This window comes from Mycobacterium colombiense (genome assembly GCF_001953985.1).
Lineage (GTDB): Bacteria > Actinomycetota > Actinomycetes > Mycobacteriales > Mycobacteriaceae > Mycobacterium > Mycobacterium colombiense_B.
The window spans coordinates 336,972-388,164 of the sequence record NZ_MBEI01000058.1; the positions used below are offsets into that span (position 1 = coordinate 336,972).

Below are 51,193 nucleotides of genomic sequence, written 5' to 3' on the forward strand. Positions count from 1 at the left end.
GAGGAGATCGGTGAGGCGGTGCTCTTCCTGCTGTCGGACCGCGCGGCGGCGATCACCGGTCAGCTCATCCACCTCGACGGCGGCCTGTTCGTGCGCGCCCCATGGCCGACCCCGGCATCCAAGCCCCGCGCGTGAGCGCCGACCTCAGCGGCGGCCTTGATGCGGCCCGCGAACACTTTCTGATCAGCCCGCCCGACCCCGAGATGCGGGACTCGGCCAGCTTCTGGGCCTACGACGACGCGGGCTTCGTCGGATTTCCCCGCATCGGTGTCGAGGCGGTCGGCTCGAAGTGGACCGAACACCAGTACCAGGTGAACGTCGCCTTCGCCGACGGTCGGGTGCTGCGCATTCGGGAAGCTGGCCCACGGCACTCACCGATCGGATTTGACGGCAACGCGTCTGTGCTCGGTGCCGGACCGCTCGAATTCCGTTGTGTGCGACCATTCGAGCTGTCGACGGCATCGTTCGACGGCATCGCGCTGCAGACCACGACCGACGCGCTGCTGCGAGGCGAACGCGGGGGTGATCCGACAAGACTCGAGTTTCACATCGAGGCCACGATGGCCGCGCCTCCGTGGGTCAATGGTTCGCTGTCGCAGGAGGCCGCGCGTCACCTGAGGTCGTCGGTGGAAGGTGCGTTCATGGGAGGTGCGCGATTCGAGCAGCTGTTCCGCGCTGCCGGCGCCCTGCGCGTCGGAAACGAGGAATATCGGTTCACCGGAAGTGGTACTCGTGTGCGTCGTCAGGGTGCGCGTGACATGGCGGGCTTCTGGGGCCATTGTCAGCAATCGGCAACCTTCCCGAGCGGCAGAGGGTTCGGTTACATCGCCTACCGTCCGCGCCCCGACGGCGTCGGATCCTACAACGAGGGTTACGTCTTCACCGGTGACGGAGAGCTGATTCCCGCCCGGGTGGTGCATGCTCCGTGGTTGTCGACCCCACCGCGCATCGGGGATGACGTCTCGCTGGTACTCGAATCCTCGTTGGGCACCGTGGAAGTGGAGGGAGTGACCACCGTGTCGGTGCTCAACCTGGGAGATCCGCAGTCCGACAACGCCCTGGCCGCGTTGCATCAAGCGGGCGTCCGCTATCGGTGGGACGGGGAAACCGCTTCGGGAGCTTTGGAACGGTCGACCCCGCCACGAGAGATCGTCGGTCTCGCCGAGCCCGCCCGTTGATTCGCAACGGAACACACCAATCAAGTGCTATACAACCGTATAGTAAATCACACCATCGATAAGGGGCACCATGTCCAAGCGGTTGATCTTCACGCTGCTCTTGATGGACTCGATCGGTCACAACTTCCACGGCATCTGGCGACACCCGCGCGCCCGCAACCGCGAATTCAAGGGATTCGACCTGTGGGTCGACCTCGCGAAGAAGGCGGAACGGGCCAAGGTCGACGCCTTCTTCTTCACCGACGTCGTCGGCGTCCAAGGCGAATACAACGGATCACGCGACGTGATCTTCGAGATGGCCATGAACGTGCCCATCGGTGACTGCACCATGGTTATCCCGGCAATGGCAAACCAGACAACCGATCTCGGCTTCCTCTACACCAGTTCGGTGATCCAGCACCATCCGTTCGTCTTCGCGCGTGCCGTGTCCACGCTCGACAATTTGAGCAACGGAAGGATCGGCTGGAACATCGTCACGTCGGCCAACGAGAAGGCCTTCCGCAACCTCGGGCTACCCGCGAGTCCGTCTCACGAGGAGCGCTACGCGTGGGCCGAAGAGTATGTCGATGTCACCTACAAGCTATGGGAAGGGTCCTGGGACGTCGACGCCATCGTCAACGATTCCGCCACCGGCATTTACGCCGACCCGGCGAAGGTGCACGACATCAACCACGTGGGCAAGCGTTACAGCGTCGAGGGATTCAACCTCATGGAGCCCTCGCCGCAACGCACCCCGGTGCTGGCGCAGGCGGGCGGCTCACCCGCGGGCCTGGATTTCGCCAGTGCCCATGCCGAACTCATGTTCCTTGCGGCTATGTCACTGGAAACCATTGCGCAGCAGGTCAATAACGTCCGCAGCCGCGCGCGCGAACGGGGTCGCCGCGACGGCGACATTCTCTTCCTGCAGGGCATGATGTTCATCACCGGGTCGACCGACGAAGAGGCCTACCGCAAGTGGGGAGAGCTCGAGGAGTTCCGGAGCCAGGAGGCCCAGACGGCCTACTTCTCCAGCCTGAGCGGCATGGACCTGGGTCGCTACGATCCGTCGACGCCGCTGCAGGACATCCTCGACGAGATCCCCGGCATCCGTGGAGCATTTCTTGCCGTCATCAACGCCTGGCCGGAAGGGTCGAAGCCCACCGTCAAGGACTTCCTGTCCTCGCTGTCGTTGCCGCAGATGGTCGTGGGGGCCCCGGAGACCATCGCCAAGCGGCTCACCGAATATCAGGGCGCCGGCGTCGACGGTGTGCAGGTGATGAATGCGTTGCTGCCGGAGAGCTACGAGGACTTTTTTGACCACCTCGTCCCCGTGCTGCAAGACAAGGGCCTGATGCAAAGGGAGTACCGGCCGGGCACCCTGCGCGAAAAGTTGTTCGGGAAGGCGGGCGCCGACATCAGCGAGCGCCATCCCGCCTACGGCTACCGCGGGATGTTCTGCGACCGATGATCCCGGGTCCGTTCCGTTGGGCGACAGCCCACGTGCCGCGGTCAGCGCTTGCGCGACGCGCGACGCTTGCTCGACGAGGTTCTGCGCTTCTTCGCTGCATTAGCGGGCTCCAACGTGTCGAGGTAGCGCTCGAACGCCTCGGTCACCTCGGCGTGCGCGGACTTCACGCCGATGCCCTCCTCGAGGTTGAGGAACTTCGGCAGGCCCGACATCAACAACTGCAGCGCCGGAAGGGACAGGTCACCGAAAAACCGCGCATCCTTGCCGTATTTCGCGACGAGCGCGTCCAGCTGCATCTTGCGAACGCTCTCGGTGACCGCGGCGATCTCCTTTCGAATCGACTTGCGGTGGTTGCCCAGCGCCATGAACTCGGTCATCAGCGCGCCGGTTGCCTCGTCCCAGCTGTACTCCCACACCGCACGAAGCGGGTCGCCGGCGCGACGCTCCAAAGTCTCTGCGAGGAAAGCGAGGTTGCGCTCCGAATAGCGCCGGATTGCAGCGACGAAGATGTCGTCGAGGCTGGGGAAGTAGTACTGCACGAGGCTGGGCGTGACGCCGGCCCTGGTGGCCAGGACTCGGTAGGTGACGCTCGCATACCCCTCCTCGAGCATCAACGTCTCGACGCAGTCGAGAAGGACGTCCCGCGTCTTGGACGTTTCAGCGCCTACGCGCCGCGACGACGCTGCCATGGTCACCTCGCTCATTCGGTTCGTTGTATTGTGACACCAGTCGCGCGCTATACAGTCGTATAGTAGTAGCGACTTACGATCGCGCAGTAGGAGCGCCGCGCACGAGAGGCAGGAAGACATGACCGTCGACACGAGCTTGGAGGCGTTGCACCGCGACGTGCGCTACCTCCTGGATCGCACCGAGATCCTGGACTGCATCGCGCGGCATGCACGTGGCTGCGATCGCCATGACGTCGACCTGATCACCGCGGCGTATCACAGGGACGGGGTCGACGAGCACGGTTACGCCACCAATGCAGGACCTGACTACGGTGCGTGGGCCAACGCGACCCACGCGGAGACGTCCCGCGTGCACACCCACAACATCACCACCCACACGTGCGAGGTCGACGGCGACACAGCGCACGCCGAAAGCTACGTCATCGTGGTGCTCATCGGCCCCGATGCCAAGAGCGCCCAGTTCATCACCGGCCGCTACATTGACCGGCTCGAGCGGCGGGATGGCCAGTGGCGCATCGCTATTCGTCGGTCGACGGTTGAGGGCATGTTCCTTGCCGATGCGAGAGTGTTGCAGTCCACGTTCTTCACCGAGAAGGGATATCTCGTGGGCACCCGAGACCGGGCCGACCTGTCCTACCAACGACCGCTGACGATCGAGGCGCCCGCACCTGCCCGGTGGTAGTCGGAAGCGCGGATCGAGCGCACAAGGGAAGGCTGAGTGGCGCTTCTTCAACGCCTTCGGGGCGATGGCTCGGCAGGGCACTGCAGGCTGCAAGTTTGCATTACTGCATCAAGCTGCTCGTCGTCGAGTGCGTCTACCGGTAGCGGTGTCTGGTCGCTGCGATGACGCAGGCCTTCGAGGACGATCGCCACGTACCGGCGCCATAGCTCGGCATCGACATGCCCCGCGTATTCACTCACGGTTCCGGCCAGCAGTCCGAAGATAGGCATGTCGCTCGGCGACACCCCCGGGCGCAAATGACCGTCTTTTTCGGCACGTTCGACCAGCTCGGTCAACCTCGGCACCAGCCGGGCTTTGGCGGCGTCTACTCGATTGCCTCCGTAGGCGTTACTGAAAGCGATCTCCCGCATTCCTCGGTCGGCCGCCGTCAGCCCGCACATTTGCTCGACGAACCACACGAAGCCTTGCCATGAGTCACGCTGGCGCAGCGCTGTTTCCGCCAGGGCGGTGAGTTCGTCGATGCCGCCCTCAAAGATCGCTTCGAGCAGGTCCTGCTTGGTGGGGAAACGCCGGTAGACGGTCCCCACTCCCACGCCCGCATGGTGAGCGACGTCGTTGAGTGTGGCCTCCAGACCTCGTGAAGCGAACAGTTCGCGCGCGGCATCGATCACCCGCTGCCGGTTGCGCTGAGCGTCTCTCCGGAGCCGGCGGCCTGTCATCTCACAAGCGCTCACCGGAGAAGTGTAACCGTGGCTACATTTTCCCTAAGTGGATTGACTCTATCCACTTACTTCTTTAGGTTGTCTAGCTAGACGTTCATCGGTCGCCGGTTCTCCGGGGTGGCCTCGAGTCGCTGAAAGGCCCTCACCTTGATTGCCGATCTGGATACCGCCCACGAGTCCGACTCGGCGGGCAACCCGAATACCGGACGCTGCAACGTTGGGCGAGCGCGATGAAGGGCCTGCTCGGACGCGTGTGGTTGCCGATGCTGGTCGTGGTAGCCGTCGCGGTCGGCGGCGCCACCGTCATGCAATTGCATGGAGTCTTCGGCTCCAACGCCGTCTTGGTGACGTCGAACAGCTCCGACAGTGCGGAATCCTTCAACCCCAAGGTCGTCACCTATGAAGTATTCGGCTCTGCTACCACGGCGGTCATCAATTACCTGGACCTTGACGCCAGGCCTCAGCGAGCCGTAAACGTGCCTCTGCCATGGTCTTTGACGTTACGCACGACGGCACCCGCAGCCACGCCCAACATCTTCGCCCAAGGCGCGGGCCAAAGCATCACCTGCCGAATCACCGTCGATGACGTGGTAAAAGACCAGCGCACCGCCACCGGCGTCGACGCCGAGACCTATTGCCTGGTGAAGTCAGCATGAGCCTGCAAGTGACCGACGCCCCGACCGATGCCATTCCGGTGTCTCATCCAACGGCCAGCCGCCCGCGGATAGCGAGAGTGATCCGCGTATTTGCCGTGCCGATCATATTGGCCTGGGTGGCCGTTGTCGCTGTCCTCAATACCGTTGTGCCGCAGCTGGAAGAAGTAGGGAAGATGCGCGCGGTATCGATGAGTCCCAATGATGCGCCGTCGATGATCGCCACAAAGCGTGTCGGCAAGGTCTTCCAGGAGTTCTCCACGAGTAGCTCGGTGATGATCGTGCTCGAAGGCGATAAGGCGTTGGGCCCCGACGCGCACCACTTCTATGACCGCGTGGTGCAGCAACTGCGGGCCGACAGCAAGCACGTTCAGCACGTCCAAGACTTTTGGGGCGATTCGCTGACCGCGGCGGCCGCCCAAAGCGTCGACGGCAAGGCCGCCTACGTTCAGGTCTACATCGCCGGCGATCAGGGAGAGGCGCTGGCCAACGAATCCGTTGCGGCCGTGCGTGATATCGTCGCCCGGACGCCGGCGCCTGCGGGTCTCAAAGCGTATGTGACAGGGCCGGCGGCAACCAGCGCGGATCAAAACGCGACGGGCGACAAGAGCATGGAAGTCATCGAAATGCTCACTTTCGCCGTCATCATCGTGATGCTGCTGATCGTCTACCGGTCGTTCGTCACGGTGGGCATCGTGCTCGCGATGGTCGTGCTCGAATTGTCCGGGGCACGGGGGATAGTGGCATTCCTCGGCTACCACAATGCTTTTGGGTTGACGACGTTCGCTACCAACATGGTCGTGACGCTCGCCATTGCCGCGGCCACCGACTACGCCATCTTCTTGATCGGCCGATATCAGGAGGCCCGCAGGCTCGGTCAAGATCGAGAGTCGGCGTATTACACCATGTTCCACGGCACCGCACATGTCGTGCTGGCTTCGGGGCTGACCATCGCCGGAGCGGCCTTCTGCCTGCGCTTCACCCGGCTGCCGTACTTCCAGACCATGGGGATCCCGCTGGCGATCGGCATGGCGATTGTAGTTGCCGCGGCGCTGACCCTGGGCCCAGCGCTGATTGCGGTGATGAGCCGTTTCGGCAAGGTGCTGGAGCCGAAAAGGTGGACGCAGCCCCGGGGTTGGCGCCGCATCGGCACCGCCACCGTCCGGTGGCCGGGCGCGATTCTCATCTGCGCGATCCTGTTGGCCCTGGTGGGCCTATTGACCCTGCCGGGCTACTACACCACCTACAACGACCGCATCTACCTACCCGCTGATGTCCCGGCCAACGTCGGGTACGCGGCGGCCGATCGGCATTTCTCCCAGGCCAAGATGAATCCAGATCTGCTGATGGTCGAAACCGACCACGATCTGCGAAACCCGGCCAATTTCTTGGTGATCGACAAGATTGCGAAAGCTCTCGCCCGAGTGCACGGCATCGCCCAGGTGCAGACCATCACCCGGCCAGAAGGACGGCCGATCCAGCACACCACGATCCCGTTCACGATCAGCATGAACAGCACCGGCCAGATCATGACCAACGACTACACCCAGAAGACGTTGAGCAACACGCTGCAACAGGCCGCCGACATGCAGGTCACCATCGACTCGATGGAGATTATGCAGAGCCTGACCAAGGAGATGGCGGCCATCACCCACAGCATGGCCACCAAGATGACCAAAACGAGCTCCGATGTGCAGGAGCTGCGCGACCATATGGCCGATTTCGATGACTTCTTCCGGCCGCTACGCAGCTACTTCTACTGGGAAAAACACTGCTTCGATATCCCGGTCTGCTGGGCGATGCGGTCGGTGTTCGACGCTCTTGACGGCATCGGCACCATGAGTGACGACCTTTCCGACCTGGTACCGGACATCGAGCGGCTCGATGCGGTGATGCCGCGGATGGTCGCACTGATGCCGCCGATGATCCAGTCGATGAAAAACCAGAAACAAATGATGCTCGACCAGTATCAGGTCCAGAAAGCGCAGCAAGACCAAACCATGGCCATGCAGCAGAACGCCACGGCCATGGGCGAGGCGTTCGATGCGGCCAAGAACGATGACTCGTTCTACCTGCCGCCGGAAGCCTTCGACAACGCCGACTTCAAACGTGGTATCAAGCTGTTCCTGTCACCTGACGGGCATGCCGTACGCTTCACCATTGTTCACCAGGGCAACCCGTTGACCGAGGAAGGCACTTCGCGCGTCGAGCCGCTCAAAACCGCTGCCGCAGACGCGATTAAGGGAACCCCGCTCGAGGGATCGACGATCTACCTTGGCGGCAGTGCGGCGATGTACAAAGACCTCCAACAAGGCGCCGACTACGACTTGCTGATCGTCGCGGTCGCTGCGCTGATCCTGATCTTCGTCATCATGGTGGTGCTGATTCGGGCCGTGGTTGCCGCGGCCGTCATCGTAGGGACGGTGGTGCTGAGCCTGGCCGCCTCTTTCGGGCTCTCGGTTCTGCTGTGGCAGCACATGATTGGGGTTCCGTTGCATTGGATGGTGTTACCGATGTCGGTCATCGTCTTGCTTGCGGTCGGGTCGGACTACAACCTGCTGCTGGTCTCGCGAATGAAAGAAGAGATTCATGCCGGCCTGAACACCGGCGTCATTCGCGCCATGGTCGGCACCGGATCGGTCGTCACCTCGGCCGGCCTCGTTTTCGCCTTCACCATGATGTCGATGGCGTCGAGCAAGTTGATCGTGATCGGCCAGGTGGGTACCACAATCGGTTTGGGCCTGTTGTTCGACACCTTGGTGGTGCGTTCATTGATGACACCCTCGGTGTCGACTCTGCTCGGACGCTGGTTCTGGTGGCCGCAGCGAGTCCGTCCGCGACCAGTTCCACAGCCTTGGCCGCGGCCGGCGCGCCACCGGACAGACCCAGTGTCAGTGTCGTAGCCCGCGCGGCGAGATGCCCGGACCGAGCGAGCAACACATCCGGCCCAGCGGAACCGCGGGATGCAACTCCGATTGAACGTAAGGTGCTTGCGGACTGGGCTCATAGCCTGTTTGCTGTACGAGAGGCGTCGGCAGCCGGTTCAGGGTGAAATCCTCAGTCCGCGAGGATCTAGAGCAGCGGGGAGGGCCGTATCTTCTTGCGGCGCATACTATTTAACCCAACCGTGGGGGCGCCTCGCGACCCCACCGCCGTGCCGCACAAGATCCAGACCAGACCATCGACGATCTACAGTTCAGGCGATTGCGTGGGCACTTCCGCAATACCAAATCACTGGTTCTGACGGATCGAGCGTGACCCTCAAACGCGTCGACGAATTGAAGCCCGGAGACCGGATCCGAATGAAGATCGGGCACGCTACGGTCGTCGCTACTGAGCCCATGGACGACGACCGCACGATGCTCACCTTCACCTACGGGACTAAGGGCCCCGCCGACAACGCGCTGACCGTGGATGTCCTCGACGACGACGAGTGGGGCTGGTAGGACGGCGAGAACCTTGTCGGCGACGGTTCCGCATACGAGTATTGGATGGGACCCGAGGAGGAACCATGGCTGCAGACCGTCTGACAGGCTTCGCCGCTGCATCCGCCATGTCGCTCGCGATTGCCCTGCAGGTTTCCCCTGCGGCCCTCGCCGACAATCCGTCCTGGAATGGCCAATACGCGATCACGTTCATGGTTGGCCCCAAGGCCGGGACCAGCATGGCGGTCGGCGACCCTGAGACGCAGCACACCGAAACCTACGGGTTCAGCTCGAGCTGTACGAACGGGAAGTGCGTCGCCACCATCGTCAGTGGCCCTCCGCCGACCAATCCGACGGTTCCGCAGCCGGTGCAGTTCACCTGGGACGGCAAGTCCTGGTCGCAAACCAGCGATTTCCAGTGGGATTGCATGATGCCCGACACCACGATCCAATGGAATCCAGCCCGAGCCGAGACGCGCTACACACCCCAACCGGACGGGTCGCTCGCCGGGGTCATGCACACCGACATCCTGAGCGGCGCGTGCCAGGGCACCATCGACATGGATATGTCGGCCGTGCGCGTGTGAACGCTATGCACCATCGCGCAGACAGTGAATCATGCTCTGCAACAGCCGGAACGCGTCCGACTGCTCGGCCTCGGTCATCCCGGCCAGCATTCTGACTTCGACGGACCGGACCGCGGCGGACGCCTTCTCTAGGCTCCGTCGGCCGCGCGGCGTGAGCCGCGTGGGAAGGACCTTGCCGACGGGTGCCTCCGCAGGCCTGGTCACGTAGCCGTCTCGTTCCAAGGCCTGGAGCAGGACATTCATCGACTGCCGTGTTACGAACGCGCCGCGCGCGAGCTCGGAGTTCGACAAGCCCGGGCGTTGAGCCAGCAGCTCGAGGCAGGAGTAGTGCGTCACGCTCATCCCGAGCGGCCGCAGCACCTCCTCCATGGCTGAGCGAAGGGCGCTCGACGCCTCTTTCAGCAGGTAGCCCAGTGACGTCTCCAGGTCGACGCCGGCACCGTCTTGACTCATGTCAGTATTCTGACATAGATTGTCCTGTGTCAGAAAACTGACATGAACCGAAGGAGCATCTCATGCCCGTCACCGGCCCCGACTTCATCTCGCTCCAAGCGCGCGACCTCGACGCCTCGCAGGCGTTCTACGAGCAGTACCTCGGCCTCGTCCGTTCGCAGGCCGGCCCTCCGCACGCCGTCGTCTTCGAGACGAAGCCGATCGCATTCGCACTTCGCGACGTTATTCCCGGAACCGATCTCGCATCCGTTGCTCAGCCCGGCATCGGGACGGCGATCTGGCTTCACGCCACGGATGTCCAGTCCATTCACGACGCTCTTGCCGCCGACGGCCACACCATCGTCTCCGAGCCGATTGACGGCCCCTTCGGTCGGACGTTCACTTTCGCCGACCCCGACGGCTACCAGGTCACTCTCCACGACCGCGCGTGACCGGCCGCGCCAAGGATGATCCGGTTGTCCCGCAGGGCAATTCGCTCAGGTGTGGACTTTCCAGCCCGCTAATGGGGTCGGGGCCGCGGGAGCGTCGGGATCGTTGAACTCGATGTATACGTCGCCCTGCTTGATTGTGCTGTCGTAGGCGATGAATCCGTGCGCGGTCTGGCCGTTGGTGACGCTGCCCGAGCGCAGCGGCGGCACCTTGTTGATCTTCTGGTAGTCGATCAGAGATGAGCCGCCCTGCACATCGCGGTTCGGGTCCTGTCGCCACGGGGAAGAGGCGGCGGTCAGCGAGGCCTGGCTGTAGTTGAACGGCGCGTTGGACTTGCCCTCGATGGTCAGTTCGATGACGTTGCAGCCCCCGCCGCCGGAGCAGCCGGACGAGACCCAGGTTGCGTTGTTAAGCGTGACGTCGGCGGTCGCGGTGCTGTACTCCGTGACATGGATGCTGGTGCCGGATTTCCCGGTCGGGAAAGGCGACTGCTGGGACGTCGGGTCCGCGGTGCCATGGGGCGCAGTCAAACACGCCGTCAGCGCCAGCGTCGCTGCGAGCGCGCTCATGTGAGCAGGTCTGGTCACTGCCAGAAGATAGCGCATGCGGGGATTTGAGGGCGAGTTCGCGCCTTTTGGCCCCGGCCTCGAGAAGCGCCATTGAGCTGCAATCCGGTTCTGGCCTACGCCGCCCCAGTTGTCTTCCGGGGGTGATGAATTCAAGTTGCGACCCCTCTGTCATTTAGGTGTCGCGAGGAGGGTGGCGTCACGGCTGCGGCGGCGGGGGCGGCGGTGCAGGCGGGTTGTCCCAACTGCCCGGCGTGCCGGCTGGCACCTGCACTCCGAGCCAGTTGCACGGCATCATCGATCGCCACGCAATGAACGCGCATTGCTGTTCGGGTGTCAACGGACTGGGACCCGCGCAGGGCGGCGTCCCCGGCGCACCGCAGACCGGATCGGCCGATGCGAGCGGCGCGTACGCGAAAGTGCCAGCCGCGAACATCAAAGCGACGGCGGTGATCATCGTGGTGACAAGACGTCGGGTGCGATGCATAGGCCCCTCGAATCTGTAGCGCTTGCACGGATCGTAACGCCAGCTCAGGACGCGGATGGTCTGTTTGAAAAATGGCTGGCTTAACTCACCGAATCCGCGCAACCACATGTCGACCGCCCGGCAGGCGGACCGGAAGCTGAGTCAACACACCATTATTCGGCAAGCACGCCGTGATAAAGCCTTGGCGCATAACACATTCCAGAAATGCGGCGCACTCTTCGCGACGATTTAGCCGGGTGTTGCGCTAGTGCGGCAGGTTTTCCTGATAGCACCGCACTCGGGTGGCGGCGTCCTCCGGCTTGACCCCCATATCGATCAATCTCCGGATTACTTCTTGCGAGGGAATACCACCAGCGATGTCGTTATCGATCACATGCAGGCTGGGAAACCAATTCTCTGCGCTGACTCCCGGTGGTGGGGGCTTCGCATCGCCCCCTATGCACTGAACGTAACCAGGGACGCCGGTGTCAGCGTGAGCTGGCGGCGCCCCCATCGGCACAGCAATGGCGATGCCGACCGCCGCAGTGACATAGACGAAACGCATGCGGGCATTATCCCGCGTTCGCATCGTTTAACAACCACAAATTTGGGGCGCTCCCGCGCCACGGCTCTCGAAGGTGCAGAAGGGGCCGGCCGGTACCGGGGTGGGGGACCGATTCCAGATGATTTTCCTTCTCGACTGCCGCCGCCGGCCTTACACTGCATGAGAAATGAGCGCCTATCAGACGGTCGTGGTCGGCACAGATGGCTCGGACTCCTCGCTGCGCGCGGTGGAGCGCGCAGCCGCGATCGCTGCGGATCACGGCGCGAAATTGATCGTCGCGACGGCGCACCTCCCAGTCCCCGAGGAGCGCGGCCGCTACGCCATCCCGCCGGGCAGCGACCATGGTCAGGACTACCGGACGGTGGGCGAGGCCCCTTACTACGCGATCCTGCGGGACGCCAGGGAGCGGGCGCACCAAGTCGGGGCCAAGAACGTCGAGGAGAAGTCGATCGTCGGCGCACCCATCAACGTGCTGGTGCAGCTTGCGGAGGACGCCGATGCCGACCTTCTGGTCGTCGGCAACGTCGGACTCAACAGCGTCGCCGGCCGGCTGCTGGGATCAGTTCCTTCCGCCGTGTCCCGCAGGTCCAAGACCGACGTGCTGATCGTCCACACCACCGACGCCTGAACCCCGTTACGAATCGGTCGGGTCAGCGAGCAGTTTGCTGATTACCGATCGTTACAGCTGGGTAATCATGTGACGTGCGTCTCACCTCCGCCGCCGCGATCGGCACCGCCATCACCGTCTTGTTCAGCGCCCCGGGGACGCTGATGGTCGCGTCCGCCCACGCCGACTTCAGTGGTTACCGCCGCTGCGTGGGAAAGATGACGGAACCTATCGCGGGACATGACCCGCAAAACTTGCAGCTTGTCGGCGTCATTGAAATGGATCTCGATTCTGGCGTTAGTCCCGCTGCTGAGGCGCAGAGGGTAGCCCAGATGGGATTCGACCCGTCCTTTGCCAGAGGGGTCGTTCAGTGCGTGATTGAAGAGCGCCCGTAGGGGAGCGTTCGGGCGGCGGTCCACCAGGTTATGCCGCCCTGTTTTGGCGGCGCTCTTGTTCGCGCGCTTCCAAGTCTTTGAGTTGTAAGTTCCTGAGCCGGAACTGTTTCCGCGCTTGCCTGACGAAGAACCAGCAAGGCAGGCCTACCAAGACGAGAAAGACCAGCAAGGTGATGAAGGTCGCCATTTGAGTATCTCCTTTTTATCCGTGTGATTGCGGTTCATGCCCCGCAGTCGGAGCTGTTCACCTTGCTGCCGTTGACGATCTTGCAGAACGGGAACCCGTTGTCCCCGCCCCCGGCACTGAAGGTCATGCCCTGTCCGCCGTCTACGAGCTGCAGCGTCACGAAAGCGCCCCGCTCGAGGAAACCGCTGGTGACGTTGCCGTATGCGGTATCCCACGGGTTGGTCGACGTTTGGACGGAGCCCAGCTGGAAGTTGATCGTTCCCCGACGCGCTGTCTCGACGCCGGAACCGTCGGCATTGACGGTCACACTCTCGCCATGGGCGCCCCAATGGCCGATGAACGGGCCACCGGCGACCGAGAAGGGTTTGCTCAGGTCTGCCTGATTCGGATCGGCCTGCGCCAGCGGGGCGCAGGCGATGCCCGCGGCAAGCACGGCAGCTTTCATGATCACGGAGACCCCCTATGGGGCGTTGATGGCCGGACCGGTTGCGGGTGCACGACGTCATCCGTGAGCGGCGTCTGCTGCGGCAATCAACGCCTGGGCCAGCTTGCGCGCTTCGGCCGGCGCGATGATCGGGGTATCGGGACAGTCGATGACGACCTGGCACTCAGCGTGCCCGTCAACGTATTGCCGCCCGATGACGGAGACCACGATATCGGGCTGTGGCCCGTGGCCGGCGTCGTTGATACTCCACTCCGGGCCGTCGAACACCCTGAACGCTGCCTCGACGTTGTCCCAATCGTCGACCTTGGTTGCCCAGGTCGGCGGTGCAAGGTTGGAATTCATGGCTAGATCGTTTCCGCGATCCCGGGCGCGGGCACGAGTAGTGCACTACCTCAGTTGTGCTGACCTGCGGTCACAGTATCGCCAGAAGCGGCTAATGCTGGTGCGCGATACTGGGATTGAACCAGTGACCTCTTCCGTGTCAGGGAAGCGCTCTCCCGCTGAGCTAATCGCGCCGGGAAACCAAAACTGGAGGTGGAGACGGGAATCGAACCCGTGTGCACGGCTTTGCAGGCCGTTGCCTCACCACTCGGCCACTCCACCGTTGGGGTCCACGCCACTTGCACCTTCGAGCGGATGACGGGATTCGAACCCGCGACCCTCACCTTGGCAAGGTGATGCGCTACCAACTGCGCTACATCCGCGCGCCTCGGACGAGATCGTCGCCCGGTGCGAAGCCCGACGATAGTCCACGTGAGCGGGCACATACAAATTTCTTGGTACGAGCCGTGTCTAGGCTATCGCGACGACGTGCCACACGACGCGGCCGGTATTGTCGGGGGCTGGCGCGTGCTAGTCTTCGACGTCGTTCGCCGTCTCGGCGCCGGTCCCGTGGCTCAGTGGGAGAGCGTCCGCTTCACACGCGGAAGGTCGCTGGTTCGATCCCAGCCGGGACCACTAATAAATCCGCAGGCAGAGACGACCAGCCCACTAATTCTGCAGCCGCAAGGCTTCGCTGAGCGGTCGACGTGGCGTAGGCCTGGGTGGTTCGGCCTCAGTCGGTGGTATGGACGAGCAGCACGTCGGTCTTCGCCCTGCGCAAGACATTTCCGGGCACCGACCCAAGCCACTTGTCGCTGCGCGTGGCTAGTCCCACGTTGCCAACCACCAACAGATCAGCCTTAACGTCCTTGGCGAGGTGGAACAGCGCATGTACCGGATCGCCCCTAATGGGTCGCGCCTCAATATCCTTCGCCCCAGCCGCCCTTGCCCGCTCCTGGGCCTCCCGCAGGATCGCATAGATGCCGGCCATCCCGTGCACCTTGTAGTCCCCCTCATTCCCGAGGACGACCTCAGCGCGGCCATCAAGCACACGATCCGGCCGGGCTGGTTTGCCCCAGCCCCCCTTCTCGCCCTTTTCCAGGTAAGACAAGTGCGCCATCGCGATAATCAACTTCGCATTATTTCTCGCGGCGAACGCGGCGGCGTGGTCCACCGCACAAAACGATGTGTCCGAGCCATCAGTGCCGACCACCAGGGTCTGATAGGCGCCCATTTCGCTCCATCTTCGCTGTGAGCCCCCCGGGTGAGGGTGCCCACCAACGTGCGCCCTTTACACCTCCAGATTTCGTAGAGCTCGCTAGCCGTCATGTACCTCCCGGCGTTGGTGACCGGATTCGCCGCGGTGCTTATTTCGGCAAGAAACGCCCCGCCCAGCACGCCGGTGGCCTGCAACAAGATCACGGCCGGCGTGGTCGTCGGTGTGGATTTTCATGCCGACTGGCCGCCGTCGGCCCCTCCTTCACCGGCACCGTCCTCGGCGCCCCAGGCGCCCGCCCCGCCAGCCCCAGAACCGCCCCTCTGACCGCGGCGCCCTTGCCTGAACGGGCCCGCTAAGCCACGATGAACTGCATGAGTAAGGTGACCCTAACTACGGAGCTGCCGATCCCGGTCGAGACGGCGTCCGCCTTGGCGCGCAAGCCCGAGCTCATGAAGCACGTCCTCAGCCCGGTCCTGCGGGCGTACCGCCTCGAGCTCCCCGAGCGCATCGAGGTCGGCACCCAGGGATCGGCGCGGCTCTGGTGGTTCGGGGTGATCCCGGGCTGGACGCATCACCTCACCATCAAGCGACTCGACCCGACCGAGATCTACACCAACGAACACGGCGGACCCGTCCACACCTGGAATCACCGCCTGACGTTCGAACGCATCGACGACCGCAGCTGCCGCTACACCGACGAGATCGAAACCGACGACGGCGTGCACGGGCTACTGACCCGCGCCTTCGTCCGGGTCATGTTCCGCCACCGGCACCGGCGGTGGCGCAAGCTCGCGCAGATCCTGCACTGAGAGGACGGTGAACCATGGTCGGCAACCAAGAGGGCGTCGGCATGCTCAAACTCGAATGCCCGCAAAGCCATCCCGTCGGCCGCATTCTCAAGGACGCCCCGCATCAGGCCATGCAGTTCGATCCCGGCGCCCAGGTCGGGCCGCGCCGGTTCTGGCCGGACGAGGACGAACAGCCGAACTTTACAACGCGCTGCAGGTTCTGCGATAAGCCGGTGGGGGACACCACGTCCACTCTGCAAACCAAACTCGCTTCGGTGCTCGCCGATGCGTCCGCGACGGCCGAGACGGCGACGCTGCCCTACGTGTAGGCGCCCGGCACCGCGGCTACCGTAAGAGCTACAGTAGCGGCGTTGCGGCGCGACGTACCCGCGGCGACGCCGATCCGAGAGGAGTCCCGTGGCGCAGACACCGCAGAACACTCCCCGTCCGCCCGAAGGTGATTGGCTGGGCACGCCGTACCTGCGCTTCGAGCGTCAGGGCCCGATCGCCGTCTGCACCATCGACCGGCCGGAGGCGCGCAATGCCCTGAGCCCGGCGATGTATTTCGGGATCCGTTATGCGGTGGGGCGTCTCAACGAGGACAAGGACCTGGCCGGGCTGGTGCTCACCGGGACCGGTGATGTCTTTGCCCCCGGCGGCGACATGGGCGGTGGGGGAGGCGCGGACAACTGGATCACCTTCGGTTCCGCGCTGGGCATGGACGTGACGCCGTTCGACGCGGTGCGCACCTCCGGCAAGCCGATCGTGTCCGCGGTCAACGGGTTGTGCCAGGGTGGTGGCTTCCAGATTGCGCTGTGCAGCGACCTGTCGGTGGTGAGCGATCGGGCGACCTTCCGGGTGCCCGAGCTGTTCCGCGGCTACGCCGACACCTACTACAGCCAGATGCTCACCCGCGTCATCGGGCCGGTGCGCACCCGCGACCTGATGTTCACCGGACGGGTGCTCACCGCGGTCGAAGCCCTCGACTGGGGCCTGGTCACCCGCGTCGTGCCGCACGAGGGCCTACTCGACGCGGCGAAAGACGTTCTCGCGCAATGCTGTCGAACCGCGCCGCGCGCCCGTGGCGTCATCAAGTCGAGCATCGACAGCTACCTGGGTCTCTATGACCGCATCGGCATGACCGCCAGCCTGTCGGACGCCGAGGCCATCGAAGGCTTCCGCTCGTTCAAGGAGCGCCGCTCACCCGACTGGGTGCACCCGGAGTTGCGCGTCGAGGGACGGCTATAAGTCGATCCACTCGCTGCCCAGCATCCACGCAAGTGCTCATATGCCGCGCGCCCGGTTGCGCCAAAACGGTTCGCGCAGCTGAGTTTTCAGGATTTTTCCGCTGGCGTTGCGGGGGAGTTCGGCCACGAAGTCGATCGTGCGCGGACATTTGAAGCCGGCCAGGTGCTGTCGGCAAAACTCGATGATGTCTTTCGCGTCGGCCTCGCCGTCGGCCACCACGATCGCCTTGACGGATTCGCCCCAGAAGTCGTCGGGCACACCGATCACCGCCGCGTCCCCGACGGCGGGATGCTCGATGAGCACGCTTTCCACCTCGGGGCCGTACACGTTCTCGCCGCCGGTGATGATCATGTCCTTGATGCGGTCTTCGATGTAGACGTAGCCGTCGGCGTCCAGGCGCCCGATGTCCCCGGTGCGCACCCAGTCGTCGGCGGTGATCGTCTCGGCCGTCGCGTCCGGACGGTTGAGGTAGCCGGTCATGTTCTGGTTGCTGCGCACCCACACCTCGCCGGATTCCCCGGGCGGCAACGGGTTTGCGGTCTCGGGGTCGACGACGCGAAGCTCGCAGCCCAGCACCGCCTTGCCGGCCGCCAGCTGCAGCTCGGGCCGCGCCGCGTCGCGGTGATCGTCGTCGGACAGCGCGGTGACCGCGCCGCACAATTCCGTCTGCCCGTACACCTGCACGAATTTCGTGTCGGGCCACGTGGACAGCGCCCGGTGCAGCAAGGGCAGCGGCATCGGTGCGGCGCCGTAGACGATGTAGCGCAAGCCGGCGATCGCGGCGGTCGCCGCCTCACCCGCATCCAGGAACCGGGCGATCACCGGCGGGACGAAGAACGCGTGGGTGGCGCCCGCGCGCACCGCGCCGATCAGCGTCGCGGCGTCAGGCTCACGCGTCATGAATGTCGGTGCCCCGGAACGGATTCCGAACAGGGCATAGCCGATCCCGCCGACGTGGAACAACGGCATGGCGACCAGATTCGCGTCGCCGTCGGCGAAGGGAAACGCCGGAGCCAGGTTCGACGCGTGGTTGACCAGCGCGCGCTGGCTGAGCAGCACGCCCTTGGGGCGGCCGGTGGTGCCGGAGCTGTAGATCACCAGCGCGGTCTCGTTCTCGTCGACGCTCGAATCGGGCTGCGTCGGCGCCGCCGCGGCGAGCAGCGACTCGTACTCGTCGCCGATCTCGATGATGCGTTCCACGCCCGGCGCTCGCTGGGCGGCCGCCTCGGCCGCGGCGCGCAGCTCGGTGCCGACCAGCAGGACGCGGGCGCCGCTGTCGGCCAGCACATGCACGAGTTCGTCGCCGATCACCCGCCAGTTGACCACGGTGGCGACCACGCCGATGGAGGCGCCGGCGATGAGCACCTCGAGACAGGCGGGGTGGTTCTTGTCCAGGAAGGCCACGCACTGGCCCCGCTCGAGCCCCGCGTCGCGCAGCGCCCCGGCCGTGCGACGAATCCGCGAGCTCCACTCTGCCCAGGACCACTGGCGCTCGCCGAAGCGGATGGCGATCGCGTCGGGCCGCTGCTGTGCGTGTCGTTCCACGATGCCGGCGAGCGTCTCCGCCGTGCTGGTCGTCGTGTCGGCTGGTGGCATGGACCCCTCCGCGTTCGATTCGTTCCAGTTTTTAATACGCGGTCGGTCCCGCGCGCGCGACGCCGACCCTCGCCGGCGCGGGTCGCCAGCGCCTCACTCCATGGAGCCGATCATCATTCCGCCGTCACCGGCGGCCTGGGTGGTCGCGCTGCTGTCCTGCCGGAAGTCGATGAACGCCGATCGGCCGTTCGAGGTGTTCAGCAGCTCGGTGAACGTGCCGATCACCGGAATCGTGCCCTGCGGGTGCACCACGGTCGCGGTGTAGTTGACGGAGGCCTCCTGCTGGAAATTGGCGCCGGGCAGCGCCTTGGTGTCGGGTGGGTTCAGGCGGTTCACATCGGTCAAGATGGCAGAGGCGCCGCCGGTGAACTGGTCGATGTCGGCCTGCAGGAGCCCGGCGGCATCCGTGCCGCCCGCGGACTTGACCGTGATGCGCAGCTGCGCGCTGGTGTCGGCGTTGTTCAGCGCCACCCAGTTCGGGCCGCGGTGTCCGACCGTCCAGCCGGGCGCGGGGGTGACCGAGACGCCCTGCGCGATGGCGATCGCGTCGTCGGAAGCCAGCGTGATCGCGGCGGTGCGTTCGGCGCGGTTGGCGGAGCAGGCCAGGACGACCACGGCGATCACGGCGGCCGCGCTCACCGCCCCGCCACGCCGGTCGGCCCGACGGAAAAGCAGCTGGGGCTGAGTTGCTGACATCGTGATTCCTAACGCCGTCGGGCGCTGCGAAATTCGCCCGTCGGCTCATCGTCCTCCAGTGGCGGCGGCAATGTCCAAGTTGGGTTTGCTATAGCTTGATACAGCCGAGGTATCAAACCGCGATACGGCTCTGTAAAACTCAGGGCGCGAACCGGTTTGGCACTTAATCCGATATTCGCGAACCGACTGCGCGGCGGTGTGTCACCATGACTGGGCCGACCGGCCCGACCTGCCCAGACAAGGATCCGACATGGTGAACCCCGAGCGCGCCCGTTCCCGCACCTTCGTCGTGACCGGCGCCTCATCGGGAATCGGACTGGCCACCGCGCGGCGGCTGTTGGCCGAGGGCGGGACCGTGATCGGTGCCGACTTGGCCGCCCCGCCCGACGACCTGGGCCCGGGGTTCACCTTCGTGTCCGCCGACGTGACCGACGAAGCCGCGATCGCCGCGGTGCTGGCCGCGGTGCCGGGCCGCCTGGACGGGCTCTTCCACGCCGCCGGTGTCGCCGGGGGAGGCCCGGTGCACCTGCTCGATCGTGCCGAATGGGACCGGGTGATCGGCATCAACCTCACCGGCACCTTCGTGGTGGCGAAGGCGGCTCTGGCCAGGATGATCGAACAACCCCGGGCCGACGGCGAGCGGGGCTCGATCGTGACCGTCGCCAGCGTCGAGGGCCTCGAGGGCACCGCGGGCGGCAGCTCGTACAACGCGGCCAAGGGTGGCGTCGTGCTGCTCACCAAGAACATCGCGCTCGACTACGGGCCCAGCGGCATCCGGGCCAACGTCATCTGCCCAGGGTTCATCGAAACGCCCATGGCGCACAGCGTCTTCAGCATCCCCGGGATGGAGCGCCCGCTGGCCTCCATCACCAAGGAACACGCCCTGCAGCGGCTGGGGCAGCCCGAAGAGATCGCCGCCATGGCCGCCTTCCTGCTGTCTCCCGACGCCTCGTTCGTCAGCGGCCAGGCACTTGCCGTTGACGGCGGCTACACGGCCGGTCGCGATCACGGTGTCGTCGAACTCTTCGGCTTTCCCAGGTGATCCGACTAAGATTCGTCCATGAGCGGTGGACTTACTCCTGACAAGGCGATCGAGGCGATCCGGGGCGCCGGGGGAGCACAGCCCGGTTGTCGCGCATTGCACGCCAAGGGCACCCTGTATCGGGGCACGTTCACCGCAACCCCCGACGCTCTCATGCTCTCGCGCGCACCACATCTCGATGGCTCGACCGTTCCGGCGCTGATTCGCTTCTCCAACGGATCCGGCAACCCCGAGCAGCGCGACGGCGCGTCCGGTGTGCGCGGGATGGCGGTGAAGTTCACCCTGCCCGACGGATCCACCACCGATGTCTCGACGCAGACCGCCCGCCTGTTCGTTTCCAGCACACCGGACGGCTTCATCGATCTGCTCAAGGCGATGCGTCCCGGCCTCACCACACCGCTGCGCCTGGCCAAACACCTGCTTTTCCATCCGAACCTGCTCGGCGCGCTGCCCGTCCTGCGCGAGGCGAACCGCGTCCCGGCCAGCTACGCCACCACCGAATACCATGGCCTGCACGCCTTCCGCTGGATCGCCGCCGACGGCAGCGCCAGATTCGTTCGCTACCACCTGGTTCCGACCGCGCCCGAGGAATACCTGTCGGGATCGGATGCCGGCGGTAAGGATCCGGACTTCCTGACCGACGAGCTGAAGGCCCGGCTGGACGACGGGCCGGTGCGGTTCGACTTCCGGGTGCAGATCGCCGGGCCCACTGACTCGACGGTGGACCCGTCGGCGGCCTGGCAGAGCACGCAGATCGTCACCGTCGGCACGCTGGCGATCACCGGCCTGGACACCGAACGCGAGCACGGCGGCGACATCGTGGTGTTCGACCCGATGCGCGTCACCGATGGCATCGAGCCCTCCGACGATCCGGTCCTGCACTTCCGGACACTGGCGTATTCCGCCTCGGTCAAGCTGCGAACCGGCGTGGATCGCGGCGCCGAAGCCCCGCCCGCCTGACTGGGGGTTCCCGCGGCGACAGTCGCCTCGCGCCGAAATCGGCCGCAGGTTAAGGTTTTTCTTCGGTGTCGCCATTTCAGATGTTTCTCATTTGCCTGGCCGGGCTGGGTGCCGGCGCGATCAACGCGCTGGTCGGGTCCGGCACCCTGATCACCTTTCCGACCCTGGTGGCGCTCGGCTACCCGCCGGTGACGGCCACCATGTCGAACGCGACGGGCCTGGTCGCCGGCAGCGTGTCGGGCACCTGGGGCTATCGCGCCGAGCTGGGCGGCCAGTGGGATCGGTTGCGGTGGCAGCTACCGGCGTCGCTGGCCGGCGCGGTGGTGGGCGCCTATCTGCTGTTGCACCTGCCCGAAAAGGTGTTCGCCGAGATCGTGCCGGTGCTGCTGGTGCTGGCGCTGGTGCTGGTGGTGATCGGGCCGCGGATCCAGGCGTGGACGGCCCGCCGCGCCGCGGACGCGGGACGCTCACCCGAGCACGTCAGCCAGCGCCGGATGGCCGCGCTGGTGTTCGGCACCTTCGCCGTCGGCGTCTACGGCGGTTATTTCACCGCGGCACAAGGCATCCTGCTGGTCGGCCTGATGGGTGCCCTGTTGCCGGAGTCGGTACAGCGGATGAACGCGGCCAAGAACCTGCTGGCCCTGGTGGTGAATGTGGTTGCCGCCGTTGCCTATACGTCCGTGGCGTTCGACCGGATCAGCTGGCCGGCCGCCGGCCTGATCGCGGCCGGCTCACTGGTCGGCGGGCTCCTCGGGGCGCGTTACGGGCGCCGGCTGTCGGGCAGCGCGCTGCGCGCGATCATCGTGGTTGTGGGTTTGATCGGCCTGTATCGCCTGCTCGCGGTGGCCTGACGAGAGACCAGGTACGGCAACGGTTTTGACCGCGTCGGGCTTACCTCAACTCAGCGTGGCCGCGGCGGCTTCGGTGATGACATCCATCGCCTCACCGCGTTTGCGCCACGCCCGCAGGTGACGCATCGCCCCGTTGCCGTCAGCTATGACTCGGTCGAGTTCGTGGCAAACGCGGTCGTATTCGCCTAGCGACTCCAGCGCGGGACGCACCCGCTGCACCAGGGCTCCCAGTTGCTCACCCGCTGGCACCGCACCGCGGCCGTGGATCAAATCCAGTGTGCGGCCGGATATCCCGTCGTGTGCGGCCTTCCAGTACGCCGCGCGCAGCGCACCGGGCGGTAGCCGCCTCGCGTCATCGGGCGAGTCGAGCGCGGTCATCACCGCCGCCCGGATCAGGGTGGCGAGCAGGACGGTCTCGGCGACGGTGGCCGGCACGTCGGCCACCCGGACCTCGACCGTCGGGAAGTCCGCGGACGGGCGTACGTCCCAATAGATCATTTTTTTGTCCAGGATCACCCCGGTGTCGACCAACCGGCGCACCGCGTCGTCGTACTCGTCGGGTGAGGCGAAGAACGGCGGCGCTCCGGCCGCGGGCCACCGCCGCCACAGCACGCTGCGCCAGCTCGCGTGGCCGCTGTCCGCGTTGCGGTAGACCCGCGAATTCGCCGACAGCGCAAGCAAAGACGGCAGCCACGGCCGCAGCCAATTGCTGACATGGATGGCCGCGACGCGATCGGGCACCTGCACGTGCACGTGGCAACCGCAGATGCCTTGTTCGTGGGCGATCATCCCGAACTCTTCGCCGATCCTGCGGTAGCGCGGGGTGTCGGTGACGGGAAACTCGTGCGGTGTGGTCGGCGGAAGCCCGCAGGCCAGCAGCTGGACGCCGGCGGCCTCGGCGGCCTGCGCCGCGGTGCGCCGCAGCCGGCTCAGCTCCTCGCCAAGCTCGCCGCTGGTCGAAGCCACCTGCGAGGTGGTTTCCACCTGACAACTGCTCAATTCGAGCTGAAGCGCGACGCCGCGCCGCTCGGCTTCCGCGGCCACCGCCGCGTTGTGCGGGGCGGGCGCGCCGGTCTTCGGATCGATGAGGAGGAATTCTTCCTCGGCACCAAAGGTGGGATGGTCGCCCATGAGCCGATTACGGCCCGGGGATCTACCAGCGAGCGGCCGCGGACAGCGCGGAGTCGACGGTGGGGTAGATCGGCAACACACCCCCGAGACCGCACGCGTCGACAATGCGCTCGACGATCGGCTCGCAGCTCACCAGGCGCAGGTCGATGTCGCGTTCGCGGCAGCCCTTGGCCTCGTCGGCCAGCACCTCGAAGGCGCAGCAGCCCATGAAGTCGAGTCCGGTGACGTCGACGACGAAGAAGCCGGGCGCGGTGACACCGCTGGCCGCCTCGCGCACCAGGTGGCGCCAGGTGTCCTCGTTGCAGGCGTCGACCTCGCCCCCGGCGTAGATCACCACCGACGCGCCGCTGCGATCCGCGGTCGCCCGCAGTGTGGAGTTGGGATCGCCGAGTTCGTAGACGAGCTTGGTGCTCAGCGTCAAATGACTCGTGGGCATCGCTTCAACAATGGCGAAATTCATGGTGGACCCCCTGATCGACAAGCGCCCTGCGGCGCCCCGATGGATGCCCGTCCTAATGTCTGAAGACAGACTGTTTGTTCGCTTATGCGAATCTCATTTCTATAACGAGACAGGGCGGTCTGTCTACCGGTGGGGGCCTAAGAGTACGTTAAGTCCTGTATGACAACTCCGGATGTCGGAGCACCCACCGCGTCGCCTCGTGAACGCGTACTGACCGCCGCATATGACCTGTTCAGCCGGCGTGGTATCCGCGCGGTGGGCACCGACGAGGTGATCGCGCGGGCCGGTGTCGCCAGGGCGACGCTGTACCGCCATTTCGCGACCAAGAACGACCTGGTGCTGGCCGTGCTGGAGCGCCGCGAGGAGCTCTGGACCCGCGGTTTGATCGAGGAGCAGTCGCGCCAGCGCGGCAACACCCCCGAGGAACAGTTGCTGGCGATCTTCGACGTCATGCATGACTGGTTCCGGCTCAGCGACCGCTACGAGGGTTGCTCGTTCATCAATGTGCTGCTCGAGGTGGGACCCGATCACCCGGCCGGTCGGGCCTGCATCACCCACATCGACCGCGTCCGCGACATCGTGCGGGGCCGTGCCGTTGCAGCCGCCTTGACCGACGTCGAGGAATTCGCCTCGTCCTGGCACATTTTGATGAAGGGCGCGATCATCCTGGCCGCCGTCGGGGACCTGGACGCCGCCCTGCGCGCCCGCAAGATGGCCCGCACTTTGATCGACGAACACCGGCCGCGGTTGGTGGCGGACGCCGGCGAGGCCGTTTAGTCAGACGGTGTCGACGCGCCTGCGCCGGCCTTGCGGTAATGCTCGGCCTCCAATTCCGCGATCATCCGGGATGTGCGTTCCCGCAACAGGATTGCGGCGGTAAGCCCGGCCACGACGGCGATCACCAGGCCGATCCAGGAGAATCGTTCCAACCAGCGCTCGGCGGCGATTCCGGCGAAGTACACCAACGCGGTCGTGCCGCCCGCCCAGCAGATGGCGCCCGAGACGTTGGCCGCCAGGAACCGCGGGTAGTGCATCTTCAGCGCCCCCGCGAGCGGGCCGGCCAAAATCCGTAGCAGCGCGATGAAGCGGCCGAGGAAGACGGCGCGAACACCCCAGCGGTTGAACAACTTTTCGGCGAGCGCGATGTGGCCGGGCCCGAAATGTTTCGGGAACCGCCGCCCGAGCCGGTCGAAAAGCGGCATGCCGAACCGTCGGCCGATCGCGTAGCCGATCGAATCGCCGATCACCGCGCCGAGCACGGCGGCGACGCCGACCCCGACCGGATTGACGGCCAGCTCATGGTGCGACGACATCAGCGCCGCCGTGACCAGCACGATCTCACCCGGCAGGGGAATCCCCAGGCTCTCGATGCCGACCACACCTCCAACCACCAGGTAGACCGCGAGCGGCGGAATCGAGTGCAGCAAGGGCTCCAGATTCATGCGTCAAGGATGCCTGACCGGCCGCGGGTACGTGGCTTAAGGTGTCCGCTTGAATTCGCTCGGGGCGTCCAGCCCCTCCAGCCGCGGGCGCTTGGGTTCGCGCCCGTCGTACGACGACAGGCCGCGCAGCCGCCGCCAGATCCACGGGAAGAAGCTTTCCTGCGTCCAGCGCAACTGCTCGAATGTGCCCGCCGCGAAGGAACGCTGCGTGGGGTTGAGGCCGCCGAGCGCCCAATCATGGTTGCTGTCAGGCAAATTGAGTGCCTCGGCGGCCGCGGCGGCGAACAGCACGTGGCCCTTGGTGGACGCGTGCACCCGATCGATGGCCCAGGTGTCCAACTCGCGCATCGACGGTGCGTTGTACAGGTCGACGAGCCGGAACCCGTAGCGATGGGCGGCCGCGCTGATGGCCCCGTTGATCCGGGCGAGCCGCCCCGCCACCAGCCGGCCCAGCGGCAGGAACTGGGCGACGTTCGGGAAGGTCGTCGTCACCACCGTCGCGCCCGAATCGGCCAGCGCGGCGTAGATGTGCTCGAGGTCGGCCAGGGCGGGCGCAAACGATCGCCCGGGCTGGATGACGTCGTTCATGCCGGCGCAGACGGTGATCAGGTCGGGCCGCATCGCCAGCGCCTGCGGAAGCTGCTCGGTGAGCACGTGACCGATCCGTTTTCCACGGATCGCGAGGTTGGCGTACTGCAGGCCGGGATAGAGCGAATCGACCATCACCGCGAGCCTGTCGGCGAATCCGAGCAGGCCGATCGTGTCGTCGCCGTCCCACAGGCCCTCGGTCTGGCTGTCACCGATGGCGACGTAACGGCGGTATCCAGCGTGAATAGCCCCGCTCACGATGCCGAGAATAATACGAAGCCGCGCCCATAACTGGTTACCGTGGATCCATGCCACACAAGCGTGAGCCCGACGCCGGGGATGCCGAGGCGTCGCCCGTCGCCGATTCGCTTGCGCCGCAGTATCCGATCGAGTCGGTCGACAACGCGCTCAAGCTGTTGCTGCTGTTGGGTGAGCAGCCGCAGATCCGGCTGAGCGAGGCGACCCGCTATCTGGGCGTGGCGTCGTCGACCGCGCATCGCTTGCTGGCGATGCTGGCCTACCGCGGATTCGTCCGGCAGGACCCGGTGTCAAAGGCCTATCTGCCCGGTTCCTCGTTGACCGGGGTGGCGTTCGCCATCTTCGGCCGCATCGACATCGCGCGAACCGCCGCGCCCGTCATGCGCAGCCTCAGCGAACAACTGCGCGAGACGGTGCACGTCGGCATGCTCGACGGACCCAGCGTCCGCTTCGTCGCCGCCGTGGAGGGGCCCGCGGCGGTGCGGGTGGCGTCGCGGCTGGGCCGGGCCATGCCGGCCCACTGCACCTCGACGGGCAAGGTCATGCTGGCCCAGTTGCCGCAGCCGGAACTGCGCGCGCTGCTGCCGCGCGAGCAGCTGAAGCGCATCACCTCGCATTCGATCGGCAGCCGTACCGAGTTGGAAGTTGAGCTCGCCGGCATCCGCGAGCGCGGCTACGCCACCAACCGGGAAGAGAGTGAGGAAGGTGTCGCGTCGGTCGCCGTGCCGATCCCGACCCGCGCGCCCGGGCTGCGGCTCGCGCTCAACGCCGCCGCGCCGCAAGACCGGCTGACGGCCTCCCGGTATCCGACCGTGGCCGCCGCACTTGTGGCCGCCGCCAAGGAGATTGGCGATCAGCTCTCGTAATCGGCAAGCCGTGCCACCTCGTGGCGCCAGGCCGCCTCGGCGGTGAACGCAGGCCCCAGGTCGGGCAGGTCCTCCCAGTCCGCGTCGTCGATGTCACGCAGGGTGCCGCCGGCCGCGCGCACCCGCAACGACATGCGGGCCAGGGCGTCGAGGCTGATCGCTTGCAGCACCGCCTGCGGCACAGTGGCGGCGGCGCTGGTGATTCCGTGCCCGCGGCAGATCACGACCGGACGGCCGCGCATCGCGGCCACCATTTCCTTGCCCAGCCGCGAATTCCGGATCAGCACGGCGCGTTCGTAGACGGGCACACCGCCGCGCGCCAGCCAGGCGCCGGGGATGTCATGGGCGCCGTAGATCGGCCGGATCGTGATGCCCGCCAGATCGGCGGCGACCACGTCCGGGGGATGCAGGTGCGCGACGGCGGCGTGACGGGGGTCGGCCAGCATGGTCTCGACGTGGATCGGCAGTTCGTTGGGAACGCGATACCCGTCGAGTTCGCCTGGGGCACCGGCGGTGCCGTCGAATCGGATCAGCCGGATGTCGTCGGCCCGGGTGAACGCGACACCGGTGTCGGCATCGCTTCGGCAGCGCACCAGCAGGCGCTCGTCGTCGACTCGCAGGCTCAGGTGGCCCAGGATGCCGTCGACTAGTCCGCGGGCTGCCGCGACGCGGCAACCCTGCGCCACCAGGGCGCGCTGCTGATCCAGATCCGTCATCGTGGTGCGCCCAACCCGAATCCGCCGTCCGGCCGGACGGTTTCGCCGGTGATCCCGTGGGACCGCTCGGACGCCAGGAACACGTAACTCCACGCGTGGTCCTCGCCGGTGAGCGCGACATGCAGGGGCGTGCGCGCGGCGACGTCTCGGGCGCGGTCCGGGCTGTCGTCCAGGCGCGTCTCGTCGAGCCCCAGGCTGGACAGGCCGCGCAGGTCGGTGTTGAGGGTGCCGCCGGGCGCCACGCCGTTGACCCGGATGTCCGGCGCCAGTTCGTGCGCCAACGCCGAGACCAGACCGCGCACCGCGAATTTCGACGACACGTAGAGCACGCCACCGCGTCCGGGATAGAACGACGACGCGGACTCGGTCAGCACGATCGAGGGGCCCCGCGCGCGTCGCAGCGCCGGGATCGCGGCCTTCGCCGCCTGCAGATGGCTCAGCACGTTGGTGCGGAACATCTCGTCGAACGCATCGGGGAGCGCGTCGGCCTCGATGTCGCCCACGCCCCGGTAGAAGTCGAAGACGCCGACACAGTTGACCAGGGTGTCCAGCCCGCCGAAGGCGTCCACCGCCGCGGCGACGGCACGGTCGTTGGCCTCATGGGTGGTGGCGTCGCCCTCGACCACCGGCACCTGCGGCAACTGCTGGCGCAACGCGTCACACTTGCGCGGATCACGTTCCAGCACAGCGACGTTCGCTCCCTCCGCGCCGAACGCGGCCACCACGGCACGGCCGATCCCCGAACCGGCGCCCACGATGAGGGCGCGCTTGCCCTCCAGCCAGCCGGTCACGGTTGAGCTTCGCTCTCGTCGGGCAGCAGTGGCGCATGGGAATTGCCGACCATGGCGGCCAGCGTACGGGGGTTCTGCCAGGTCAACGCCTCGACCTCCAGCGCGTCCAGGGTGATCCACTGCCCGGATCTGGGTGCGCTGATCAGCAGGCGCGATCCGTTGCGGGTGTCGACCCGGCGCACCACCACCTCGGTGAATTCGTTTGCGACGCTGATCGCTTCGCCGACCGCGCCGTCGAGCAGCCGCTGCAGTTCATCGTTCACAGGAACACCGCCAGGTTCTGCATCCGTAGCACCGACTCGTCGGCGATGATCATGCGGCGGGCCAGCTTCCAGCGATGATCGCAGCGGCGCAACACATCCCGGCGCCCGCATGACATCAGCGCGCTGTCGTTGACGTCGCCCCTGCTGCGGAACAGCAGTTCGGCGGATTCGACCACCAGGTGGGCCGTGTCTTCCGGGTCGTCGGCCTCAAAGGTGCGCACGTTGGTGATGAAATGCCGCAGCCGCGACGGAGGGTCCTCGGCCCACACGTGCTCGGTGCCCATCCGCGCGACCCGCTGGCTCAACGAGTATTTGTCCTCGTCGAAATGGTCCATGCCGGGCCCCCTTTCCGGCGAAGTGTCGAAACCGGCGCCGCGCGCGGTCGTGACGCGTACCGGCATGGCGTAGCGGACGTCGTCGGTCAGCGTGTCCAGCCACGCCTCATACTGCTGGGCGTCGAGCAGGTAGGCCTCGTCCACCAGGAACTGATGTGCCTCCAAGTGACGAGGGTCGTTGAACGGCAACGGCTTCCTCATGCGGGCACCCCTTGCAGGTAGTCGGCCCACATGTTCAGCAGCGCCCGCTGGTTGTGCTCGTTGTAGCCGACCTGCGCGCGTCCGGGGCCGTGGAAGGCGCTGGGGGACAAGGCCTCGATGACGGGACGGTCGTCGGCGAGCAGGCCCATCCGGCTGTTCAGCAGGAGCCGTCGCGCCATGGAACCGCCCGCGGTGGTGGTCAGCGACACCCAGTTCTCCACGTCGTCTTGTTCGAACATGCCGGTGGACCCGAAGCACATCAAATAGGCCTTGTACGAGTCTTGTTTGTACTGTGCGGGAGCGGCGGAGTCCACCGCGAACCACGAGCACACCTCGGTCTCGTTCTCGCTGATCGGCTGCCACAACCGGATCGAGATGAACGGCAGCACCTGGTCCTCGCGGTCGTGCACCTTGGGCCAGTTGTGCACGAAGCTGAGGTTCGGAAAGCACGTCGCGGCCGAGATCATGAATCCGTCCTCGCCGACCACCCGTTGCTGTCGGGGCGTCCACACATCTTTGATCCGGCCGATCATGTCATCGGGGTAGCCGACGTAGCGCATCCGCTCCTCGAAACCGCCCGGCGGAAGTTTGTAGGTGGTCCCACCGCCGCGGTGCGCCCAATAGGTGGCCCCGTCCTTGCGCTTCTGGGCCTTCGGTTCGCGGAAGAGCCCGATGTCGACGATCGACGCATGGGTGTGCGGGGTGTGGTACATGTCGCCGGCGAAGTTCTCCGCGCCGATCTTCCAGTTCGCCTTGATCCGCCAGCGCTGCGGCCCCCGCACCTGGACACCGCCCGCGCTTTGTTTCGTGTAGTAGTCCAGGTAGAACTTGAAGTCGCCCAGGAACTCTTCCAGCGGTTCGGCTTTCGGATCCAGGCTGATGAACAGCAGGCCGTTGTAGCTCGCGAAATTCGGTGCGGGCAAAAGGGTTTGGTCCTTCGCGAATCCCTCGTCGCCGCCGTAGGCCTCCCGGTGAAACGGCAATCCGGTGAGCCGGCCGTCGTTGCGGTAGGTCCAGCCGTGATAGGGGCAGCGGAAGTTGGAGGCGTTTCCCATCTCCGCGCGACAGACCTGCATTCCGCGATGCAGGCACATATTGAACAGCGCCCGCACGGTGCCCTGCGAATCGCGGGTGATGATGAACGAGTCGTCGAGCACCCGGCGCACCACGTAGTCGCCGTCCTGGCCGATCTCGGACTCGTGTCCCACGAACGTCCACGCCCGGCTGAACAGCCGTTGCTTCTCCAGCGCGAACAGTTCGGAGTCGTTGTAGATGTGTGCGGGGATCATGCCCCGGCGCACGTTCTCGAAGACCTCGACCAATTCGCCGCGATGGTCTGCCATGGCCCCTCTGCGATTCTCTGTTCTACAGAAATACTCTCCGCTCAGTAGAATCTCGCAGTCTTCGGCGCCGGTCAATCACCTGGCAAGCCGCGCCACCAGGTTCCTACAAGAATGCTTGGTGCTAATTCACAGGTTGCCCGCAATTGAAAGGCGGAAGCCCGCGGCTACGGTGGGTCACGACAGCCATTCCGCGCACGTGTGCGCGGCGTAAACAAGGGGTAAACGTTCGGTTCTGCGGCAATTGGCCGCAATTTTCTGCTGATCTGAGGAAGGACTGGTGCCATGGTTGGTCGGCCACGAGGGGGTCGATTGCAGCAGGTCGGATCGAAGGTTCTGGCCGCGATCGGGCGCCAGGAGTGGATTGATCGACCGAGCTATCGGTTCGAACACCTGCTCAGCTTCGCCTACAACGGGCTCGGCGGCGCCCGCAACACCGTCGCCAACGCGCTCAACGGGGTCTGGCTCGGTCACCCGGTGCACCCGCCGCTGGCGTCGCTGACGAGTGGCGCGCTCGGGACGACGGTGGCGCTGGACGCGCTCAGCATCCTGCCCGGACAGCCGGCATCCGAGGTCGTCGACGCATCGCGATTCGCGTCGCGAGCGCTCGGGGTGGGCATCCTGGCCAGCCTCGGCTCGGCCGTCACCGGCGTCACCGACTGGCAGCACACGCACGAGGAGGACCGCCGGGTCGGCGCGGTGCACGGCCTGGTGAACGTGGCCGCCACCGCGTTGTACATGCAGTCCTGGTGGGACCGGCACAAGGGCCGCCACGGACGCGGCATCGTGCTCACCGCCCTCGGCTACGGCATCACCGTGGCCGGCAGCTACCTCGGTGGCGCACTGGTCTTCGAGTCCGGGATCGGCATCGACCAGTCCGGCCCGCGGCTGCGCACCTCCACCTGGACGCCGGTGCTGCCCGCAAGTTCGTTGAATGGCAAGCCGGTACGGGTCGAGGTCGACGGGGTGGGCCTGGTGGTCTGCCAGACCAAGCCGGGGGAGGTCGCCGCGTACGGGGAATTCTGCCCCCACCTGGCCGCGCCGATGTCCGACGGCTGGATGGACCGTGGCCGGCTGGTGTGCCCCTGGCACGGCTCATGGTTCGCGGCCGAGTCCGGCGAGGTCGTGCGCGGCCCGGCGGCAGCGCCGCTGCCGTGCTACGAGGCCCGGTTGGTCGACGGAGTGGTCGAAGTCCGCGGTGAGCAGCAGCCCGCTCCCGGCGGCGCGGTAGGAATCGCAAAAGGAGGAGCCAATTGAACGCCTATGACGTGCTCAAGGATCACCACGTCGTGATCAAGGGCCTGGGTCGCAAGATCAGCGAGGCGCCGGTGAATTCCGAAGAGCGGCATGCCCTTTTCGATGAGATGCTGATCGAGCTCGACATCCACTTCCGCATCGAGGACGACCTCTACTACCCGGCGCTCAAAGATGCCAGCAAGCTGATCGCGGTCGCCCACGCCGAGCATCGCCAGGTGGTCGACCAGCTTTCCGTGCTGCTGCGGACGCCGCAGAGCGCGCCCGGCTATGAGGACGAGTGGAACTCGTTCAAGACCGTGCTGGAGGCGCACGCCGACGAAGAGGAGCGCGACATGATTCCCGCTCCGCCGGAAGTGAAGATCACCGACGCCGAGCTCGAGGAGCTGGGCAACAAGATGGCCGCTCGGATGGAGCAGTACCGCGGCTCGGCCACCTACAAGATGCGCACCAAGGGGCGAGCGGCGCTGGTGCGCTCTCTCTGACCCGACGACACCGCCCGCTTGCGGGATTCGGTGGGCCACCGAGAGTAGCCTCACGGCACATGAAGCCCGAGTGTGTCGCTTCTCAGGGTGGCATCACCGCGGAGATCGCCCGCATCGCAGCGCAATACCGGAGCGCCGGGGGAGTCGGGCATGTGGAGCAGCCGCTGCTCGACTATCCGCCGTACCGCAGCACGATCCTGCGCCATCCGAAGCAACCGCTGGTCGTCGTCGATCCCGAGGGCGTCGAGCGCTGGGCGCCGTGCTTCGGCCACCAGGACGTCGACCCGCTCGACGCCGACCTGACGGCCGGTCATCCGGGCGAGCCGATCGGCGAGCGCGTCGTGGTGACCGGGCGCGTCCTCGACGAATCCGGCCGGGCGGTGGCGGGCCAGTTGGTGGAGATCTGGCAGGCCAACGCCGGCGGGCGCTACCGCCACCAGCGCGACCAGCACCCCGCACCGCTCGACCCGAACTTCACCGGCGCGGGCCGCTGTCTGACCGGGCCGGACGGCACCTACCGCTTCGTGACCATCAAGCCGGGCCCCTACCCGTGGCGCAACCACCACAACGCGTGGCGCCCGGCGCACATCCATTTCTCGGTATTCGGAACGGCTTTCACCCAGCGCCTGGTCACCCAGATGTACTTCCCGGGCGACCCGATGTTCGAGCTTGACCCGATCTTCCAGTCGATCCTCGATCCCGCCGCGCGGCAACGGCTGATCGCCCGCTACGACCACGACCTCACCGAGCCGGAGTACGCGACCGGGTACCGGTGGGACATCGTGCTGGCCGGTAGCGCACGAACCCCGACCGAGGCCGAGCATGACTGAATCTGCTTGCACGCCAGGGCAAACCGTCGGCCCGTTCCTCGACCTGGGCTTGCCGTATCCCGGCGACAACCTGCTGGTCGACGACGGTCATCCGCAGGCCATCCGGCTGCGCGGGGCGGTGTACGACGGGGCCGGCGCCGCCGTTCCGGACGCACTGGTGGAACTGTGGCAGCCCGACGGTGCGGGAGGCGTTCCGCGGCAAGCCGGTTCGCTGCGCCGCGGCCATGGGCCATTCACCGGCTGGGGGCGCTGCGCGACCGACGCCGATGGCAGCTACTCCTTCACCACCCTGGTGCCCGGATCCGCGACCGCCGGGCGTCCGCCGTTCTTCGCGCTCACCGTGTTCGCCCGGGGGCTGCTGAACCGGCTGTTCACCCGCGCCTATCTGCCCGGCGCGGACCCGCGCGCCGATCCGCTGCTGGCGGCGGTCGACGGCGCGCGCCGGCCCACATTGTTCTGCGTCGCCGAAAAAGGCGGCACCGCTTTCCGTTTCGATATCCACCTGCAGGGCCCGGCCGAGACCGTGTTCCTCGCATACTCCGAAGGTGCGCGATGAGCAACCTGTTGTGGCCCGGAGACTATCGCGCCGGCGAGCACATGACCGATGAGGCGCTGCTGGGATCGATGATCGCGGCGGAATGCGCGTGGTTGGACGCGCTGGCGGCGGCCGGTCTCGCGCCCGCCGGGTGCGCCGAAGCGGACCTGTGGAATCTGGTCACGCACACCGACTGTGAGTCGCTCGCGGTCACGGCCGAGGACGGCGGCAACCCGGTCATCCCCCTGGTCAAACTGCTGCGGCAGCGGGCCGAACCGGGTATCGCGCCCTGGATCCACCGCGGCCTCACCAGCCAGGACATCCTGGACACGAGCCTGATGCTGGCCGTGCGCGGGGTCGCCGACGGACTGAGAGCCCAGCTGAGACAGCAGATTTCCGCCCTGACCGAACTCGCCACCGGGCACCGGCGCACGCCGATGCTGGCCCGCACCCTCACCCAGCATGCCGCGCCCACCACCTTCGGCGTCAAGGCCGCAGGCTGGCTGACCGGGATCGTCGACGCGTTCGAGCGGATGACCGCGCTGAGCACGCCGATCCAAATCGGCGGCGCCGCGGGCACATTGGCCGCAACGACGGAGCTGGCGGCATTGCTCACCGGCACCGACGACCCCGCCGGCGTCTCACTGCAGCTCATGCGGAGCGCCGCAACCACATTGGGTCTGCAGGACCGGCCCGCGTGGCACACCGCCCGCGCGCCCATCACCGCGGCCGCCGACGCCTTCGTCGGCTGCACCGACGCCTGGGGCCGCATCGCCTCCGACGTCGTCACCCTGGCGCGCCCGGAGATCGCCGAGCTCGGCGAGTCGGCAACCGCCGATCGCGGCGGCTCGTCGTCGATGCCGCACAAGCGAAACCCGGTACTGTCCATTCTGATTCGCCGTGCGTCCATCGCCGGGCCGCCGTTGGCCGCGACGCTGCATACGGCGGCGGCACTGGCCAACGACGAGCGCCCCGACGGGGCGTGGCACGCCGAATGGGACACGCTGCGCACGCTGGGTCGGCGCACCCTCGTCGCGGGTTCCCAGAGCGGCGAGCTGCTCGCCGGGTTGACCGTGCACGCGCAGCGAATGGCCGAAAACATCACTGCCGCAGATGTTTTGGGAGAGCAGCGGGCGATCGCCGACCTGGTGGCCAAGGAGCCGTCGCCGACGTACTTCGGTGCCGCCGACCGGCTGATCGACGAGAGCCTGGGCCGCGCGGCGCGGGCGCTCGGTCAGCGCTGATAGATGCTGGCGAGCCAGACGTGCAGCAGCGTGTCGATCACCCGGTCTTCGGGGATCGCCTGATCCTCGGCGGTGAAGGCCGCGGCCATCATCCGCTCGCTCAGCATGTTGAGCGCCACGGACAGCTCGCCGGCCGGGATGGTGTCGGGGGCCGCGCCGCGACCGCGTTCGGCCTTGATCGCGATGGTGGTGTAGGCGATCCACTTGTTCATGAGTGCCGACCACAGTTGCCGCACCTCGGGGTTGGTCGCCTTGGCCGCGGCGCCCGCGACGGCGACCGCCCGGTGCGATCCGGACACCTCGAAGAACGATTCGATGCGTGCCCGCCAAATCGCCTCGGGGTCACCGGACGACACGACGTCGAGCGCGCGTAGCGCCGCGTGCGCCTTGCTGTTCATCTGGTCCAGCAGCGACAGCAGCACCGCGTTCTTCGACCGGAAATAGAAGTAGAAGGTGGGCCGCGATATCCCGGCGCCTTTTGCTAGGTCGTCGACGGAAAAGTCGGCCAGCGGCCTTTCCTGCAGCAACCGCTCGGCGGTGGCGAGTATTGCCTGCTCGCGGTCGTCACCGGGATAGTGCGACGCCCGCCGGCCCCTCGAGGCCTGCAGATACCTGGTTTGTGTCGGGAGGTCGGACACGCCCGTTACTGTTGGGCACGTCGATATACGTCAACAAAACTGTCGATGAAAACCAGCAATAATGTCGATTAATTACGGCGATTTGCTGGACGACGACTTGACTAGTCGGCCACCGCGATCTCGATGGACAGGCACTCGCTCAGCGCGTGTGCGGCCGCCCAGTCGCCGCCACAGACGGCGCGCTCGAGTTCGTCGACCAACGGGCTGTCGGCTCCCAGGTCGGCCAGCCAGGCCGCAACCGTCGCCGTGATCTGGTGTGCGGGAACGCGAGCGATGTGCCCTTTGTGGAGGCGGTCGGTCAACTGGTAGATCGTGGCCGTCGGCCTGCTGCGCTGCGGCCAATGAACTGTCCATTTCGGTGAATTCATCGTCCCCTCCCCGCTAGCCTCAACGCCTCGTCCGGCCCCGGAGGTGCGTCGCGCTCTAGGGCACAATAGTACGTCTGTACCAATGCGTTGGCCGGTATTTTCGCCGTGCGAAATCCCGTTTTTTTGAGGTTTTTGGTCATCGGATCGCCTACCTGGTCCTATGTGAAAAATCGGCCGATCAGTGCCGCGCCAGCGTGGCGCGGCCGCGGGCCATGATGCGTTCCAGGACGTTGTGCGACAGGTCGCCGTCGTTGGCCACCCGGGCGAGACCGCGCCGCCGCAGGAACATGTCGAGCCGTCGATCCGGTGACCAATCGGCGTAGATGGACCCGAGGTAGTGCGACTGCAGAAAATCCGACGCCAACGCATCGAGGTCGGAATCCGTCAACAACGGTGGGGTAGCACCCATAACCGGCAAGCTCCTTTGTTCTCCCCGCAACTGCCGCAGCCAAGTTTTGTCAGGGGACGTAACTAAACCGTCACGCAGAGATTGCGGAAGCGGCCCAAAGTAGCCAGGGGTGCAAACGCGAAGGTCTAAGCGCTGCAGCGGTTGTCAGGCGGTGTCCGCCTGCGCCGGTTTGTGGGCGACGATGGCGACGGCGGCCAGTTGCTTGCGATGTTTGTGGAACGTGCGGCGCATGGTCAGGACCCGCTTGCGGGCGTCGCGGTGCACGAGCACGTTCCTGGCGAATCGCAGCGCGCCGAAGAGTCCCTCGTCGGACACCAGCCGGCGTGGCTGCAGCAGCGCCATCGGCGCGGTCGCGACCTCATCCACCACCAATCCGTGCTCCGCGAGCAGTTTCGACCACTCCGCGACCGTCAGCGGACGCGCGTTCACCTTGATCGCCCGGGCGAGCGCCTGTCGGATGTCGGTGCTGATGTCATCGGGCACGTTGTCCGGGGTGAGGGCGAGTTCGTGGATGGCGTAACGCCCGCCCGGCCGCAGCACCCGCGCCGCCTCGGCGACGATGGCCGCCTTGGCCGCCTCGCCCTGCATGCTCAGCATCGCCTCTCCGATGACGACATCGCTGCTCGCGTCCGGCAATCCGGTGGCGGCCGCATCGGCGACCCGGACGGCCGCGTTTTGCGCACCGAGATCGCTGAGCACGCCGCGCACCACGTTGGCCGCGTCCGGGTCGCCCTCGGCGCCGACGTACGACCGCGGCCCTCGGGCCACGATCTCGGTGGCGGTGCGGCCCAGGCCCGGCGCCAGCTCGACGACGTCGGCCCCGCTCAGCTGAGCGTGCGACAGTAGGGTGCGGGTCAGCTCGACACCGCCGGGGCGCAGCACGCGCTTACCGAGCCGCGCCAGCAGCCAATGGCCGGCGACCGCGTCGTCGGCGCGGCTCGAGGACGGTAGCGGAAGTTCGGAACCTGCTCGTTGTCCTGGCATCAGATCTCCTGCCGCGCAGAGCTTTCCAGTGGCTCCAGGGCGAGCTCGAGACGTCCGAGCTGGCGCACTGGGGGTGGCATTTCGATGCGTTTACCGATCCGGATCCGCCAGACGGTGGGGCCTTCGTCGAGATACTCCCAGTCGTAGCCGCCCGGATAGTCGGCCTCGAATTCGTCGTGCAGGTGCCTGGGGTCGTGGTTGTTGACCAGAACCAACGATTCACCGACCTGCAGCGCGGCGTAGGTCGCGAAGATGGTCGGGTGCTTGTCCGGCTTGCGCAGTTGGCGTACGTCAAGTTCGTTGGCGGCCATGGGTTCTCCGACCTTTGCTCTAGTTTTTACAAGCTATGTTGTGTAAACTCTAGCGCATGACCTACGTGATCGGGAAGCCATGCATCGATGTGATGGACCGCGCTTGCGTCGACGAATGCCCCGTGGATTGCATTTACGAAGGCGGTCGGGCGCTCTACATTCATCCCGACGAATGCGTTGACTGCGGCGCGTGTGAACCGGTATGTCCGGTGGAAGCGATTTACTACGAAGATGACCTGCCTGAGGACCTCAAACCCTACCTGGCCGACAATGAGGCGTTCTTCGCTGAAACGCTGCCGGGTCGCGACGCCCCCCTGGGGTCCCCGGGTGGGGCTGGCAAGGTCGGGCCGCTCGGTGTCGACACGCCTCTGGTGGCGGGCCAGCCCAGTGCCACCCATTCGGACGGGGAGTGAAGGACTAGAAGCGGGAGGGGCCCTTTGAAATCCGACAAATCCCAGAAGCCGCAGGACTCGTCAACCGGGGAATCGGCCGGCCGGCGGCGCGCCGTGATGCGGCTGCTGCGGGCCTCGCCGGATCCGATGAGCATCGCCGGAATCGCCGGCGTGCTCGGCGTGCACCCCAACACCGTCCGCTTCCACCTCGACGGCCTGGTCGCTGACGGGCAGGTGGAACACGTCGAACTGGACCGGAAGGGACCGGGGCGTCCGCCGTTGATGTTTCGCGCGGTCCGCCAGATGGATCGCGGCGGGCCACGGCACTATCGGCTGCTGGCCGAGATCCTGGCCACGGCCTTCGCCACCGAGCGCGATCCAGGGCCCAAGGCGTTGGCGGCGGGCCGGGCCTGGGGGCAGAAGATGGACGCCGAACTGCACCCGGTGCCCGAGGACGCCGACGTCGCCGAAGAGGCCATCGCCCACCTGATCGACGTGCTCGACGAACTCGGGTTCGCGCCCGAGCGCCGGGTGAGCGACGGCGAGCAGCAGGTCGGGCTGCGGCACTGCCCCTTCCTCGAATTGGCCGAGAACCGGTCGAGCGTCGTCTGCCCGGTGCACCTGGGCCTCATGCAGGGAGCCATGGAAACCTGGGGAGCGCCCGTCTCGGTGGACCGGCTCGACCCGTTCGTCGAGCCGGATCTGTGTCTGGCGCACCTGACGCTGGCGGCCAAATGAGCACCGGCACAGCGATTGCCGTCGCGTTGACCTTCATCTGGCTCGGCATGGTGCTGGCCATCTCGTTCCTGGAAGCCCCGCTGAAATTCCGGGCGCCCAACGTGACGTTGCAGGTCGGGCTCGGCATCGGGCGGCTGGTCTTTCGCGCGCTCAATACCGTCGAGGTGGCCTTTGCCCTCGTCATCGGGGCCATCGTCGTGGCCGGCCCGACCGCGGGGGGCGTCGTGGTGGCGATCGCCGTCGCCGTGGTCGCGTTGGCCATCCAGCTGGTCGCGGTGCGTCCCGCACTGACGCGTCGTGCCGACAAGGTGCTCGCCGGATCGGACGGACCGCGCTCCCGCGCCCACTACGCCTACGTCGCCCTGGAGACGGTCAAAGTCGTCGGCCTCGTCGTGGCGGGGATACTGCTACTGAGCGGTTAACTCCCAACCCCCGAGGCCCGTGCGGGCCTTGCAACTCCGAAGGGCGCACTATGGAATCCATCTCGCTGACCGACCTCTCGTCCGAAAAGATCGCCGAAGCCAAGCAATCGCACAGCGGACGGGCCGCCCACACCATCCACGGCGGTCACACGCACGAGCTGCGCCAGACGGTGCTGGCCCTGCTGGCCGGTCACGACCTGTCCGAACACGACAGCCCCGGTGAGGCGACGCTGCAGGTGCTGCAGGGTCATGTGCGCCTGACGACCGGCGGCGACGCCTGGGACGGCAAGGCCGGACACTACGTCGCGATTCCGCCCGAACGTCACGCCCTGCACGCGGTCGAGGACTCGGTGGTCCTGCTGACGGTGCTGAAGACGATTCCCTCGGCGCACTAACCGTCGATGCTGTCGACGCCCTGGTCAACGAATTTCGGTCTGCGGGTCCCCATCGTCAACGCCCCGATGGGCGGGGTCGCCGGTGGCCGCCTTGCCGCGGCGGTCACCGCCGCCGGTGGCCTCGGCATGGTCGGCATGGGCAGCGTCGCGACCAGGGAACTGCTCGCCGAGCAGCTGCGCCACGTCGACGGGCGGTTCGGCATCGGCATGGTCGACTGGGTGATGCGCAACGAGGCCGGGCTGCTCGAGGACGCGCTGGCCGCACGGCCCGTCCTGCTGTCGGTCAGCTTCGGCACCGAATGGTCGTGGGTCGCCAAGGCGCATGACGCCGGAATCCCCACCGTCACACAGGTTTACGACAGCGCCGGGGCGCGCCAGGCCGTCGACGCCGGCGTCGACATCCTGGTCGCGCGCGGGTCCGAGGGCGGCGGACACGGCGAGGACAAGCTGGGGCTGCTGCCACTGCTGGACGCCGTTCTGGACGCCGTCTCCGTCCCGGTGCTGGCCGGCGGCGGTGTCGCCTCGGCGCGCAGCCTGGCGGCGGTGCTGGCCGCCGGTGCCAGCGGAGCGTGGGTGGGGACGCGGCTGTCGGCATGCCCGGAGGCGCTGACCGACGACGCCGGCCGGCGGGCCCTGGTCACGGCGACCGAAACCGACACCGCGGTCACCCGGGTGTTCGACGTTGCCAAGGGGCTGCCCTGGCCGGCGCGGTTCCCGTCGCGGGTGTTGGCCAACGACTTCGTCGAGCACTGGACGGGACGCGAGGAGGCGCTGGACGCGGGGGCCTGCGACGAACTGGCCGCCGCGATCGACGCCGGGGACTGCCGCATCGCGCCGGTGGACGCCGGGCAGGGCGTCGGGATGATCCGCGACGACGCGTCGGTGGCCGACGTCATCGACGAGATGTGCACGGGCGCCGAGGAATTGCTGTCCCGCTGGGGGCCTACCGGCGGCCGGGTCTGAGCACGACGCAACACCGGTCCCGGCCGGGACAGAGTCGTGCGTCCGGGCCGTGCGGTGCGAGCGCATCGGCCACACCGGTGATCAGCGCGTGGTTCATGTTGCAGGCCAGCTCGGTCTGCTCCTGCGCCAGCGCGTGGAACGGGCAGTTGGCGAGCTCGACCTCACTGTCGGAGAAACGCGGCTCGTAGCCGTATCGGCGCAGCACCCGGACCGTGCGCTGCAGCGCCGCGCCGGCGTCTTTCGGGGGGGCGGACCCCACGACCATGGTGTGGCCGTACTCGCGGGCGACGCGGTTCAGCACTTCGGCAACCGGCTCGCCGGTATCGGCCGAGCGCGCGATGGCGGTCGCCATCAAGCGCCCGGCCAACTCGTACTCCCGCTGGGGAAGGCTGACCGCGATATCGCGGCGCGCCCTGCGATACAGCTTGGAGGTGCGTCCGGCGCCGGGCCCGGAGCGGCCGGACACGCGCGCGTAATCGGATTCCAGCAGGCCCTCCGCGGTGAGCCGGTCCAGGTGAAACTTGGCCTGGTGGTGGGCGATTCCGACGGCGTCGGCCGCCTGGTCACGGCTCACCAGCCCCGGCTGGGAGCACACGAACTGGTAGAGCTGTCGGCGCACCGGGTCGGCGAGCGCGCCGATGCCGGCGGCATCGCGCCCCAAGGCGTCCGCGTCGTCCATTCGACCGCCATTTCTAACAGACAAAATGCTTGACGCTACAGTCTACCGAATCTAACGTTCAATGTATTATCCGTTAGAAATGGAGGCTCCCATGAGCACCAAGCAAGTCCCCGCAACCCCCGCCCTCGCCGACCAGCTGAGGGATCCGGCCTACTCGGCGTACTTCGCGCTGCGCACCGTGTTCACCATCGCGCCCATCGTTTTCGGGCTGGACAAATTCTTCAACCTGCTCACCCACCCGCATCACTGGAGCATGTATCTGGCGGGATGGATCAACGATCTGGTACCCGGGACGGCCGACCAGTGCATGTACCTGGTGGGCATCATCGAGATCGTGGCGGGGGTGCTGGTGGCGGTGGCCCCGCGGTGGGGCGCCTGGGTGGTCGCGGCCTGGCTCGCCGGGATCATCATCGATCTGGTCACCGGGCCCGGCTTCTACGACATCGCGCTGCGCGACTTCGGCTTGCTCGTCGGTGCCGTCGCGCTGGCCCGGCTGGCGCAGGGCGTGCACAACGGCACCGTCGGAGGCCGCGTCGCGGCGCGTTAGCCGTCAGACCGCACGCAGGTAGCGCTTCGCGATGAGGCGCTGACCCACCTTCACCACCGGCCCGCCGGCCTTGCTCCACCAGGTCGCGGGCCGGGAGAAGGCGGACACCTCGGCGTACACGGCCGAGGTCACCGGGTCGCGACGAACCACGAAGCGTTCCTCGCCGGATTCCGGATGGCCCGGCAGGGTGCCGTAGCCGAAGCCGCGGATGTCGGGTTCGTCGACGACGTAGACGACGCGACAGGGCGCCGGCAGAAAGCCCATCTTCACCACCACCACCGCGTCGACGACGGCGATCTCCGAACTGGCCTGCACCCGCAGCCCGGACCCGCGCTGCATGCCCCAGCGCATGACGGCGGCCGCGGCTTGCTCGAAACGCTGTTCGCCCGTACCGATTTGGCGCTCGGCGTGTTGATGGTCGTATCCGGCGGGCAACTCGCCGGAAGCCGTCGCCCCCACTTCGGCGTAGGTCAGCGGGAGTTCCTCGAGCGCTCGTAGGTCCACCTGCTCAGCTTGCCACGCCGGGATGCGCCGCCGCATTCGGCGCGTACGGTCGTACAAGTGACCGCAGAAAACTCGAAAACCGTTGCAGGGGCCTCCGGAACCTTCACCTTCGGCGGCGACCTGACCGTCAACCGACTCGGCTTCGGCGCCATGCGCCTGACGGCCAAGGGCGTGTGGGGCCCGCCCGACGACCGCGCCGAATGCGTCCGGGTGCTGCGCCGGGCCGTCGAACTCGGCGTGAACTTCATCGACACCGCCGACTCCTATGGCCCCTACGTGTCCGAGGACATCATCCGCGAGGCGCTGCATCCCTACGACGGTCTGGTGGTCGCGACCAAGGCGGGCCTGCTGCGCACCGGCCCGGACATCTGGATTCCGTTGGGCAATCCGAGCTACCTGCGCCAGGAATGCGAGATGAGCCTGCGCCGGCTGGGCGTGGACACCATCGACCTGTTCCAGCTGCACCGCATCGACAAGAACTTCCCGCTCGAAGATCAGGTGGGCGAGCTGCTCACCCTGAAGAACGAGGGCAAGATCCGCCACATCGGCCTGTCCGAGATCGACGTCGACCAGTTGAACGCGGCCCTGCGCGTCACCGAGATCGTCTCGGTGCAGAACATGTACAACCTGACGGCCCGTGGCGCCGAGCCGCTGCTGGACGCCGCGACCAAACAGGGCATCGGGTTCATCCCGTGGTTCCCGCTGGCCGCCGGGCCGCTGGCTGCCCCCGACGGCCCGCTGCAGCGCATCGCCGCCGACCACGACGCGTCGCCGTCGCAGTTGGCGTTGGCGTGGTTGCTGAAGCATTCGCCGGTGATGGTGCCGATCCCGGGCACGTCGAAGGTCGCGCACCTGGAGGAAAACGTCGCCGCCGCTCAGATCGAGCTGTCCGACGACGAATTCGAAACGTTGTCGGCCGCCGGGGCGCAGCAGCCCGTCTAACCACTGCGCGAAAGCCCGTCCGCCGGGCAATACGGTGTTGTGGTGGCCGAACATCAGCGACACCCGGGCGGCGGGTTCAACCCGCCGGAACCGACGACCAAGGGCGGGCCCGACTACGGCCGGTTCATCGACGCCGTGCGGTCGTTGCAGGACCACGCCCGGGCCGCCGACGCGCCCGACGAGGTGATCACCGAGGCCGCTGACCTGCTGGAGAAGGCGTCGGCGCTGCTGGCGCCGTTCGACGCCGACGAGTGGGCGTCCCCGTCGGGCCGGCGGATGGACCTGCCGATGCGGGGCAACATCCTGACGATCCCGATGTCGGCGCACAAGGGCGAGGACGGCCGGATCCACGGCCAGGCCCGCTTCGCCCGATTCCACCTGGGCCGCAACGGCGCGGTGCACGGCGGCGCGCTGGGGATGCTGTTCGACTCCATCCTCGGGTTGTCGGCGTCGGTGCTCACCGGCAACCCGCGGCAGCGCACCGCATACCTCAAGATCGACTACCGCCACATCGTCCCGGTGGAAAAGGAACTGCAGTTCGACGCGGGCATCGACCGGGTGGATGGGCGCAAGATCTTCGTGTCGGGCCGGTTGACCGACGGCGATCAGTTGCTGACCGAAGCCGACGCGCTGTTCGTACGGCTCAAGCCTGGCCAGCCCTGAGCGCGGTCGGCACCGATAGCATGGCAGCGATCGACTCCTCACACCACCAACCTTGGAGAACCAGCCTCATGAGCGCCCCCGCCAACCACGTCCCGCACGCCCCCATCCGGGTGCCTGCCGGGACCACCGCGGCCGCTGCGGTGGGCGAAGCCGGGTTGCCGCGCCGGGGCGCGCCCGATGCGATCGTGGTGGTGCGCGACGTTGACGGCAAGCTGCGCGACCTGAGCTGGACGCCCGACGCCGACGCCGACGTCGTCCCGGTGGCCGCCAACACCGACGAGGGTCGCAGCGTCATCCGGCACTCGGCCGCACACGTGCTGGCTCAAGCCGTCCAGGACCTGTTCCCGCACGCCAAATTGGGGATCGGGCCGCCGATCACCGACGGGTTCTACTACGACTTCGACGTGACCGAACCGTTCACGCCGGAGGACCTGACCAAGCTGGAAAAGCGGATGCGCCAGATCGTCAAGGACGGTCAGCTGTTCGACCGCCGCGTCTACGCGTCCAAGGACGCGGCTCGCGCGGAGCTGGCCGACGAGCCCTACAAGCTCGAACTCGTCGACGACAAGTCCGGGGATCCCGACGTCATGGAGGTCGGCGGCGACGAGCTCACCGCCTACGACAACCTGAATCCCCGCACCCGGGAACGGGTTTGGGGCGACCTGTGCCGGGGTCCGCACATCCCCACCACCAAGCACATCCCGGCGTTCAAGCTGACCCGCAGCTCGGCCGCCTACTGGCGCGGCGACCAGAGCAACGCCAGCCTGCAACGCATCTACGGCACCGCCTGGGAGTCGCAGGAGGCGCTGGACAAGCACCTGGAGCTGCTCGAGGAGGCGCAGCGCCGCGACCACCGCAGGCTGGGCGTCGAGCTGGACCTGTTCAGCTTTCCCGACGAAATCGGTTCCGGCCTGGCGGTTTTCCATCCCAAGGGCGGCATCATCCGTCGCGAGCTGGAGGAGTACTCGCGACGCAAGCACATCGAGGCCGGGTACGAGTTCGTCAACACTCCGCATATCACCAAGGAGCAGCTGTACATCACCTCGGGCCACCTCGAGTGGTACGCCGACGGCATGTACCCGCCGATGCACCTCGACGCGGAGTTCAACCCGGACGGGACGGTGCGCAAGCCGGGGCAGGACTACTACCTCAAGCCGATGAACTGTCCGATGCACCACCTGATCTACCGGTCGCGCGGTCGGTCGTATCGCGAACTTCCGTTGCGGCTCTTCGAGTTCGGCAGCGTGTACCGCTACGAGAAGTCGGGCGTGGTGCACGGGCTGACCCGGGTGCGCGGCATGACTCAGGACGACGCCCACATCTACTGCACGCGAGAGCAGATGCGCGACGAGCTGACCTCGCTGCTGCGCTTCGTGCTCGATCTGCTGGCCGACTACGGGCTCAACGACTTCTACCTGGAGCTGTCCACCAAGGACCCGGAGAAGTATTCGGGCTCCGACGAGATGTGGGACGAGGCCACCGAAGTCCTGCGGGAGGTCGCCGAAGCCTCCGGGTTGCATTTCGTTCCCGACCCCGGCGGTGCGGCGTTCTACGGCCCGAAGATCTCGGTACAGGTCAAGGACGCGCTGGGACGCAGCTGGCAGATGTCCACCATTCAGCTCGACTTCAACATGCCCGACCGCTTCGAACTGGAATACACCGCGTCCGACGGGTCGCGGCAGCGGCCGGTGCTGATCCACCGGGCGCTGTTCGGGTCGATCGAGCGGTTCTTCGGCATCCTCACCGAGCACTACGCGGGAGCCTTCCCGGCGTGGCTGGCGCCGGTGCAGGCGGTGGGCATCCCGGTCGCCGACGAGCACGTGGACTACCTGGAAAGCGTTGCCGCGCAACTCAAGTCGCACGGCGTGCGCGTCGAGGTGGACTCCAGCGACGACCGGATGGCCAAGAAGATCGTCAACCACACCGCCCAGCGGGTGCCGTTCATGTTGCTGGCCGGTGACCGCGACGTGCAGGCAGGCGCGGTCAGCTTCCGTTTCGGTGACCGCACGCAGATCAACGGTGTGCCCCGCGACAGCGCGGTCGAGGCGATCGTGAAGTGGATCGCCGATCGCGAGAATTCCGTGCCCACAGCAGAACTCGTGAAAGTGTCAAGTGGTGAGCGACCGTGAGTGATCGCGAACCGGCCGAGCGGGGCACCGACGACACCATCCTGGACAGGGGGGTCGGCGAGGAGGATCACCTGCAGCGGTTGTGGACTCCGTACCGGATGACCTATCTGGCCGAAGCGCCGATGAAGCGCGACAACGGCAAGACCGAGCAGCCGTTCACCGACATTCCGCACCTCACCGACGAAGACGGTTTGGTGGTCGCCCGCGGCGAGCTCGTCTACGCCGTGCTCAACCTCTACCCCTACAACCCCGGACACCTGATGGTGGTGCCCTACCGTCGCGTCTCCGAGCTCGAGGACCTGACCGACCCGGAAAGCGCGGAGCTGATGTTCTTCATTCAGAAGGCGATTCGCGTCATCAAGAACGTCTCGCGGCCGCACGGTTTCAACGTCGGCCTGAACCTGGGGACGTCGGCCGGGGGGTCGCTGGCCGAACACCTGCACGTGCACGTGGTGCCGCGCTGGGGTGGCGACGCGAACTTCATCACCATCATCGGCGGGTCGAAGGTGATCCCGCAATTGCTGCGCGAGACGCGCCAGCTGCTGGCCACGGAGTGGACAAAGCAACCATGAGCAAAATGCCGTTCCTGTCGCGGGCGGCGTTCGCGCGGCTGACCGCTCCCACCGCACGGGCATGCCTGCGGCTGGGATTGACCCCCGACGTCGTCACCATCCTGGGCACCATCGTCGCGGTGGCCGGGGCGCTCACGCTGTTCCCGATGGGCAAGCTGTTCGCCGGCACGCTGGTGGTCTGGTTCTTCGTCCTCTTCGACATGCTCGATGGGGCGATGGCCCGGGAACGCGGCGGCGGCACCCGATTCGGCGCGGTCCTGGACGCCACCTGTGACCGGGTCAGCGACGGCGCGGTGTTCTGCGGGCTGCTGTGGTGGATCGTCTTCGGCCTGCACGACAAGCTGCTGGCGGTCGCCACGCTGATCTGCCTGGTCACCTCGCAGGTGATCTCCTACATCAAGGCCCGCGCCGAAGCCAGCGGGCTGCGCGGCGACGGCGGCCTGATCGAACGGCCGGAACGGCTGATCATCGTGCTCGTCGGCGCGGGCGTCTCCGACTTCCCGTTCGTCGCGTGGCCGCCCGCGCTGCCGGTCGCGATGTGGGTGCTGGCGGTGGCCAGCCTGGTCACCTGCGCGCAGCGGTTGCACGCGGTGCGGACCTCGCCCGGCGCGACCGATCGGTTGGTGAGCGAGCCGTGATTCCCACTCCGCCGGGCATGAACATGATTGGGGCGCAACGCCGGTTGGCCCGCCAGTTGGCGAGCCGGACGGTGGGCCGCCTGACGGGTGGGATGGGCGCCGACTGGGCGTATGCGTCCGGCTGGATGGCGGTGCGGGCGATGCCGGAGTTCGCCGCGCGCAACGCCTTTGAGGCCGGGGCGCGCTACGCCGCCCGCGGCGGCGGCCCCGACCAACTGCGCAAGAACCTGGCCCGCGTGATCGGAATGGCGCCCGGGGAGGTGCCGGACTCGCTGATGCGGGCCTCGCTGGCCTCCTACGCCCGCTACTGGCGCGAGGCGTTCCGCCTGCCGGGCATGGACCTGGTCGAGGTGGGCCGCGCGCTGCACGACTCGGTGCTGGGGCGAGACCATATCGAGGCGGCGCTGTCCAGCGGCCGCGGCGCGGTGATCGCGTTGCCGCACAGCGGCAACTGGGACATGGCCGGGGTATGGCTGGCGCAGACACACGGCACCTTCACCACCGTCGCCGAGCGCCTCAAACCCGAGTCGCTGTACCGGCGCTTCATCGCCTACCGCGAGCGCCTCGGCTTCGAGGTGCTGCCGCTGTCCGGGGGAGAACGGCCGCCGTTCGACGTGTTGTGCGATCGGCTGCGGGACAACCGCGTGGTGTGCTTGATGGCCGAGCGCGACCTCACCCGCACCGGCGTGCAGGTCGACTTCTTCGGTGAGCCCACCCGGCTGCCGGCCGGGCCGGCGAAGCTCGCCATCGCGACCGGGGCGGCTCTGCTGCCGGCGCACTGCTGGTTCGAGGACCGGGGCTGGGGCGTCTCGATACACCCGCCGCTGGATTGCACCAGCGGCGACGTCGGCGCCATCACCCAGGCGATGGCCGATCAGTTCGAGAAGAACATCGCCGCCCGCCCCGAGGACTGGCACATGATGCAGCCGCAGTGGCTGGCCGACCTTCCCGAAGCCAAGCAGGCCCGGCTGAAGGACACCTGATGCGGATCGGGATGGTGTGTCCCTACTCGTTCGACGTTCCGGGCGGGGTGCAGTCGCACGTTCTGCAGCTGGCCGAGGTGATGCGCGCCCGGGGTCACGACGTCAGCGTGCTCGCGCCGTCCTCGCCGCACGCCGTGTTGCCCGATTACGTCGTCTCGGCGGGCAAGGCCGTCCCGATTCCCTACAACGGGTCGGTGGCCCGGCTGCGGTTCGGGCCGGCCACCCACCGCAAGGTGAAAAAGTGGCTCGCCGAAGGCGATTTCGACGTGCTCCACCTGCACGAGCCCAACGCACCGAGCCTGTCCATGCTGGCCCTCAACATCGCCGAGGGCCCGATCGTGGCGACGTTTCACACGTCGACCACCAAATCGCTGACGCTGACGGTGTTTCAGGGCATCCTGCGACCGATGCACGAGAAGATCGTCGGGCGGATCGCGGTCTCCGATTTGGCCCGCCGCTGGCAGATGGAGGCGCTGGGCACCGACGCGGTGGAGATCCCCAACGGCGTCGATGTCGCCTCGTTCGCCTCGGCGCCGCGCATGGACGGCTACCCGCGCGCCGGCAAGACGGTGCTGTTCCTGGGCCGCTACGACGAGCCACGCAAGGGCATGTCGGTGCTGCTCGACGCGCTGCCGGGGCTGGTCGAGCGTTTCAGTGACGTGCAGCTGCTGGTCGTCGGCCGCGGTGACGAGGACCAATTGCGGGTCCAGGCAGGCGAATTGGTGGACCACATCCGCTTCCTCGGCCAGGTCGACGACGCCGGGAAGGCGTCGGCCATGCGCAGCGCCGACGCCTACTGCGCGCCCAACCTCGGCGGCGAGAGTTTCGGCATCGTTCTGGTCGAGGCGCTGGCCGCCGGCACCCCGGTGGTGGCGAGCGATCTGGACGCCTTCCGCCGCGTGCTGCGCAACGGCGACGTCGGGTGCCTGGTGCCCATCGGCGACGGCGACGCGCTTGCCGATGCGCTGATCGCGGTGCTGGAGGATGATGTGCTGCGGGAACGCTATGTGACGGCCGGATCGGCCGCTGTCCAGCGCTACGACTGGTCGGTGGTGGCCAGCCAGATCACGCGGGTATACGAGACGGTCGCCGCGTCAGGCGCCAAGGTTGAGGTGGCCACTTGATGACATGGCTGATCGTCGCCATCGCGGTCTTCGTCGCGGTGCTGGCGGTCTTCGGCGCGTGGGCGTACCGGACGGCCAACCGGCTGGACCGGTTGCACGTCCGCTACGACCTGTCGTGGCAGGCGCTCGACGGCGCACTGGCGCGGCGCGCGGTGGTGTCGCGCGCCGTCGCCATCGACGCCTATGGCGGTGCGTCCGAAGGGCGGCGGCTGGCGGCGCTGGCCGACGCCGCGGAGGGGGCGCCGCGGCCCGCGCGGGAAAACGCCGAGAACGAGCTGTCGGCCGCGCTGGCCGTCGTCGATCCGGCGTCGCTGCCGGCCGGGCTGATCGCCGAGCTGGCCGACGCCGGGGCCCGCGTGGTGCTGGCCCGTCGTTTCCACAACGACGCGGTCCGGGACACCCTGGCGCTGGCCGAACGGCCCCTGGTGCGGCTGTTCCACCTCGGCGGAACCGCCGCGCTGCCCAGCTATTTCGAGATCGTCGAGCGGCCGCACGCGCTGGCCCACGGCGACCACGGCGTCCTCAACCACCGCACCTCGGCGCGCATCGTGCTGCTCGACGACACCGGCGCGGTGCTGCTGCTGTGCGGGTCGGATCCCGCGCTCGCTCACCAGCACGCGCCGAAGTGGTGGTTCACGGTGGGCGGGGAGGTGCAGCAGGGGGAGCGGCTGGCCGAGGCCGCCGCGCGAGAGCTGGCCGAGGAAACCGGTCTGCGGGTCGCGCCGGGCGAGATGGTCGGGCCGGTGTGGCGGCGCGACGAGGTCTTCGAGTTCAACGGCTCGCTGATCGACAGCGAGGAGTTCTACTTCGTCTACCGCACCCAGCGGTTCGAGCCGTCGCGCACGGGCCGAACCGAGCTGGAACGCAGCTACATCCACGGCCACCGCTGGTGTGACGCTGCTGACATCGCCGCGCTGGTAGCGGCGGGGGAGACCGTGTACCCCATGCAACTATCCGGACTGCTCACCGATGCGGCCGAGCAGGCCGGCGGCCGCACCCCCGGGCCGCTGCTGTCCATCCGCTGACTCCGTGGAGTCAACGCGGGCCAAAGCGCCTCATTAGACTGGGTCGACAACGGTTGAAGGAGATCATGCAGTGAGTACCGCCCACCCGAGCAACGGGCGAACCGGAACGGCGCGCGTCAAACGCGGCATGGCCGAGATGCTCAAGGGCGGCGTCATCATGGACGTCGTCACCCCCGAGCAGGCCAAGATCGCCGAGGCCGCCGGCGCCGTCGCCGTCATGGCGCTGGAACGGGTGCCCGCCGACATCCGCGCGCAGGGCGGGGTGTCGCGGATGAGCGACCCGGACATGATCGAGGGCATCATCGCCGCGGTGACCATCCCGGTGATGGCCAAGGCCCGCATCGGCCACTTCGTCGAGGCGCAGATCCTGCAGAGCCTCGGCGTGGACTACGTCGACGAGTCCGAGGTGCTCACCCCCGCCGACTACACCCACCACATCGACAAGTGGAAGTTCACCGTGCCGTTCGTGTGCGGCGCGACCAACCTCGGCGAGGCGCTGCGGCGCATCAGCGAGGGCGCGGCCATGATCCGCTCCAAGGGCGAAGCCGGGACCGGCGACGTCTCCAACGCGACCACGCACATGCGGGCGATCGGCGGCGAGATCCGCCGCCTGACATCGCTGTCCGAAGACGAATTATTTGTTGCCGCAAAGGAATTGCAGGCCCCTTACGACCTCGTCGTCGAGGTGGCCCGGGCGGGCAAGCTGCCGGTCACGCTGTTCACCGCGGGCGGCATCGCCACCCCGGCGGACGCGGCGATGATGATGCAGCTCGGCGCCGAGGGCGTGTTCGTGGGTTCGGGCATCTTCAAG

Annotated in this window: 67 protein-coding genes and 4 tRNA genes (2 of these 71 only partly in view); 40 read left to right on the top strand and 31 right to left on the bottom strand. The window is 67.0% G+C overall.

Going from position 1 to position 51,193, the window contains the following annotated elements:
• The 3 genes from A5732_RS18925 to A5732_RS18935 all read left to right on the top strand — a co-directional run.
• Window positions 1–135: the end of an SDR family NAD(P)-dependent oxidoreductase gene (locus tag A5732_RS18925; RefSeq protein WP_076103048.1), read on the top strand. It extends 621 nt beyond the left edge of the window; 135 of the gene's 756 nt are visible here — the last part of the coding sequence; the start codon falls outside the window, past its left edge; the stop codon is at window positions 133–135.
• Entirely contained in the window at window positions 132–1,178 is a 1,047-nt protein-coding gene (locus A5732_RS18930) for a hypothetical protein (protein WP_076103049.1), read from the top strand. Before A5732_RS18925 ends, A5732_RS18930 begins: the two co-directional genes overlap by 4 nt.
• Window positions 1,179–1,248: 70 nt before the next feature.
• Window positions 1,249–2,625 (top strand): NtaA/DmoA family FMN-dependent monooxygenase, encoded by a 1,377-nt coding sequence (locus tag A5732_RS18935; protein ID WP_076102992.1) that lies wholly within the window; start codon window positions 1,249–1,251, stop codon window positions 2,623–2,625.
• A 41-nt stretch (window positions 2,626–2,666) separates the two neighbouring features.
• On the opposite strand, the gene A5732_RS18940 is transcribed toward A5732_RS18935, so the two are convergent.
• Window positions 2,667–3,314, bottom strand: a complete 648-nt coding sequence (locus A5732_RS18940; protein WP_076103050.1) for a TetR/AcrR family transcriptional regulator — start codon at window positions 3,312–3,314, stop codon at window positions 2,667–2,669.
• 118 nt (window positions 3,315–3,432) lie between these two features.
• Here A5732_RS18940 and A5732_RS18945 point away from each other — a divergent pair, with 118 nt between their 5' ends.
• Window positions 3,433–3,996, top strand: coding sequence for a nuclear transport factor 2 family protein (locus A5732_RS18945; protein ID WP_076051878.1), 564 nt, complete (start codon window positions 3,433–3,435; stop codon window positions 3,994–3,996).
• 47 nt (window positions 3,997–4,043) lie between these two features.
• Here A5732_RS18945 and A5732_RS18950 read toward each other — a convergent pair whose 3' ends face one another.
• A complete protein-coding gene (locus A5732_RS18950; protein ID WP_076051879.1) occupies window positions 4,044–4,715 on the bottom strand; it encodes a TetR/AcrR family transcriptional regulator in 672 nt (223 codons plus the stop codon).
• A gap of 233 nt (window positions 4,716–4,948) precedes the next feature.
• On the opposite strand from A5732_RS18950, the gene A5732_RS18955 reads away from it, so the two are divergent.
• The 4 genes from A5732_RS18955 (at window position 4,949) to A5732_RS18965 (ending at window position 9,383) form a co-directional block, all read left to right on the top strand.
• Complete coding sequence (locus tag A5732_RS18955) at window positions 4,949–5,374, top strand: MmpS family transport accessory protein (RefSeq protein WP_076051880.1); 426 nt, start codon at window positions 4,949–4,951, stop codon at window positions 5,372–5,374.
• Complete coding sequence (locus A5732_RS18960) at window positions 5,371–8,274, top strand: RND family transporter (RefSeq protein ID WP_076102993.1); 2,904 nt, start codon at window positions 5,371–5,373, stop codon at window positions 8,272–8,274. Before A5732_RS18955 ends, A5732_RS18960 begins: the two co-directional genes overlap by 4 nt.
• Before the next feature lie 351 nt (window positions 8,275–8,625).
• A complete protein-coding gene (locus A5732_RS27110) occupies window positions 8,626–8,817 on the top strand; it encodes a hypothetical protein (RefSeq protein WP_064951749.1) in 192 nt (63 codons plus the stop codon).
• Between the two features lie 65 nt (window positions 8,818–8,882).
• Window positions 8,883–9,383, top strand: coding sequence for a hypothetical protein (locus A5732_RS18965; RefSeq protein WP_076102994.1), 501 nt, complete (start codon window positions 8,883–8,885; stop codon window positions 9,381–9,383).
• Between the two features lie 3 nt (window positions 9,384–9,386).
• Here A5732_RS18965 and A5732_RS18970 read toward each other — a convergent pair whose 3' ends face one another.
• Entirely contained in the window at window positions 9,387–9,836 is a 450-nt protein-coding gene (locus A5732_RS18970; protein ID WP_076051883.1) for a MarR family winged helix-turn-helix transcriptional regulator, read from the bottom strand.
• Window positions 9,837–9,898: 62 nt separating this feature from the next.
• Here A5732_RS18970 and A5732_RS18975 point away from each other — a divergent pair, with 62 nt between their 5' ends.
• On the top strand, window positions 9,899–10,267 hold the full coding sequence (locus tag A5732_RS18975; RefSeq protein WP_076051884.1) for a VOC family protein: 369 nt from the start codon (window positions 9,899–9,901) through the stop codon (window positions 10,265–10,267).
• A gap of 45 nt (window positions 10,268–10,312) precedes the next feature.
• Here A5732_RS18975 and A5732_RS18980 read toward each other — a convergent pair whose 3' ends face one another.
• The 3 genes from A5732_RS18980 to A5732_RS18990 all read right to left on the bottom strand — a co-directional run bounded on the left by A5732_RS18980 (window position 10,313) and on the right by A5732_RS18990 (window position 11,862).
• Complete coding sequence (locus A5732_RS18980) at window positions 10,313–10,834, bottom strand: hypothetical protein (RefSeq protein WP_076102995.1); 522 nt, start codon at window positions 10,832–10,834, stop codon at window positions 10,313–10,315.
• Window positions 10,835–11,030: 196 nt separating this feature from the next.
• On the bottom strand, window positions 11,031–11,318 hold the full coding sequence (locus A5732_RS27815; protein ID WP_076051985.1) for a hypothetical protein: 288 nt from the start codon (window positions 11,316–11,318) through the stop codon (window positions 11,031–11,033).
• A 244-nt stretch (window positions 11,319–11,562) separates the two neighbouring features.
• Window positions 11,563–11,862 carry a hypothetical protein gene (locus A5732_RS18990; RefSeq protein WP_076102996.1) on the bottom strand — a complete coding sequence of 100 codons (300 nt, stop codon included), beginning with the start codon at window positions 11,860–11,862 and terminating at the stop codon, window positions 11,563–11,565.
• Between the two features lie 166 nt (window positions 11,863–12,028).
• Here A5732_RS18990 and A5732_RS18995 point away from each other — a divergent pair, with 166 nt between their 5' ends.
• Both A5732_RS18995 and A5732_RS19000 read left to right on the top strand, forming a co-directional pair.
• Complete coding sequence (locus A5732_RS18995) at window positions 12,029–12,490, top strand: universal stress protein (RefSeq protein WP_076051887.1); 462 nt, start codon at window positions 12,029–12,031, stop codon at window positions 12,488–12,490.
• A 74-nt stretch (window positions 12,491–12,564) separates the two neighbouring features.
• Window positions 12,565–12,864, top strand: coding sequence for a hypothetical protein (locus tag A5732_RS19000; RefSeq protein WP_076102997.1), 300 nt, complete (start codon window positions 12,565–12,567; stop codon window positions 12,862–12,864).
• Between the two features lie 28 nt (window positions 12,865–12,892).
• Here the strand turns inward: A5732_RS19000 and A5732_RS27365 are convergent, their stop codons facing one another.
• The 6 genes from A5732_RS27365 to A5732_RS19025 all read right to left on the bottom strand — a co-directional run bounded on the left by A5732_RS27365 (window position 12,893) and on the right by A5732_RS19025 (window position 14,200).
• Window positions 12,893–13,051 carry a hypothetical protein gene (locus tag A5732_RS27365; protein ID WP_170879977.1) on the bottom strand — a complete coding sequence of 53 codons (159 nt, stop codon included), beginning with the start codon at window positions 13,049–13,051 and terminating at the stop codon, window positions 12,893–12,895.
• A 34-nt stretch (window positions 13,052–13,085) separates the two neighbouring features.
• Window positions 13,086–13,496 carry a hypothetical protein gene (locus tag A5732_RS19005; RefSeq protein ID WP_170879978.1) on the bottom strand — a complete coding sequence of 137 codons (411 nt, stop codon included), beginning with the start codon at window positions 13,494–13,496 and terminating at the stop codon, window positions 13,086–13,088.
• Between the two features lie 57 nt (window positions 13,497–13,553).
• Complete coding sequence (locus A5732_RS19010; protein ID WP_076102998.1) at window positions 13,554–13,838, bottom strand: hypothetical protein; 285 nt, start codon at window positions 13,836–13,838, stop codon at window positions 13,554–13,556.
• A 98-nt stretch (window positions 13,839–13,936) separates the two neighbouring features.
• Window positions 13,937–14,011, bottom strand: a tRNA-Val gene (locus A5732_RS19015).
• A gap of 14 nt (window positions 14,012–14,025) precedes the next feature.
• Window positions 14,026–14,099 (bottom strand) — tRNA-Cys (locus A5732_RS19020).
• A gap of 28 nt (window positions 14,100–14,127) precedes the next feature.
• Window positions 14,128–14,200, bottom strand: a tRNA-Gly gene (locus A5732_RS19025).
• Between the two features lie 181 nt (window positions 14,201–14,381).
• Between A5732_RS19025 and A5732_RS19030 the strand changes: the two genes are divergently transcribed.
• Window positions 14,382–14,453, top strand: a tRNA-Val gene (locus tag A5732_RS19030).
• A gap of 97 nt (window positions 14,454–14,550) precedes the next feature.
• Here A5732_RS19030 and A5732_RS19035 read toward each other — a convergent pair.
• Window positions 14,551–15,051, bottom strand: a complete 501-nt coding sequence (locus A5732_RS19035; protein WP_076051910.1) for a universal stress protein — start codon at window positions 15,049–15,051, stop codon at window positions 14,551–14,553.
• A gap of 347 nt (window positions 15,052–15,398) precedes the next feature.
• Between A5732_RS19035 and A5732_RS19040 the strand changes: the two genes are divergently transcribed.
• The 3 genes from A5732_RS19040 to A5732_RS19050 all read left to right on the top strand — a co-directional run bounded on the left by A5732_RS19040 (window position 15,399) and on the right by A5732_RS19050 (window position 17,072).
• Window positions 15,399–15,845 (top strand): hypothetical protein, encoded by a 447-nt coding sequence (locus A5732_RS19040; RefSeq protein WP_076102999.1) that lies wholly within the window; start codon window positions 15,399–15,401, stop codon window positions 15,843–15,845.
• A gap of 14 nt (window positions 15,846–15,859) precedes the next feature.
• A complete protein-coding gene (locus tag A5732_RS19045; RefSeq protein ID WP_076103000.1) occupies window positions 15,860–16,153 on the top strand; it encodes a hypothetical protein in 294 nt (97 codons plus the stop codon).
• 88 nt (window positions 16,154–16,241) lie between these two features.
• Window positions 16,242–17,072, top strand: a complete 831-nt coding sequence (locus tag A5732_RS19050) for an enoyl-CoA hydratase/isomerase family protein (protein WP_076103001.1) — start codon at window positions 16,242–16,244, stop codon at window positions 17,070–17,072.
• 36 nt (window positions 17,073–17,108) lie between these two features.
• On the opposite strand, the gene A5732_RS19055 is transcribed toward A5732_RS19050, so the two are convergent.
• Both A5732_RS19055 and A5732_RS19060 read right to left on the bottom strand, forming a co-directional pair.
• Complete coding sequence (locus tag A5732_RS19055; RefSeq protein ID WP_076103002.1) at window positions 17,109–18,668, bottom strand: long-chain-fatty-acid--CoA ligase; 1,560 nt, start codon at window positions 18,666–18,668, stop codon at window positions 17,109–17,111.
• A gap of 93 nt (window positions 18,669–18,761) precedes the next feature.
• Window positions 18,762–19,364: a hypothetical protein gene (locus A5732_RS19060; protein WP_076103003.1), complete on the bottom strand. Its 603-nt coding sequence runs from the start codon at window positions 19,362–19,364 to the stop codon at window positions 18,762–18,764.
• Window positions 19,365–19,614: 250 nt separating this feature from the next.
• On the opposite strand from A5732_RS19060, the gene A5732_RS19065 reads away from it, so the two are divergent.
• From A5732_RS19065 to A5732_RS19075, 3 genes are all read left to right on the top strand, one after another.
• Window positions 19,615–20,406, top strand: a complete 792-nt coding sequence (locus tag A5732_RS19065; RefSeq protein ID WP_076103004.1) for an SDR family NAD(P)-dependent oxidoreductase — start codon at window positions 19,615–19,617, stop codon at window positions 20,404–20,406.
• 18 nt (window positions 20,407–20,424) lie between these two features.
• Window positions 20,425–21,366 carry a catalase family peroxidase gene (locus tag A5732_RS19070; protein WP_076103005.1) on the top strand — a complete coding sequence of 314 codons (942 nt, stop codon included), beginning with the start codon at window positions 20,425–20,427 and terminating at the stop codon, window positions 21,364–21,366.
• 80 nt (window positions 21,367–21,446) lie between these two features.
• Window positions 21,447–22,217, top strand: coding sequence for a sulfite exporter TauE/SafE family protein (locus A5732_RS19075; RefSeq protein ID WP_142254622.1), 771 nt, complete (start codon window positions 21,447–21,449; stop codon window positions 22,215–22,217).
• Between the two features lie 45 nt (window positions 22,218–22,262).
• Here the strand turns inward: A5732_RS19075 and A5732_RS19080 are convergent, their stop codons facing one another.
• Together A5732_RS19080 and A5732_RS19085 are read right to left on the bottom strand one after the other, a co-directional pair.
• Window positions 22,263–23,348 (bottom strand): glutamate--cysteine ligase, encoded by a 1,086-nt coding sequence (locus A5732_RS19080; protein WP_076103007.1) that lies wholly within the window; start codon window positions 23,346–23,348, stop codon window positions 22,263–22,265.
• Between the two features lie 22 nt (window positions 23,349–23,370).
• Window positions 23,371–23,808 carry an anti-sigma factor antagonist gene (locus A5732_RS19085; RefSeq protein WP_076051918.1) on the bottom strand — a complete coding sequence of 146 codons (438 nt, stop codon included), beginning with the start codon at window positions 23,806–23,808 and terminating at the stop codon, window positions 23,371–23,373.
• A 159-nt stretch (window positions 23,809–23,967) separates the two neighbouring features.
• On the opposite strand from A5732_RS19085, the gene A5732_RS19090 reads away from it, so the two are divergent.
• Entirely contained in the window at window positions 23,968–24,585 is a 618-nt protein-coding gene (locus A5732_RS19090; protein WP_076051919.1) for a TetR/AcrR family transcriptional regulator, read from the top strand.
• Here the strand turns inward: A5732_RS19090 and A5732_RS19095 are convergent.
• Both A5732_RS19095 and A5732_RS19100 read right to left on the bottom strand, forming a co-directional pair.
• The gene (locus A5732_RS19095; RefSeq protein ID WP_076051920.1) at window positions 24,582–25,250 is read right to left on the bottom strand and encodes a DedA family protein; all 669 of its coding nucleotides are present in this window, start codon (window positions 25,248–25,250) and stop codon (window positions 24,582–24,584) included. The two genes, A5732_RS19090 and A5732_RS19095, sit on opposite strands and share 4 nt — an antisense overlap.
• A 36-nt stretch (window positions 25,251–25,286) precedes the next feature.
• Entirely contained in the window at window positions 25,287–26,096 is an 810-nt protein-coding gene (locus A5732_RS19100) for an SGNH/GDSL hydrolase family protein (protein ID WP_076103008.1), read from the bottom strand.
• A 50-nt stretch (window positions 26,097–26,146) separates the two neighbouring features.
• Here A5732_RS19100 and A5732_RS19105 point away from each other — a divergent pair, with 50 nt between their 5' ends.
• On the top strand, window positions 26,147–26,962 hold the full coding sequence (locus A5732_RS19105) for an IclR family transcriptional regulator (RefSeq protein WP_076103009.1): 816 nt from the start codon (window positions 26,147–26,149) through the stop codon (window positions 26,960–26,962).
• On the opposite strand, the gene A5732_RS19110 is transcribed toward A5732_RS19105, so the two are convergent.
• Genes A5732_RS19110 through A5732_RS19130 form a run of 5 tightly spaced genes read right to left on the bottom strand, consistent with a single transcriptional unit; the run spans window position 26,950 to window position 30,611 of the window.
• The gene (locus A5732_RS19110) at window positions 26,950–27,678 is read right to left on the bottom strand and encodes a class II aldolase/adducin family protein (protein ID WP_076103010.1); all 729 of its coding nucleotides are present in this window, start codon (window positions 27,676–27,678) and stop codon (window positions 26,950–26,952) included. The genes A5732_RS19105 and A5732_RS19110 overlap by 13 nt on opposite strands.
• Window positions 27,675–28,469, bottom strand: a complete 795-nt coding sequence (gene hcaB / locus A5732_RS19115; protein ID WP_076051924.1) for a 3-(cis-5,6-dihydroxycyclohexa-1,3-dien-1-yl)propanoate dehydrogenase — start codon at window positions 28,467–28,469, stop codon at window positions 27,675–27,677. The genes A5732_RS19110 and hcaB overlap by 4 nt, the downstream gene beginning before the upstream one ends.
• Entirely contained in the window at window positions 28,466–28,732 is a 267-nt protein-coding gene (locus A5732_RS19120) for a hypothetical protein (protein ID WP_064951723.1), read from the bottom strand. Before A5732_RS19120 ends, hcaB begins: the two co-directional genes overlap by 4 nt.
• A complete protein-coding gene (locus A5732_RS19125) occupies window positions 28,729–29,268 on the bottom strand; it encodes a 3-phenylpropionate/cinnamic acid dioxygenase subunit beta (protein WP_076051925.1) in 540 nt (179 codons plus the stop codon). The genes A5732_RS19120 and A5732_RS19125 overlap by 4 nt, the downstream gene beginning before the upstream one ends.
• The gene (locus A5732_RS19130) at window positions 29,265–30,611 is read right to left on the bottom strand and encodes an aromatic ring-hydroxylating dioxygenase subunit alpha (RefSeq protein ID WP_076051926.1); all 1,347 of its coding nucleotides are present in this window, start codon (window positions 30,609–30,611) and stop codon (window positions 29,265–29,267) included. The genes A5732_RS19125 and A5732_RS19130 overlap by 4 nt, the downstream gene beginning before the upstream one ends.
• 282 nt (window positions 30,612–30,893) lie before the next feature.
• Between A5732_RS19130 and A5732_RS19135 the strand changes: the two genes are divergently transcribed.
• Genes A5732_RS19135 through A5732_RS19155 form a run of 5 tightly spaced genes read left to right on the top strand, consistent with a single transcriptional unit; the run spans window position 30,894 to window position 34,956 of the window.
• Entirely contained in the window at window positions 30,894–31,865 is a 972-nt protein-coding gene (locus A5732_RS19135; RefSeq protein ID WP_065055077.1) for a Rieske 2Fe-2S domain-containing protein, read from the top strand.
• Window positions 31,862–32,347 (top strand): hemerythrin domain-containing protein, encoded by a 486-nt coding sequence (locus tag A5732_RS19140; protein ID WP_065055078.1) that lies wholly within the window; start codon window positions 31,862–31,864, stop codon window positions 32,345–32,347. The genes A5732_RS19135 and A5732_RS19140 overlap by 4 nt, the downstream gene beginning before the upstream one ends.
• Before the next feature lie 59 nt (window positions 32,348–32,406).
• Complete coding sequence (gene pcaH, locus A5732_RS19145; protein ID WP_076051927.1) at window positions 32,407–33,177, top strand: protocatechuate 3,4-dioxygenase subunit beta; 771 nt, start codon at window positions 32,407–32,409, stop codon at window positions 33,175–33,177.
• Window positions 33,170–33,733: a protocatechuate 3,4-dioxygenase subunit alpha gene (gene pcaG / locus A5732_RS19150; protein ID WP_076103011.1), complete on the top strand. Its 564-nt coding sequence runs from the start codon at window positions 33,170–33,172 to the stop codon at window positions 33,731–33,733. The genes pcaH and pcaG overlap by 8 nt, the downstream gene beginning before the upstream one ends.
• Window positions 33,730–34,956 carry a lyase family protein gene (locus A5732_RS19155; protein WP_076103012.1) on the top strand — a complete coding sequence of 409 codons (1,227 nt, stop codon included), beginning with the start codon at window positions 33,730–33,732 and terminating at the stop codon, window positions 34,954–34,956. The genes pcaG and A5732_RS19155 overlap by 4 nt, the downstream gene beginning before the upstream one ends.
• Here A5732_RS19155 and A5732_RS19160 read toward each other — a convergent pair.
• From A5732_RS19160 to A5732_RS19180, 5 genes are all read right to left on the bottom strand, one after another.
• Window positions 34,947–35,594 (bottom strand): TetR/AcrR family transcriptional regulator, encoded by a 648-nt coding sequence (locus tag A5732_RS19160; RefSeq protein WP_076051930.1) that lies wholly within the window; start codon window positions 35,592–35,594, stop codon window positions 34,947–34,949. The genes A5732_RS19155 and A5732_RS19160 overlap by 10 nt on opposite strands.
• Before the next feature lie 101 nt (window positions 35,595–35,695).
• Window positions 35,696–35,962: a hypothetical protein gene (locus A5732_RS19165; RefSeq protein WP_076051931.1), complete on the bottom strand. Its 267-nt coding sequence runs from the start codon at window positions 35,960–35,962 to the stop codon at window positions 35,696–35,698.
• A gap of 178 nt (window positions 35,963–36,140) precedes the next feature.
• Window positions 36,141–36,350, bottom strand: a complete 210-nt coding sequence (locus A5732_RS19170; RefSeq protein ID WP_171975051.1) for a hypothetical protein — start codon at window positions 36,348–36,350, stop codon at window positions 36,141–36,143.
• A 165-nt stretch (window positions 36,351–36,515) separates the two neighbouring features.
• Window positions 36,516–37,355, bottom strand: a complete 840-nt coding sequence (locus tag A5732_RS19175; RefSeq protein WP_076051933.1) for a methyltransferase domain-containing protein — start codon at window positions 37,353–37,355, stop codon at window positions 36,516–36,518.
• On the bottom strand, window positions 37,355–37,666 hold the full coding sequence (locus A5732_RS19180; protein WP_076103013.1) for a DUF2249 domain-containing protein: 312 nt from the start codon (window positions 37,664–37,666) through the stop codon (window positions 37,355–37,357). Before A5732_RS19180 ends, A5732_RS19175 begins: the two co-directional genes overlap by 1 nt.
• Window positions 37,667–37,722: 56 nt before the next feature.
• Between A5732_RS19180 and fdxA the strand changes: the two genes are divergently transcribed.
• The 5 genes from fdxA (at window position 37,723) to A5732_RS19205 (ending at window position 40,576) form a co-directional block, all read left to right on the top strand.
• On the top strand, window positions 37,723–38,079 hold the full coding sequence (gene fdxA, locus A5732_RS19185) for a ferredoxin (protein ID WP_064950504.1): 357 nt from the start codon (window positions 37,723–37,725) through the stop codon (window positions 38,077–38,079).
• A 96-nt stretch (window positions 38,080–38,175) separates the two neighbouring features.
• On the top strand, window positions 38,176–38,796 hold the full coding sequence (locus A5732_RS19190; protein ID WP_231120853.1) for a helix-turn-helix transcriptional regulator: 621 nt from the start codon (window positions 38,176–38,178) through the stop codon (window positions 38,794–38,796).
• Entirely contained in the window at window positions 38,793–39,218 is a 426-nt protein-coding gene (locus A5732_RS19195; protein WP_076051935.1) for a hypothetical protein, read from the top strand. The genes A5732_RS19190 and A5732_RS19195 overlap by 4 nt, the downstream gene beginning before the upstream one ends.
• A 50-nt stretch (window positions 39,219–39,268) precedes the next feature.
• Window positions 39,269–39,613, top strand: coding sequence for a cupin domain-containing protein (locus A5732_RS19200; protein ID WP_076051936.1), 345 nt, complete (start codon window positions 39,269–39,271; stop codon window positions 39,611–39,613).
• Window positions 39,614–39,619: 6 nt separating this feature from the next.
• Window positions 39,620–40,576 (top strand): NAD(P)H-dependent flavin oxidoreductase, encoded by a 957-nt coding sequence (locus A5732_RS19205; RefSeq protein ID WP_076103014.1) that lies wholly within the window; start codon window positions 39,620–39,622, stop codon window positions 40,574–40,576.
• On the opposite strand, the gene A5732_RS19210 is transcribed toward A5732_RS19205, so the two are convergent.
• Window positions 40,557–41,255: a helix-turn-helix transcriptional regulator gene (locus A5732_RS19210; RefSeq protein WP_076051938.1), complete on the bottom strand. Its 699-nt coding sequence runs from the start codon at window positions 41,253–41,255 to the stop codon at window positions 40,557–40,559. The genes A5732_RS19205 and A5732_RS19210 overlap by 20 nt on opposite strands.
• 91 nt (window positions 41,256–41,346) lie before the next feature.
• On the opposite strand from A5732_RS19210, the gene A5732_RS19215 reads away from it, so the two are divergent.
• On the top strand, window positions 41,347–41,802 hold the full coding sequence (locus tag A5732_RS19215; protein WP_076051939.1) for a DoxX family membrane protein: 456 nt from the start codon (window positions 41,347–41,349) through the stop codon (window positions 41,800–41,802).
• A 3-nt stretch (window positions 41,803–41,805) separates the two neighbouring features.
• Here A5732_RS19215 and A5732_RS19220 read toward each other — a convergent pair whose 3' ends face one another.
• Window positions 41,806–42,306, bottom strand: a complete 501-nt coding sequence (locus A5732_RS19220; RefSeq protein ID WP_064879921.1) for a DUF1990 family protein — start codon at window positions 42,304–42,306, stop codon at window positions 41,806–41,808.
• Window positions 42,307–42,363: 57 nt separating this feature from the next.
• Between A5732_RS19220 and A5732_RS19225 the strand changes: the two genes are divergently transcribed.
• The 9 genes from A5732_RS19225 to pdxS form a co-directional block, all read left to right on the top strand.
• The gene (locus A5732_RS19225) at window positions 42,364–43,248 is read left to right on the top strand and encodes an aldo/keto reductase (protein ID WP_076103015.1); all 885 of its coding nucleotides are present in this window, start codon (window positions 42,364–42,366) and stop codon (window positions 43,246–43,248) included.
• Window positions 43,249–43,287: 39 nt separating this feature from the next.
• Window positions 43,288–43,911: a PaaI family thioesterase gene (locus tag A5732_RS19230; RefSeq protein WP_170879981.1), complete on the top strand. Its 624-nt coding sequence runs from the start codon at window positions 43,288–43,290 to the stop codon at window positions 43,909–43,911.
• 68 nt (window positions 43,912–43,979) lie between these two features.
• Window positions 43,980–46,040, top strand: a complete 2,061-nt coding sequence (gene thrS / locus A5732_RS19235) for a threonine--tRNA ligase (RefSeq protein ID WP_076103016.1) — start codon at window positions 43,980–43,982, stop codon at window positions 46,038–46,040.
• Window positions 46,037–46,612, top strand: a complete 576-nt coding sequence (locus A5732_RS19240) for an HIT family protein (RefSeq protein WP_064954798.1) — start codon at window positions 46,037–46,039, stop codon at window positions 46,610–46,612. The genes thrS and A5732_RS19240 overlap by 4 nt, the downstream gene beginning before the upstream one ends.
• A complete protein-coding gene (gene pgsA, locus A5732_RS19245) occupies window positions 46,609–47,250 on the top strand; it encodes a phosphatidylinositol phosphate synthase (protein ID WP_064954814.1) in 642 nt (213 codons plus the stop codon). Before A5732_RS19240 ends, pgsA begins: the two co-directional genes overlap by 4 nt.
• Window positions 47,251–47,267: 17 nt before the next feature.
• Window positions 47,268–48,233 (top strand): phosphatidylinositol mannoside acyltransferase, encoded by a 966-nt coding sequence (locus A5732_RS19250; RefSeq protein ID WP_076051942.1) that lies wholly within the window; start codon window positions 47,268–47,270, stop codon window positions 48,231–48,233.
• Window positions 48,233–49,357 carry a glycosyltransferase family 4 protein gene (locus tag A5732_RS19255; protein ID WP_076051943.1) on the top strand — a complete coding sequence of 375 codons (1,125 nt, stop codon included), beginning with the start codon at window positions 48,233–48,235 and terminating at the stop codon, window positions 49,355–49,357. Before A5732_RS19250 ends, A5732_RS19255 begins: the two co-directional genes overlap by 1 nt.
• Complete coding sequence (locus tag A5732_RS19260) at window positions 49,357–50,382, top strand: NUDIX hydrolase (protein ID WP_076103017.1); 1,026 nt, start codon at window positions 49,357–49,359, stop codon at window positions 50,380–50,382. Before A5732_RS19255 ends, A5732_RS19260 begins: the two co-directional genes overlap by 1 nt.
• A gap of 70 nt (window positions 50,383–50,452) precedes the next feature.
• Window positions 50,453–51,193: the 5' portion of a pyridoxal 5'-phosphate synthase lyase subunit PdxS gene (pdxS, locus tag A5732_RS19265; protein WP_065056953.1), read on the top strand. It continues 165 nt past the right edge of the window; only the first 741 of its 906 coding nucleotides appear in the window; the start codon lies at window positions 50,453–50,455; its stop codon lies off the right edge, out of view.

What these genes read in the sequence shown, in the direction of transcription:
- A5732_RS19085 (WP_076051918.1), bottom strand. Translation starts at nt 23,808, where the DNA reads ATGAATTTCGCCATTGTTGAAGCGATGCCCACGAGTCATTTGACGCTG.
- A5732_RS18935 (WP_076102992.1), top strand. Translation starts at nt 1,249, where the DNA reads ATGTCCAAGCGGTTGATCTTCACGCTGCTCTTGATGGACTCGATCGGT.
- thrS (WP_076103016.1), top strand. Translation starts at nt 43,980, where the DNA reads ATGAGCGCCCCCGCCAACCACGTCCCGCACGCCCCCATCCGGGTGCCT.
- A5732_RS19070 (WP_076103005.1), top strand. Translation starts at nt 20,425, where the DNA reads ATGAGCGGTGGACTTACTCCTGACAAGGCGATCGAGGCGATCCGGGGC.
- A5732_RS19190 (WP_231120853.1), top strand. Translation starts at nt 38,176, where the DNA reads ATGCGGCTGCTGCGGGCCTCGCCGGATCCGATGAGCATCGCCGGAATC.
- A5732_RS19095 (WP_076051920.1), bottom strand. Translation starts at nt 25,250, where the DNA reads ATGAATCTGGAGCCCTTGCTGCACTCGATTCCGCCGCTCGCGGTCTAC.
- A5732_RS19045 (WP_076103000.1), top strand. Translation starts at nt 15,860, where the DNA reads ATGGTCGGCAACCAAGAGGGCGTCGGCATGCTCAAACTCGAATGCCCG.
- A5732_RS19205 (WP_076103014.1), top strand. Translation starts at nt 39,620, where the DNA reads ATGCTGTCGACGCCCTGGTCAACGAATTTCGGTCTGCGGGTCCCCATC.
- A5732_RS19195 (WP_076051935.1), top strand. Translation starts at nt 38,793, where the DNA reads ATGAGCACCGGCACAGCGATTGCCGTCGCGTTGACCTTCATCTGGCTC.
- A5732_RS19175 (WP_076051933.1), bottom strand. Translation starts at nt 37,355, where the DNA reads ATGCCAGGACAACGAGCAGGTTCCGAACTTCCGCTACCGTCCTCGAGC.
- A5732_RS19215 (WP_076051939.1), top strand. Translation starts at nt 41,347, where the DNA reads ATGAGCACCAAGCAAGTCCCCGCAACCCCCGCCCTCGCCGACCAGCTG.
- A5732_RS18945 (WP_076051878.1), top strand. Translation starts at nt 3,433, where the DNA reads ATGACCGTCGACACGAGCTTGGAGGCGTTGCACCGCGACGTGCGCTAC.
- A5732_RS19075 (WP_142254622.1), top strand. Translation starts at nt 21,447, where the DNA reads ATGTTTCTCATTTGCCTGGCCGGGCTGGGTGCCGGCGCGATCAACGCG.
- A5732_RS18970 (WP_076051883.1), bottom strand. Translation starts at nt 9,836, where the DNA reads ATGAGTCAAGACGGTGCCGGCGTCGACCTGGAGACGTCACTGGGCTAC.
- A5732_RS27365 (WP_170879977.1), bottom strand. Translation starts at nt 13,051, where the DNA reads ATGGCGACCTTCATCACCTTGCTGGTCTTTCTCGTCTTGGTAGGCCTG.
- A5732_RS19105 (WP_076103009.1), top strand. Translation starts at nt 26,147, where the DNA reads ATGCCACACAAGCGTGAGCCCGACGCCGGGGATGCCGAGGCGTCGCCC.
- A5732_RS19130 (WP_076051926.1), bottom strand. Translation starts at nt 30,611, where the DNA reads ATGGCAGACCATCGCGGCGAATTGGTCGAGGTCTTCGAGAACGTGCGC.
- A5732_RS19035 (WP_076051910.1), bottom strand. Translation starts at nt 15,051, where the DNA reads ATGGGCGCCTATCAGACCCTGGTGGTCGGCACTGATGGCTCGGACACA.
- A5732_RS19255 (WP_076051943.1), top strand. Translation starts at nt 48,233, where the DNA reads ATGCGGATCGGGATGGTGTGTCCCTACTCGTTCGACGTTCCGGGCGGG.
- A5732_RS19005 (WP_170879978.1), bottom strand. Translation starts at nt 13,496, where the DNA reads ATGAAAGCTGCCGTGCTTGCCGCGGGCATCGCCTGCGCCCCGCTGGCG.
- A5732_RS19010 (WP_076102998.1), bottom strand. Translation starts at nt 13,838, where the DNA reads ATGAATTCCAACCTTGCACCGCCGACCTGGGCAACCAAGGTCGACGAT.
- A5732_RS18990 (WP_076102996.1), bottom strand. Translation starts at nt 11,862, where the DNA reads ATGCGTTTCGTCTATGTCACTGCGGCGGTCGGCATCGCCATTGCTGTG.
- A5732_RS18955 (WP_076051880.1), top strand. Translation starts at nt 4,949, where the DNA reads ATGAAGGGCCTGCTCGGACGCGTGTGGTTGCCGATGCTGGTCGTGGTA.
- A5732_RS18980 (WP_076102995.1), bottom strand. Translation starts at nt 10,834, where the DNA reads ATGAGCGCGCTCGCAGCGACGCTGGCGCTGACGGCGTGTTTGACTGCG.
- A5732_RS19080 (WP_076103007.1), bottom strand. Translation starts at nt 23,348, where the DNA reads ATGGGCGACCATCCCACCTTTGGTGCCGAGGAAGAATTCCTCCTCATC.
- A5732_RS19090 (WP_076051919.1), top strand. Translation starts at nt 23,968, where the DNA reads ATGACAACTCCGGATGTCGGAGCACCCACCGCGTCGCCTCGTGAACGC.
- fdxA (WP_064950504.1), top strand. Translation starts at nt 37,723, where the DNA reads ATGACCTACGTGATCGGGAAGCCATGCATCGATGTGATGGACCGCGCT.
- A5732_RS19260 (WP_076103017.1), top strand. Translation starts at nt 49,357, where the DNA reads ATGACATGGCTGATCGTCGCCATCGCGGTCTTCGTCGCGGTGCTGGCG.
- A5732_RS18995 (WP_076051887.1), top strand. Translation starts at nt 12,029, where the DNA reads ATGAGCGCCTATCAGACGGTCGTGGTCGGCACAGATGGCTCGGACTCC.
- A5732_RS19065 (WP_076103004.1), top strand. Translation starts at nt 19,615, where the DNA reads ATGGTGAACCCCGAGCGCGCCCGTTCCCGCACCTTCGTCGTGACCGGC.
- pgsA (WP_064954814.1), top strand. Translation starts at nt 46,609, where the DNA reads ATGAGCAAAATGCCGTTCCTGTCGCGGGCGGCGTTCGCGCGGCTGACC.
- A5732_RS19135 (WP_065055077.1), top strand. Translation starts at nt 30,894, where the DNA reads ATGGTTGGTCGGCCACGAGGGGGTCGATTGCAGCAGGTCGGATCGAAG.
- A5732_RS19250 (WP_076051942.1), top strand. Translation starts at nt 47,268, where the DNA reads ATGAACATGATTGGGGCGCAACGCCGGTTGGCCCGCCAGTTGGCGAGC.
- pcaG (WP_076103011.1), top strand. Translation starts at nt 33,170, where the DNA reads ATGACTGAATCTGCTTGCACGCCAGGGCAAACCGTCGGCCCGTTCCTC.
- A5732_RS19110 (WP_076103010.1), bottom strand. Translation starts at nt 27,678, where the DNA reads ATGACGGATCTGGATCAGCAGCGCGCCCTGGTGGCGCAGGGTTGCCGC.
- A5732_RS18965 (WP_076102994.1), top strand. Translation starts at nt 8,883, where the DNA reads ATGGCTGCAGACCGTCTGACAGGCTTCGCCGCTGCATCCGCCATGTCG.
- A5732_RS18940 (WP_076103050.1), bottom strand. Translation starts at nt 3,314, where the DNA reads ATGGCAGCGTCGTCGCGGCGCGTAGGCGCTGAAACGTCCAAGACGCGG.
- A5732_RS19210 (WP_076051938.1), bottom strand. Translation starts at nt 41,255, where the DNA reads ATGGACGACGCGGACGCCTTGGGGCGCGATGCCGCCGGCATCGGCGCG.
- A5732_RS19200 (WP_076051936.1), top strand. Translation starts at nt 39,269, where the DNA reads ATGGAATCCATCTCGCTGACCGACCTCTCGTCCGAAAAGATCGCCGAA.
- A5732_RS27815 (WP_076051985.1), bottom strand. Translation starts at nt 11,318, where the DNA reads ATGCATCGCACCCGACGTCTTGTCACCACGATGATCACCGCCGTCGCT.
- A5732_RS18975 (WP_076051884.1), top strand. Translation starts at nt 9,899, where the DNA reads ATGCCCGTCACCGGCCCCGACTTCATCTCGCTCCAAGCGCGCGACCTC.
- A5732_RS18960 (WP_076102993.1), top strand. Translation starts at nt 5,371, where the DNA reads ATGAGCCTGCAAGTGACCGACGCCCCGACCGATGCCATTCCGGTGTCT.
- A5732_RS19125 (WP_076051925.1), bottom strand. Translation starts at nt 29,268, where the DNA reads ATGAGGAAGCCGTTGCCGTTCAACGACCCTCGTCACTTGGAGGCACAT.
- A5732_RS19180 (WP_076103013.1), bottom strand. Translation starts at nt 37,666, where the DNA reads ATGGCCGCCAACGAACTTGACGTACGCCAACTGCGCAAGCCGGACAAG.
- A5732_RS19040 (WP_076102999.1), top strand. Translation starts at nt 15,399, where the DNA reads ATGAACTGCATGAGTAAGGTGACCCTAACTACGGAGCTGCCGATCCCG.
- A5732_RS19055 (WP_076103002.1), bottom strand. Translation starts at nt 18,668, where the DNA reads ATGCCACCAGCCGACACGACGACCAGCACGGCGGAGACGCTCGCCGGC.
- A5732_RS19060 (WP_076103003.1), bottom strand. Translation starts at nt 19,364, where the DNA reads ATGTCAGCAACTCAGCCCCAGCTGCTTTTCCGTCGGGCCGACCGGCGT.
- A5732_RS19155 (WP_076103012.1), top strand. Translation starts at nt 33,730, where the DNA reads ATGAGCAACCTGTTGTGGCCCGGAGACTATCGCGCCGGCGAGCACATG.
- pcaH (WP_076051927.1), top strand. Translation starts at nt 32,407, where the DNA reads ATGAAGCCCGAGTGTGTCGCTTCTCAGGGTGGCATCACCGCGGAGATC.
- A5732_RS18950 (WP_076051879.1), bottom strand. Translation starts at nt 4,715, where the DNA reads ATGACAGGCCGCCGGCTCCGGAGAGACGCTCAGCGCAACCGGCAGCGG.
- A5732_RS19165 (WP_076051931.1), bottom strand. Translation starts at nt 35,962, where the DNA reads ATGAATTCACCGAAATGGACAGTTCATTGGCCGCAGCGCAGCAGGCCG.